Source organism: Paenibacillus sp. FSL R5-0912, assembly GCF_000758605.1.
Classification (GTDB): domain Bacteria; phylum Bacillota; class Bacilli; order Paenibacillales; family Paenibacillaceae; genus Paenibacillus_AQ.
In genome coordinates, this window is the sequence record NZ_CP009282.1 from 1,903,161 (window position 1) to 1,960,831 (window position 57,671).

General features: G+C 53.2%; 49 protein-coding genes and 1 pseudogene (2 of these 50 cut by a window edge). 42 read left to right on the top strand and 8 right to left on the bottom strand.

Features of this window, described 5'->3' with window-relative positions; genetic code table 11:
- The 3 genes in view from R50912_RS08070 to R50912_RS08080 are tightly spaced (at most 21 nt apart) and all read left to right on the top strand, a layout consistent with a single transcriptional unit that may run on beyond the window.
- Window positions 1-960, top strand: partial view of a BglG family transcription antiterminator gene (locus R50912_RS08070; protein ID WP_042233825.1) — the final stretch only. It extends 1,107 nt beyond the left edge of the window; 960 of the gene's 2,067 nt are visible here — the last part of the coding sequence; the start codon falls outside the window, past its left edge; its stop codon occupies window positions 958-960.
- Between the two features lie 21 nt (window positions 961-981).
- Complete coding sequence (locus tag R50912_RS08075; protein ID WP_042233828.1) at window positions 982-1,416, top strand: PTS mannitol transporter subunit IIA; 435 nt, start codon at window positions 982-984, stop codon at window positions 1,414-1,416.
- Window positions 1,416-2,561 carry a mannitol-1-phosphate 5-dehydrogenase gene (locus tag R50912_RS08080; RefSeq protein WP_042233829.1) on the top strand — a complete coding sequence of 382 codons (1,146 nt, stop codon included), beginning with the start codon at window positions 1,416-1,418 and terminating at the stop codon, window positions 2,559-2,561. Before R50912_RS08075 ends, R50912_RS08080 begins: the two co-directional genes overlap by 1 nt.
- Before the next feature lie 157 nt (window positions 2,562-2,718).
- Here R50912_RS08080 and R50912_RS08085 read toward each other — a convergent pair whose 3' ends face one another.
- Window positions 2,719-3,792 carry a M42 family metallopeptidase gene (locus tag R50912_RS08085; RefSeq protein WP_042233830.1) on the bottom strand — a complete coding sequence of 358 codons (1,074 nt, stop codon included), beginning with the start codon at window positions 3,790-3,792 and terminating at the stop codon, window positions 2,719-2,721.
- Between the two features lie 332 nt (window positions 3,793-4,124).
- On the opposite strand from R50912_RS08085, the gene R50912_RS34840 reads away from it, so the two are divergent.
- From R50912_RS34840 to R50912_RS08160, 16 genes are all read left to right on the top strand, one after another.
- Window positions 4,125-4,295: a hypothetical protein gene (locus tag R50912_RS34840; RefSeq protein ID WP_156123007.1), complete on the top strand. Its 171-nt coding sequence runs from the start codon at window positions 4,125-4,127 to the stop codon at window positions 4,293-4,295.
- 133 nt (window positions 4,296-4,428) lie between these two features.
- Window positions 4,429-4,926 (top strand): stage V sporulation protein AC, encoded by a 498-nt coding sequence (gene spoVAC, locus R50912_RS08090; RefSeq protein WP_042233835.1) that lies wholly within the window; start codon window positions 4,429-4,431, stop codon window positions 4,924-4,926.
- 3 nt (window positions 4,927-4,929) lie between these two features.
- Window positions 4,930-5,964, top strand: coding sequence for a stage V sporulation protein AD (gene spoVAD, locus R50912_RS08095; RefSeq protein ID WP_042233837.1), 1,035 nt, complete (start codon window positions 4,930-4,932; stop codon window positions 5,962-5,964).
- The gene (gene spoVAE / locus R50912_RS08100) at window positions 5,961-6,311 is read left to right on the top strand and encodes a stage V sporulation protein AE (protein WP_042233840.1); all 351 of its coding nucleotides are present in this window, start codon (window positions 5,961-5,963) and stop codon (window positions 6,309-6,311) included. The genes spoVAD and spoVAE overlap by 4 nt, the downstream gene beginning before the upstream one ends.
- Before the next feature lie 816 nt (window positions 6,312-7,127).
- Entirely contained in the window at window positions 7,128-8,084 is a 957-nt protein-coding gene (locus R50912_RS08105; protein WP_042233842.1) for an AAA family ATPase, read from the top strand.
- A gap of 1 nt (window position 8,085) precedes the next feature.
- Entirely contained in the window at window positions 8,086-9,336 is a 1,251-nt protein-coding gene (locus R50912_RS08110) for a DUF58 domain-containing protein (RefSeq protein ID WP_042233844.1), read from the top strand.
- Window positions 9,333-11,567, top strand: a complete 2,235-nt coding sequence (locus tag R50912_RS08115) for a transglutaminase-like domain-containing protein (RefSeq protein WP_042233846.1) — start codon at window positions 9,333-9,335, stop codon at window positions 11,565-11,567. The genes R50912_RS08110 and R50912_RS08115 overlap by 4 nt, the downstream gene beginning before the upstream one ends.
- Window positions 11,568-11,662: 95 nt before the next feature.
- Window positions 11,663-12,187, top strand: a complete 525-nt coding sequence (locus R50912_RS08120) for a YqeG family HAD IIIA-type phosphatase (protein ID WP_042241858.1) — start codon at window positions 11,663-11,665, stop codon at window positions 12,185-12,187.
- Entirely contained in the window at window positions 12,187-13,317 is a 1,131-nt protein-coding gene (gene yqeH / locus R50912_RS08125) for a ribosome biogenesis GTPase YqeH (RefSeq protein ID WP_042233848.1), read from the top strand. Before R50912_RS08120 ends, yqeH begins: the two co-directional genes overlap by 1 nt.
- Before the next feature lie 83 nt (window positions 13,318-13,400).
- Window positions 13,401-14,297 carry a shikimate dehydrogenase gene (aroE, locus tag R50912_RS08130; RefSeq protein ID WP_042233849.1) on the top strand — a complete coding sequence of 299 codons (897 nt, stop codon included), beginning with the start codon at window positions 13,401-13,403 and terminating at the stop codon, window positions 14,295-14,297.
- Between the two features lie 37 nt (window positions 14,298-14,334).
- Window positions 14,335-14,628 (top strand): ribosome assembly RNA-binding protein YhbY, encoded by a 294-nt coding sequence (gene yhbY / locus R50912_RS08135; protein ID WP_042233852.1) that lies wholly within the window; start codon window positions 14,335-14,337, stop codon window positions 14,626-14,628.
- Window positions 14,629-14,710: 82 nt separating this feature from the next.
- Window positions 14,711-15,313: a nicotinate-nucleotide adenylyltransferase gene (locus R50912_RS08140; RefSeq protein WP_042233854.1), complete on the top strand. Its 603-nt coding sequence runs from the start codon at window positions 14,711-14,713 to the stop codon at window positions 15,311-15,313.
- Window positions 15,285-15,863, top strand: coding sequence for a bis(5'-nucleosyl)-tetraphosphatase (symmetrical) YqeK (yqeK, locus tag R50912_RS08145; protein WP_042233855.1), 579 nt, complete (start codon window positions 15,285-15,287; stop codon window positions 15,861-15,863). The genes R50912_RS08140 and yqeK overlap by 29 nt, the downstream gene beginning before the upstream one ends.
- Complete coding sequence (gene rsfS / locus R50912_RS08150) at window positions 15,860-16,207, top strand: ribosome silencing factor (protein WP_039308297.1); 348 nt, start codon at window positions 15,860-15,862, stop codon at window positions 16,205-16,207. The genes yqeK and rsfS overlap by 4 nt, the downstream gene beginning before the upstream one ends.
- On the top strand, window positions 16,204-17,121 hold the full coding sequence (locus R50912_RS08155; RefSeq protein ID WP_042233858.1) for a CvfB family protein: 918 nt from the start codon (window positions 16,204-16,206) through the stop codon (window positions 17,119-17,121). Before rsfS ends, R50912_RS08155 begins: the two co-directional genes overlap by 4 nt.
- A gap of 41 nt (window positions 17,122-17,162) precedes the next feature.
- Window positions 17,163-17,933, top strand: coding sequence for a class I SAM-dependent DNA methyltransferase (locus R50912_RS08160; RefSeq protein ID WP_042233860.1), 771 nt, complete (start codon window positions 17,163-17,165; stop codon window positions 17,931-17,933).
- Window positions 17,934-18,058: 125 nt separating this feature from the next.
- On the opposite strand, the gene R50912_RS08165 is transcribed toward R50912_RS08160, so the two are convergent.
- Complete coding sequence (locus R50912_RS08165; RefSeq protein ID WP_019912516.1) at window positions 18,059-18,217, bottom strand: hypothetical protein; 159 nt, start codon at window positions 18,215-18,217, stop codon at window positions 18,059-18,061.
- Window positions 18,218-18,401: 184 nt separating this feature from the next.
- Window positions 18,402-19,361, bottom strand: coding sequence for an ArsR/SmtB family transcription factor (locus tag R50912_RS08170; protein WP_042233862.1), 960 nt, complete (start codon window positions 19,359-19,361; stop codon window positions 18,402-18,404).
- 457 nt (window positions 19,362-19,818) lie between these two features.
- On the opposite strand from R50912_RS08170, the gene R50912_RS08175 reads away from it, so the two are divergent.
- The 7 genes from R50912_RS08175 (at window position 19,819) to R50912_RS08205 (ending at window position 29,101) form a co-directional block, all read left to right on the top strand.
- Window positions 19,819-21,216, top strand: a complete 1,398-nt coding sequence (locus R50912_RS08175; RefSeq protein ID WP_042233865.1) for an ABC transporter substrate-binding protein — start codon at window positions 19,819-19,821, stop codon at window positions 21,214-21,216.
- A 105-nt stretch (window positions 21,217-21,321) separates the two neighbouring features.
- Window positions 21,322-22,212, top strand: a complete 891-nt coding sequence (locus R50912_RS08180; protein ID WP_042233868.1) for a carbohydrate ABC transporter permease — start codon at window positions 21,322-21,324, stop codon at window positions 22,210-22,212.
- A 24-nt stretch (window positions 22,213-22,236) separates the two neighbouring features.
- Entirely contained in the window at window positions 22,237-23,073 is an 837-nt protein-coding gene (locus R50912_RS08185) for a carbohydrate ABC transporter permease (RefSeq protein ID WP_042233870.1), read from the top strand.
- A gap of 5 nt (window positions 23,074-23,078) precedes the next feature.
- Complete coding sequence (locus R50912_RS08190; RefSeq protein WP_042241862.1) at window positions 23,079-24,446, top strand: arabinan endo-1,5-alpha-L-arabinosidase; 1,368 nt, start codon at window positions 23,079-23,081, stop codon at window positions 24,444-24,446.
- A gap of 43 nt (window positions 24,447-24,489) precedes the next feature.
- Window positions 24,490-26,004, top strand: coding sequence for an alpha-N-arabinofuranosidase (locus R50912_RS08195; protein WP_156123459.1), 1,515 nt, complete (start codon window positions 24,490-24,492; stop codon window positions 26,002-26,004).
- Complete coding sequence (locus tag R50912_RS08200) at window positions 25,991-26,953, top strand: glycoside hydrolase family 43 protein (RefSeq protein WP_042233873.1); 963 nt, start codon at window positions 25,991-25,993, stop codon at window positions 26,951-26,953. Before R50912_RS08195 ends, R50912_RS08200 begins: the two co-directional genes overlap by 14 nt.
- 582 nt (window positions 26,954-27,535) lie before the next feature.
- A complete protein-coding gene (locus R50912_RS08205; protein WP_052416099.1) occupies window positions 27,536-29,101 on the top strand; it encodes a transposase in 1,566 nt (521 codons plus the stop codon).
- 215 nt (window positions 29,102-29,316) lie between these two features.
- Here the strand turns inward: R50912_RS08205 and R50912_RS08210 are convergent, their stop codons facing one another.
- The 3 genes from R50912_RS08210 to R50912_RS08220 form a co-directional block, all read right to left on the bottom strand.
- Window positions 29,317-30,642 (bottom strand): DUF4179 domain-containing protein, encoded by a 1,326-nt coding sequence (locus R50912_RS08210; protein ID WP_042233876.1) that lies wholly within the window; start codon window positions 30,640-30,642, stop codon window positions 29,317-29,319.
- Window positions 30,581-31,177, bottom strand: a complete 597-nt coding sequence (locus R50912_RS08215; protein WP_042241875.1) for an RNA polymerase sigma factor — start codon at window positions 31,175-31,177, stop codon at window positions 30,581-30,583. The genes R50912_RS08210 and R50912_RS08215 overlap by 62 nt, the downstream gene beginning before the upstream one ends.
- A gap of 256 nt (window positions 31,178-31,433) precedes the next feature.
- Window positions 31,434-31,961, bottom strand: coding sequence for a hypothetical protein (locus R50912_RS08220; protein ID WP_042233879.1), 528 nt, complete (start codon window positions 31,959-31,961; stop codon window positions 31,434-31,436).
- A 266-nt stretch (window positions 31,962-32,227) separates the two neighbouring features.
- On the opposite strand from R50912_RS08220, the gene R50912_RS08225 reads away from it, so the two are divergent.
- Both R50912_RS08225 and R50912_RS08230 read left to right on the top strand, forming a co-directional pair.
- On the top strand, window positions 32,228-35,113 hold the full coding sequence (locus R50912_RS08225) for a YhgE/Pip domain-containing protein (RefSeq protein WP_042233881.1): 2,886 nt from the start codon (window positions 32,228-32,230) through the stop codon (window positions 35,111-35,113).
- Between the two features lie 150 nt (window positions 35,114-35,263).
- Window positions 35,264-36,658, top strand: coding sequence for a helix-turn-helix domain-containing protein (locus R50912_RS08230; RefSeq protein ID WP_231637802.1), 1,395 nt, complete (start codon window positions 35,264-35,266; stop codon window positions 36,656-36,658).
- A 122-nt stretch (window positions 36,659-36,780) separates the two neighbouring features.
- Here the strand turns inward: R50912_RS08230 and R50912_RS08235 are convergent.
- Window positions 36,781-37,142: pseudogene (locus R50912_RS08235) on the bottom strand (aldo/keto reductase); the annotation flags it as partial.
- Between the two features lie 299 nt (window positions 37,143-37,441).
- Between R50912_RS08235 and R50912_RS08240 the strand changes: the two are divergent.
- The 4 genes from R50912_RS08240 (at window position 37,442) to R50912_RS08255 (ending at window position 44,723) form a co-directional block, all read left to right on the top strand.
- Window positions 37,442-39,052 (top strand): GAF domain-containing hybrid sensor histidine kinase/response regulator, encoded by a 1,611-nt coding sequence (locus R50912_RS08240; protein WP_042233883.1) that lies wholly within the window; start codon window positions 37,442-37,444, stop codon window positions 39,050-39,052.
- A 1,450-nt stretch (window positions 39,053-40,502) separates the two neighbouring features.
- Window positions 40,503-42,257, top strand: a complete 1,755-nt coding sequence (locus R50912_RS08245) for a cache domain-containing sensor histidine kinase (protein ID WP_042233885.1) — start codon at window positions 40,503-40,505, stop codon at window positions 42,255-42,257.
- On the top strand, window positions 42,247-43,884 hold the full coding sequence (locus tag R50912_RS08250; RefSeq protein ID WP_042233886.1) for a response regulator: 1,638 nt from the start codon (window positions 42,247-42,249) through the stop codon (window positions 43,882-43,884). The genes R50912_RS08245 and R50912_RS08250 overlap by 11 nt, the downstream gene beginning before the upstream one ends.
- A complete protein-coding gene (locus tag R50912_RS08255; RefSeq protein WP_042233888.1) occupies window positions 43,881-44,723 on the top strand; it encodes an AraC family transcriptional regulator in 843 nt (280 codons plus the stop codon). The genes R50912_RS08250 and R50912_RS08255 overlap by 4 nt, the downstream gene beginning before the upstream one ends.
- On the opposite strand, the gene R50912_RS08260 is transcribed toward R50912_RS08255, so the two are convergent.
- Complete coding sequence (locus R50912_RS08260) at window positions 44,720-46,225, bottom strand: FAD-dependent oxidoreductase (RefSeq protein ID WP_042233890.1); 1,506 nt, start codon at window positions 46,223-46,225, stop codon at window positions 44,720-44,722. The two genes, R50912_RS08255 and R50912_RS08260, sit on opposite strands and share 4 nt — an antisense overlap.
- A 227-nt stretch (window positions 46,226-46,452) precedes the next feature.
- Here R50912_RS08260 and R50912_RS08265 point away from each other — a divergent pair, with 227 nt between their 5' ends.
- The 10 genes from R50912_RS08265 to R50912_RS08300 all read left to right on the top strand — a co-directional run.
- Window positions 46,453-47,700: a glycoside hydrolase family 130 protein gene (locus tag R50912_RS08265; RefSeq protein ID WP_231637803.1), complete on the top strand. Its 1,248-nt coding sequence runs from the start codon at window positions 46,453-46,455 to the stop codon at window positions 47,698-47,700.
- A 114-nt stretch (window positions 47,701-47,814) separates the two neighbouring features.
- Window positions 47,815-49,236 carry an ABC transporter substrate-binding protein gene (locus tag R50912_RS08270; protein ID WP_042241885.1) on the top strand — a complete coding sequence of 474 codons (1,422 nt, stop codon included), beginning with the start codon at window positions 47,815-47,817 and terminating at the stop codon, window positions 49,234-49,236.
- A gap of 69 nt (window positions 49,237-49,305) precedes the next feature.
- Window positions 49,306-50,205, top strand: a complete 900-nt coding sequence (locus R50912_RS08275) for a carbohydrate ABC transporter permease (RefSeq protein WP_042233893.1) — start codon at window positions 49,306-49,308, stop codon at window positions 50,203-50,205.
- Window positions 50,206-50,221: 16 nt separating this feature from the next.
- The gene (locus R50912_RS08280) at window positions 50,222-51,121 is read left to right on the top strand and encodes a carbohydrate ABC transporter permease (RefSeq protein ID WP_042233895.1); all 900 of its coding nucleotides are present in this window, start codon (window positions 50,222-50,224) and stop codon (window positions 51,119-51,121) included.
- Between the two features lie 37 nt (window positions 51,122-51,158).
- Window positions 51,159-52,169, top strand: a complete 1,011-nt coding sequence (locus tag R50912_RS08285) for a glycoside hydrolase family 130 protein (RefSeq protein ID WP_081956427.1) — start codon at window positions 51,159-51,161, stop codon at window positions 52,167-52,169.
- A 28-nt stretch (window positions 52,170-52,197) separates the two neighbouring features.
- A complete protein-coding gene (locus tag R50912_RS08290) occupies window positions 52,198-53,628 on the top strand; it encodes an FAD-dependent oxidoreductase (protein WP_442950505.1) in 1,431 nt (476 codons plus the stop codon).
- Entirely contained in the window at window positions 53,625-54,626 is a 1,002-nt protein-coding gene (locus tag R50912_RS08295; protein WP_042233899.1) for an SGNH/GDSL hydrolase family protein, read from the top strand. Before R50912_RS08290 ends, R50912_RS08295 begins: the two co-directional genes overlap by 4 nt.
- A gap of 969 nt (window positions 54,627-55,595) precedes the next feature.
- A complete protein-coding gene (locus R50912_RS34850) occupies window positions 55,596-55,733 on the top strand; it encodes a hypothetical protein (RefSeq protein ID WP_156123013.1) in 138 nt (45 codons plus the stop codon).
- Window positions 55,699-55,854, top strand: coding sequence for a hypothetical protein (locus R50912_RS34855; RefSeq protein WP_156123015.1), 156 nt, complete (start codon window positions 55,699-55,701; stop codon window positions 55,852-55,854). Before R50912_RS34850 ends, R50912_RS34855 begins: the two co-directional genes overlap by 35 nt.
- A gap of 37 nt (window positions 55,855-55,891) precedes the next feature.
- A protein-coding gene (locus tag R50912_RS08300; RefSeq protein ID WP_042233901.1) for a cache domain-containing sensor histidine kinase crosses the window boundary here: on the top strand, window positions 55,892-57,671 show its 5' portion. It continues 29 nt past the right edge of the window; 1,780 of the gene's 1,809 nt are visible here — the first part of the coding sequence; it begins with the start codon at window positions 55,892-55,894; its stop codon lies off the right edge, out of view.

The window sequence follows — 57,671 nt, forward strand, 5'->3', positions numbered from 1 at the left end:
TATCTGTTCAACATCGTCCGTGCCTCCGTAGAGGATATGCAGCTTGAGCTTGAAATTCCGGATGAAGAAATCGGGTTTCTGGTTATGCATTTCGGGGCTTCCGTCGAGCGGCTTAATCAGCTAAGGCGTAATGTCAGAGCCATTCTGGTCTGTGCCAGCGGACTCAGCTCCTCCCGTCTGCTGGCTACCCGGCTGACCAAAGAAATGCCGCAGATTGAGATTCTCGGCAATATTTCCTGGTATGAAGCCGCACGCCTGCCGGATGTGGACTACGACCTGATTATTTCTACCATTGATCTGCCAATTGATAAGGAACGTTATATCAAAATCAGCCCCCTGCTCACAGGGGAAGAGATAGAGAAACTGCTGAATTATATCCAGAATACAACGCTGCGTGAGCGGGAAACAGGCCCATTAGGTGAGCAGGACCGGGCTATGCGGGATGAGGCTTCACTTGAGCGGCTGAGGAGCTACAAGGGGATTCTTGATGAAATGGTCAGCCTGCTGGAGCGGTTCCGGTTCCATCCCATTGACAATAAGGATATGGATTTGTCTGCAACACTGGTGGAAATGCTGGCACTGCTGAATGGAAGCGGCGTAATTGGGGATGCGGACATTGTGCTGGAGCGCCTGCTGGAGCGGGAGCGGATGACCAGTCAGGTGATACCGGACACGGGGCTGGCGCTTTTTCATACCCGCAGCAGCCATATTCATCTGTCATCGCTTACGTTGTACCGGCTGCGCCAGCCTGTCATTCTGGAGGGAGACACTGAGGTTAGAGTGATTCTGCTTATGCTGGCTCCGCGCAGACTGTCCAAGGAGAGTCTGGAGGTGCTCAGCGAGATCAGCGCTTTGCTGCTTAATTCCGAACTGGTACAATTGCTGGAGGAGCGTACGGAGCCTGAGATCCGGGGATATCTGTCCTCAGAGCTGCTTCATTTTTTCCAAACTAAAATTTAATTTGAAAGTGAGAGAAACCATATGAGTATACTGTCAGAGAATAAAATAATTATGCACGGTGCCGCTAAAGATAAATACGAAGCGATCACTATGGCGGGTAAGCTGCTTGTCGATGCAGGACATGTAACGGAAGAATATATCCCTAAGATGCTGGAGCGCGAGGAAGTGGTGTCCACCTATATGGGCGGAGGGCTGGCGATCCCTCACGGGACCAAGGAAGCACGGCCATTCATCAAATCCACAGGACTGTCTGTAATCCGTTTTCCGGACGGTGTGGATTTCGGAGGGGATGAGCCGGCATTCGTAGTGATCGGTATTGCCGCCGCAGGCGACGGGCATATGGAGGTCCTGACCAACGTGGCGATGATTTTCACAGAAGATGATGCCATTGAGCGCGTAATGAATGCTCCAACGGCTGCTGATGTGATCGCGATCTTCGAAGGAGGCATGGAATAATGAAGGCTGTCCATTTCGGCGCGGGCAACATCGGCAGAGGTTTCATCGGACTGCTGCTGTCGCAGGCAGGGTATGAAGTAACTTTCGTGGACGTGAATGAGGCTTTCGTATCCCAGCTTCAGGAGCGCGGTGAGTATCCCGTAACGCTGGCCAGCGATGGTCAGGAGACGGTAATCGTCAACAATGTAACTGCACTCAGCAGCGTAACTCATGGTGAAGAAGTTGCCGCAGCCATTGCTGCAGCCGATCTGGTTACCACCGCTGTCGGCGTGTCGATTCTGAAGCATATTGCGGGTGTTCTGGCTGATGGCATCAGCAGACGGGTAGCAGTCTCTTCCGCACCGCTGCATGTGATTGCCTGCGAGAACGCGATTGGCGGCAGTGCCCAGCTCAAAGAGCTGGTGTATGCCAAGCTGGATGAAGCAGCCCGCGCCAAAGCGGATGCTTCTGTTGCCTTCCCGAACGCAGCTGTGGACCGGATTGTTCCGCTGCAGCAGCATGAGGATATTCTGAAGGTGGTCGTAGAGCCATTCTATGAGTGGGTCGTAGATTCCTCCCAGATGATCCCGGGTTATACACCTATTGAAGGTGTGCACTACGTGGATAACCTTGAGCCTTATATCGAGCGTAAATTGTTCACCGTGAATACCGGACACTGCTCCGCAGCGTATCTTGGCTTCCTGCGCGGGTACGAAACCATCCAGCAGGCTATGGCGGATGAAGCTCTGACTGCACAGGTCCGTGAAGTGCTGGAAGAAACCGGCGCGGTGCTGATCCAGAAGCACGGCTTCGATCAGGCAGAACACAGCAAGTATATCGACAAAATCCTTGAGCGCTTCCGCAACCCGGCGCTGACCGATGAAGTATCCCGTGTCGGCCGTTCGCCGCTGCGCAAGCTGTCGCCGAATGACCGTCTGGTCTCACCTGCGCTGCAGGCGTACGACAGGGGGCTCAGCTATGCTGCCCTGACCCGCTCAATGGCCGGCGCACTGCTGTTCAATGTAAGCGATGACCCGGAAGCAGTGGAGCTGCAAGCCGCTATTACTGAGCTTGGCGCAGAAGCTGCTCTGGCGAAGTATACGGGCATTGCTGCTGATCATCCGGTTCATAAATCTGCGATGGAGCAATATGCGAAGTTGAAATAAATCTATAGAACTACAGCCGCGGGGGCAACCTATCCCTGCGGCTTTTTGCGCTTCCGGTGCGTATGATGTCGGCATAACAAATACGGCGCCCCCTTTGTAAGAGAGGCACCGTAATAATAAGATTGGCATAACCATACCCGCCGAATTAAAGCTCTGCTTAGCTGTTCTCCAGAATCGTCTGCAGTGTAGTGCGGTCCAGGCCTTCAACCAGCTTGACCAGCAGCTCCTTGGCCGCTGCATAATCGTCGCTATGAATAATGGAAGTAGCCGTATGGATATAACGTGAACAGATCCCGATCACCGCCGAAGGAATGCCGATCCCGCTGACATGCACCTGACCGGCGTCCGTTCCCCCCTGGGAGACGAAATACTGGTATTTGATCCGGTGCGTATCCGCCGTATCCTGAACGTATTCAATCAGTCCGCGGTGGGTAATCATCGTAGGATCAAAAATGCGCAGCAGGGCACCTTGTCCCAACTGGCCGAAGGCCTGGCGGTCACCGGTCATGTCGGCAGCAGCACTGGCATCCAGGCCGAAGAAAATATCCGGCTGAAGCAGATTGGCCGCGGTCCGCGCACCGCGCAGTCCGACTTCTTCCTGGACGGTAGCGCCGGAATAGACAGTATTCGGCAATTTTTTGCCGTGCAATTCCTTCATTAATTCAATTGCCAGACCTACGCCATAGCGGTTGTCCCAGGCTTTGGCCATAATCTTCTTCGGATTGGCCAGCGGGGTGAACGGACAGACCGGCACAATCTGCTGCCCCGGGGCAACGCCGAAGCTCTGTGCTTCCTCGCGGCTGTCCGCGCCGATATCTATGTACATTTTACCGATATCGCCCGTCTTGCCCCGCTCTTCCGCGCTCAGCAGGTGGATCGGTGTACTGCCGACAACGCCATTCAGTGTCCCCTTTGGTGTGATAATCTGCAGCCGCTGCGAAGCCACTGCCGAAGCAAGCCATCCGCCCAGCGGCGTGAAACGGATCATTCCGTTGTCCGTGATGCCGGTAACCATGAAGCCCACTTCATCCAAATGTCCGGCGACCATGATCTTGGGGCCGTTCGCCTCACCGCGCAGCACGCCGAACAGGCTGCCCAGGCGGTCCTGCACGAATTCATCGGTATAAGGCGCCATCGCCTCCTTGACATAAGCGCGCAATTCACGCTCGAAGCCGGGGGCTGAAGGGAATTCGGTCAATGTTTTGAACAAGTCGAGTGTTTCTGGATTCATACATATATCGCTCCTTTTATACACTTATAGGATGAACTTAAGTTATTGATAAAAGATAAGAGTTTTATGCTCCGCACATAAATTATCCTTATCTTTCTCGCTGAAACGGTACCGTCCTAAAAAGGACGGCAAGTCCGTTTCCACTTGTCAGGATCAGGTGTTATTGCGGTTCCTTCTCGCTTTTGGTGATTGTCCTTTGTTCATCTTACCCAGTATGAACATTGTTACGCCGATTGTCCATGGCAGGAAGGCACATGAACACAGTGACCTGGTAGACGAATACTATGTTGTAAGGGCTCTGCAGGCAGGAGCCGGGAAAGGATGCGAGGAGAATGTGGCTATCAGGTAGCGTAGCCGCAGCAGGCAATCGGGGAGTGCGCAGGAAGGTGCAGGCCCGAGGGCTCCACAAGCGGTACCCCCGCCGGTACCGGCGGGACAATGAAACCGTGCTGATACTGGTGCTGTTTTTGCTGCTGATTGTTGTGCTGTTTTATTTTTCCTGAGCTTAAGGGGACATAACGGGGCCGCCTATAGTGAACAATAAGGAAAAACCTTTATTGAAGCACAAACCGGAGGGACGGGAAACGCGTATCCCGCTGCCCGCTCCCTTTCGTATCCTAACTGGAGGTGTCTGCATTGCCGGCAAAGACAAAGAAATCAGGCGTCAAGCTGCGGCTTGATACGCTGACCCCGCAGGATTATCAGGAGCTAAGCAAGCCATATGTGCCATCCCGTCCTGTGTTTAAGAATTGTGTGCGCGCCTTTATTTCAGGCGGCCTGATCTGTGTGCTGGGACAAGGCATTCAGGAAGCGTTCATGGCTATATTCGATATGACTTCGCGGGAAGCAGCAAGCCCGACAGTGGCTATTCTGATCCTGCTCTCCGTCATTCTGACCAGCTTCGGTGTATATGACAAGCTTGCCCAGTGGTGCGGGGCAGGTTCGGCCGTGCCTGTCACAGGGTTCGCCAACAGCATGTGCTCGGCGGCACTGGAACACCGGGCAGAGGGCCTAGTGCTCGGGGTTGGCGGTAATATGTTCAAGCTGGCCGGATCTGTTATTGTATTCGGCGTGGTTGCCGCTTTTATCGTAGGTGTCGTTTATGCCGTTATGGGCTGGGGAGGTGCGCATTAAACGATGAAGCAGCTCGGCAGTCAAACTTGGGAATTCACGAACCGTCCGGTCATTCTCGGCTCCTCCGCAGTGGTAGGCCCGGAAGAGGGAGAGGGCCCGCTTGCTTCAAGCTTTGATTTTATCTACGATTCGCTGGAAATGGGCGAGAAGACATGGGAGAAGGCAGAGCGTGCATTGTTTGAAAAAGCTTCCAAGCTCGCGCTTATGAACGCAAATCTGGAGCAGGAGAAGCTGGAGTTTTTTGTCGGCGGTGATCTGATGAACCAGATCATCAGCAGCTCCTTCGCCGCGCGGAAGCTCGGCGTGCCTTATCTTGGCGTCTTCGGCGCCTGCTCGACTTCCATGGAGAGTCTGGCTATCGCCTCCATGATCGTTGACTCCGGCGGCGGCAAGTACGCACTGGCAGGCACATCAAGCCATAACTGTACGGTGGAGAAACAATTCCGCTATCCTACAGAATATGGCTCCCAGAAGCCGCCAACGGCCCAATACACAGTTACGGGCTCAGGCTGTGCAGTGGTCGGCGTGAATGACGGTACCGTTAAAGGTCCTTATGTCGTATCAGCAACTCTTGGGCGTATTATGGATCTTGGACTGAAGGATCCGTTCAATATGGGAACCGCAATGGCACCAGCTGCCGCTGATACGATTACCGCGCATTTCCGGGACACCGGGCTGTCACCGGGGCATTATGATCTGATTGTAACGGGAGACCTGGCATCTGTAGGTCTGCCGATTGCCAAGGAGCTTTTGGCCAAAGAGGGGATTCCCATGGAGCAGACAGTCTTCAATGATTGCGGGCTTATGATCTATGACCTGGACAAGCAGAAATATGTTATTGCGGGGGGAAGCGGCTGCGGCTGTTCGGCGGTAGTGACCTATGGACATATTCTGAGCCGTCTGAAAAAAGGTGAACTGAAACGGGTGCTTATTGTGGCAACCGGAGCGCTGCTCTCACCGCTGTCTTATCAGCAAGGGGAGAGTATTCCGTGCGTAGCCCATGCGGTAGCCCTGGAGAGCGGAGGTGAAGAAGTATGATTTATTTATGGGCTTTTCTGATCGGAGGAGCCATTTGTGTCCTTGGGCAGCTGATGTTCGATGTGCTAGCGATGACTCCCGCCCACACTATGAGTACGCTGGTCGTACTTGGTGCGATTGCCGATGCCTTCGGGATCTATGACCCGCTGGTGAAATTCGCCGGAGCCGGAGCAAGCGTTCCGATTACCAGCTTCGGTAATTCCCTGGTGCACGGCGCATTGACGGAGCTGGAGAGGGATGGCTGGGTCGGGGTGGTGACAGGGATCTTCGATGTTACAAGTGCAGGGATTTCCTCCGCGATTGTTTTCTCATTCCTGGCAGCGCTTGTTGTCCGGCCGAAGGGCTAGGGTGAAGAGAAGGCTATAGAATAAATAAGTGGAGTAACGTATGTAGAAGGATTAAGTGGGAAAAGAAAAACTAAGTGAAATAAAGCTAAATTAGGAGGGCCGCCTTTGGCGGTCTTTTGACTTTGGGATTACACTGTAACCCAAAGCAATGCCATTGATTTTAAAGGTAGCTATTAATTTGCTATAGGCGATTGCGGTGGGCGGAAATAAGGGGAGGGAGGGAGTGGCTGTGAATTTCCGGAAAGTAGAAGCCTTTGAAAGGTGCTTGGGGTAGGCTAAGTGAGGAAATGTGAGGTATTAGTAATCTCGGCCTGCCGGTTAGCAGAGCATTATGAGGAGAACTCAAGAAATCTTGCACAAATTACAACAATACCGGATTTCCCCCCTCAGGACGCGAGAAATCCTGCAAAAAGTACAACATTATCTAATCAGCCTCCCGAACACCCCAACGCTATCGAATCTATCGAACGTACCAGCTCCTGAACGCCCAGCCCGAACATACCAGAAGCCCAAACACCCCAGCCCCGCTGGTAATTCCGCTATAGAGTCAGCGTTTCTTCGAACTCGGTAATAGCGGACAACCACAACTTAATGAAAGGTATCTGTGATGCTCACTTTTTCCAGTGGCTTCCCTGAAGGCGCTCCTCCGGGCTATGACGGAAGATGCTGTGTTTTGCTGCGGCCGGTAAGTGTTTCTTTTGGACAAATCTCGTAAGCCGCTCTATAATTTCACGGCCCCTAACATGTACTTTCACTACTCGAATCATGTAAAATGTATATATTACTGCTTATTCTGACATAGGAGGTTTACCATATATGCCCGTACGTCAAGAATCTACGCAAATTATGAACGCTGTCCGCACTAATCTAGAATCCTGTATACTCGGTAAAAGCTTCGAAATTGAACTGCTGCTCACGGCACTCCTTGCTGGCGGACATGTCCTGATTGAGGATGTTCCGGGGACTGGCAAAACGCAGCTGATCCGGGCGCTATCCCGTTCCATGTCTGGTGAATACCGCCGGATTCAGTGCAATCCCGATATTCTTCCGAGTGATATTACGGGTGTATCTGTCTATCATCCGCGCGATGAAATGTTTCACTTCCGCCCGGGGCCGGTCATGACCAATATTCTGCTTGCCGATGAGATTAACCGGGCGACCACCAAGACCCAGTCCGCACTGCTTGAGGTCATGGAGGAGCGCAATGTGACGGTCGACGGGGAGACCTATCCTCTGCCGCATCCGTTCATGCTCTGCGCAACGCAGAATCCGATAGACTTTGAAGGCACCTATACCCTTCCTGAGGCCCAGCTGGACCGCTTCATGCTGCGGATCAGCCTGGGTTATCCCGATGCCGCGACCGAGAAGAATCTGCTGATTACTCACCAGCAGGGCCAACCGGTAGACAAGCTGACTCCGGTCACCGGGATGGATACCATTGCCGCCATCCAGGAGGAGATCCGCGATATTTATATCAGCGATCCGGTCCTGAACTATTTGCTCGATGTAGTCCGGCAGACGCGGGTACACCCGCTTATCCTTCTGGGGGCCAGCCCCCGGGCATCGCTTTCGTTCATGATGGCATGCAAAGCTTATGCTTTCCTGCAGGGCCGCGATTATGTTCTGCCTGATGATGTGAAGACCCTTACTCCGTTTGCCCTGGGACACCGCATTCTGCTGCGACCGGAATCACGCCTTGATAATGTAAGCGTGGATTCCCTGCTGCAGAAGCTGCTGCAGAGCATTCATGTGCCTGTAACGATGAGGCAATAAGATGAGGAGCATCTTAGCGGGAGCGGCCGCCGTTATTCAGCCAAGGAAATTCATGGGCGTGCTTGCGATTTGGGTCATCACTCTGCTCTACGTGCTGTTTCAGGGCGGCAAAACCTCGTTCATGCTGTTCATTATGGTATCGGTCCTGATCCTGTATCTAATCATTGGGGGACTGGGCGGCGTCCGGAGGGCCAAGGGTACCCGCAGCTTCTACTCCGAACAGGATAAGCCTGATCTGCTCTATGCCGGAGGTTATCTGCGGGTGAAGCTGGAGGTCACGATTCCGGGATTTCTGCCCTTACCCTACGTGGTGGTGCGGGAAATCCTGAAGCGTCATAATGGAGAGTCATGGGTGTTTGAGGAGAGCCTCATTCCTAACATGGGAGGTCGGGGGGAGCTGTTGTTCCAGACGCCGCAGCTGGAGCGGGGCTGCTATGCTTTTGAGAACACGGATATTCTCAGCGAAGACATCTTCGGCCTGATGGAGCACAAAGGCACATTTAAGGCGGAAGGACAATTCAGGGTGATGCCCCGGGTGGTCATGGTGCCGCGATGGCAGCTGTATGAACGCAAAGCACGCCTGTCAGGGCCGCAGGTCTCACTGCTTCAGTCGCGGCGCGAGACGACGCAGATCAACGGAGTCCGTGATTATGTCTACGGAGACCGGCTGACACGGATTCACTGGAATGCAACGGCGAAGACCGGGGATTGGAAGTCCAAGGAATTCGAGCATGAATCTGTGCCCAGGACGATTCTGGTGCTGGACGGCAGCTCAAGCGGTTACTACAACTCCGCTCAGTTTGAGCTGGCGGTATCCATCACGGCTTCACTGCTCGGCTTTGGCATCCGGGAGAGAATCGGCATCGGCCTGTGCTGCCTCGATAGACATACGAAGGTGTTCAGTCCGGCGGAAGGCAATGCAGAGCGGCAGAAGATGATTCAATATTTGATCGATATCAATGCGGAAGGCCGTGGTCCGCTGATTACCAGACTGGAGAGTGCCCAGCGGATGTTCCCCAAGGGGGCGTACTTCGTCCTGATCAGCCCGCAGAGCGGCAGGGTGGTACTGGATACCTTGCGCTGGGCTGACAGCAGGGGGATGACCCCGTCCCACATTCATGTTCTTCATCCTTCAGGGAAATACCGGGCCGGAGAGTGGCTGAATATTCTTCAGTCGCATGGGGTTACCGGTCATAATATCAGCACACTTCATGAGCTCCCTGCGGTACTTGGAGGTGATCCTGTACGATGAAGCATTGGAAGAACGCAGTCAAATCCTCATGGCATCACGCATTGACACTGCTATGGCTCGTGATCATCGCTTTGCAGTGGGTCTCCTACACTGTGCCTTTCTGGCTGGAGGAGACAACAGCCGTTGTATTGCTGACTCTTGTAACAGTAGCCTTAATTGAAATTATTATACCTGTTAAATGGATTTACCGCCTCATGCTTGAAGGTGTGGCGATAGGGTACCTCGTGTATCGTATTCTTCTGCATTACGGGGAATATGTTCCGAATCCCTGGCTGCCTACATTTCGAGAACGGCTGCCGGATATCATCACACATATGAATCCGTATATCTGGTTTGCGCTGGGTGCTTGGGTGCTGATGCTGCTGTCATCCTGGTGGGTGAATGGCAAGGTGCGGATTCTAATGTTCATCGGGATGAATATTACGGCGTTCGCCGTGCTGGACTCTTTTACAACATCTGTATTATGGCAGGAAGTAGCCTGGACCGTGTTTGCCGGAATGGGCTGGCTGGTCACCAGGCATCTAAGAAGCTTCCAATTGTATTATCCGCGGGGCTGGGCCTATCTGCTCAAATATCCTTTCAAAGTCGCCCTTAATATAGCGATTATCTTCTCACTTGTCATTATTGCCGGAGTGAATATGCCGGATGTACGTCCTACGTTAACCGACCCCTATACGGTCTGGCAGGAGTGGAGCGGAAATACACCTTCTTCAGGCACCTCTTCAGGCGGCGGTGAAAGCTCAACCGGTGAAGGGACAAATGGCGCAACCACCTCCGGCTACAGTCTGAATGATGATAATCTTGGCGGAGGCTTTAACTTTGATTATTCTCCCGTAATGACCGTCACCTCCGATTTGCGGACCTATATGCGCGGAGAGATCCGGAGTACGTATTCCGGAAAAGGCTGGAGTGACGATGATACATTCAGCCGGGGAACCTTCAGGACAGTCCAGGTAGGAGAAATGCTGGAGCCTGTTGCGGCCCCTAAGACAGAGACCCGGACACTGACGCAGACGGTTCAGCTGCTGGGCGGCAACAACTATCCTGTGCTCTTCGGCGGCTACTCGATTGTAAAAGTGAATGCTGTGGATGGCGTGGCGGAGAGCAACGGGCTGTCATGGCGGGGGGGAGACAGCGAGCTGCTGTGGAATGCAGCGGGCAGTGCACGCTCTTACCCCCAGACCTATGTGGTGACCTCGGAGGTACCAGTGGTACCGTTTCAGGAGCTGAGTACACAGACTTATGAACAGCTGTACGGAAATCTTGTTCTTGACCCGTATCTCCAGCTGCCGGGTAACTTCCCAGAGCGGGTCCGTACGCTCGCGGAGGAGATTACTGCCGGAGCACAGACGCCGTACGAGAAGGTCATGCTGCTGCAGCAATATCTCCAGCAAACCTTCCCCTACACGAATCAGCCGGATGTCTCACGCGCAAGAAGCAAAGATATGGTCGAGAGCTTCCTGTTTGAGATTATGGAAGGCTACTGCGATTATTATTCCACTGCACTCGTCACAATGGCGCGTTCCCTGGATATCCCGGCCCGTTGGGTCAAGGGTTATGCGCCCGGCGAACAGGCAGAAATCCCGGATAATCTGGCACTTCAGCAAGGCGGTCTGGTGAATAATAACTATACGATCACAAACGCAGATGCCCACTCCTGGGCAGAGATTTATTTCGGTGACTACGGTTGGGTTCCGGTGGAAGCTACGCCCGGCTTCAATGTTCCGGTGCTGGCCCAGACTGAGGAAGGCAACGTAGCAGAACCGGAAGTGCAGGAGGAAGAGCAAGTGGAGCCTGAACAGGAAGCAGCAAATACGGCCGCCGGCAGTGAAGGCTTCCATCCCGGTGTCTGGGTAGTAACAGGAGCGGCGGTTGTTCTTCTGCTCTGGGGCGGCTTCCTGCTCTGGCAGCGGCGCATGAGTCTGCGGTTCCTGATCACGCGTCTGCGCATCGGCCGTCAACTGACTCCGGTACAAAAAGTTGTGGCAGAAACGCAGCGCTGGGTAAGGTATGTCCGAAGTAAGGGTATGCTGAAGAAAGAGCATGAAACCTTGCGAGAATCTGTGGAACGCTGGAGCCTTGAGCGGCCGGCGGCGGCGGGAAATCTGTCCACACTCCTTGGCATGTTCGAGCGGGCGAATTACAGCCCTGAGGTTATTGAAGACAAAGACTGGCACAGCGTGTATACTGAAGCTTTGCGGCTGCGAAAAAGCATCAAATCCGGCAAGTAATGCTCCATTATCATAAAGTACCGCTAACAGGTGGATTTTGACAGTTGGATATAGCGCTGGATACAAGATTTACGTATGAAAATGAGGTGAAAGTATTGTTTGAAAGGTTAGTTCCCAAACTCCGGGTAAATACGGTATTTGATATTGATCTGGAAGAGCTGTACCGTCAAGGCTACCGTGGGATTATTACAGATCTGGATAATACGCTGGTTGGCGCCAAGGCGCCTCTGGCTACGCCTGAGCTGCTGCTCTGGTTCACGAAGGTGAAGGAATTTGGCTTCAGGCTGATCATTGTTTCAAATAACAATATGGACCGGGTGTCGCGCTTCGCAACGCCGCTAAATATTGAATTTGTACATCAGGCCCGTAAGCCGAGCAATGCCCCGTTTCTGAAGGCGATGAAGCTGATGGATCTGAAGCCGGAGCAGACGGTAGTGGTCGGCGACCAGATGCTTACAGATGTATACGGCGGCAACCGGCTTGGCCTGTATACGGTGCTCGTGCTGCCGATCTCTGTCAAGGATGAAGGCGTGGGTACAAGAATCAACCGCAGGGTGGAGCAGATTGCTCTAACACGTCTGCGCAAGCAAGGATTGTGGCAAGAGGAGGATAAATCTTAATGAATGCATTGAACGACGACAAGAAACGGCCTGAGAAATGCAGCGGCTGCGGTATCAAGCTCCAGACTGTAAACAAGGAGCTTCCCGGATATATTCCGGAGACTGCCTTTGAACGGGAACCCGTAATTTGCCAGCGCTGTTTCCGGATTAAGAATTACAACGAAGCTTCTTCCGTATCGGTGAACCAGGACGAATTCCTGAAGCTGCTCGGCGGAGTAGGCGAGAAGAACGCACTGGTCATCCACATTGTGGATATTTTCGATTTCGAAGGCAGTCTGATCTCCGGGCTGCAGCGGTTTGTCGGCAATAACCCGGTTATTCTGGCGGTCAACAAAAGCGACTTGCTCCCTAAGGTGACCAATTGGAACAGATTGCGCAACTGGATGCAGCAGCGCTGCAAAGAAGAGGGGCTGCGCACGGCGGAGATTGTGCTCGTCAGCGCGAAGCGCAATCAGGGCTTCGACCGCCTGCTGGAGGCCGTAACCGAGCTGCGCGGACAGCGTGATGTCTATGTCGTCGGAGCGACCAATGTAGGCAAATCTACGCTGATCAACCGGCTGATCTCCGATTACAGCGACCTGGAAGAGGAGCTGACTACCTCTCGTTATCCGGGCACGACGCTGGATATGGTCAAGATTCCGCTGGATGACGGCCATTACATTATTGATACTCCGGGGATTGTCTATCCTTGGCGGTACAGTGAACTGGTTGAACGTAAGGATCTGGGCGCTGTAATGCCGGAGAATCCGCTCAAGCCTGCAGTATACCAGCTGAATGAGGGCCAATCACTGTTCTTCGGCGGACTGGGACGTTTCGACTTCGTTCAGGGCGAACGCCAATCCTTCACCTGCTATATCAGCAGTACGCTGAAGATTCACCGCACGAAGCTGGAGCGCGCCGATTCGCTGTATCAGGACCACCGCGGCGAGCTTTTGTCGCCTCCGGGAACGGCGGATATGGATAAGCTGCCGCAATGGCAGCGTCATGAATTCCGCATCGCCAGGAATAGCGAGACTGACCTGTTCATCTCCGGCCTGGGCTGGATCAAGGTGAACGGTACGGCAGGTGCAGTTGTAGCTATACATGTGCCGCGTGGCGTTAAGGTGCTTACCCGTCCTTCGCTGATCTAACTTAAGCCGATGCTTCCGGAGTGAGCTTTGCGAAGCGAAATCAATGAAGCAGATGCTGACAGAACTTGCAGGAGGGCGATACTATGGCTGAGACAGGCCTGAATGGTAAGGATGGACACCCGGAGCTTCTGCTGGGCGTAATGGGCGACCCGATCGCCCAGTCCAAATCTCCGCTGATGCACGGTGCGGCGCTGAAGGCGCTTGGACTCTCCGGCGCTTATGTGCCGCTGCATATCACTCCGGACAAGCTGGGGGATGCCGTGCAGGCGGTCAGGACCCTCGGCTTCCGCGGGGTGAATGTAACCATTCCGCACAAGGTTGCGGTGATGGACTATCTGGATAAGCTGGATGCCAGCGCGGTGGATGTCGGTGCGGTCAACACGATTGTTAATGACAAAGGTGTGCTGACCGGCTTCAATACGGATGGAATCGGATATGTCCGTTCGCTCAAGGCGGAGGTTGCGCCCGAACTCGCAGGCACCCGTATTCTGGTGATTGGAGCCGGCGGGGCGGCCAGGGGCATTGTCTCAGCCCTGCTGCAGGAGCATCCCGCTTCTATCTTAATCGCCAACCGTAACGAGGAGCGTGCCCATCAGCTGGCAGACGGCTTCCGGAATAGAGGGAGCGTAGCCGGAACGGGTATTGAAGCCATTCCTTCCGTCATCGGCAACATGGATATTGTGATCAATACGACCTCAGTAGGCATGTTCCCCCACATGGAGGAGATGCCGATAGATCCGGCTTGGCTTCATGAAGGAATGATTGTAAGCGATCTGATATACAATCCGCTGCAAACCCGGCTGCTTACGGAGAGCCAGCAGCGGGGCTGCATCATTCACGGAGGGCTGGGAATGTTCGTCTACCAGGGTGCCTATGCGCTGGAGTACTGGACAGGACTCCCAGCACCCGTAGATATCATGCGGCAGACTATTGTGGATTGCCTCGGCGGGAGTGCCGGGGAAATGATTTCGTCCAAGTAAGGTAATAATATATGTTAATTAAGGAGTTTGTTCATTTATGTTAACTGGTAAACAAAAACGCTATCTCCGCTCTTTGGCCCATCATCTGGATGCTGTATTCCAGGTCGGCAAAGGCGGCGTCAATGATCATCTGATCCGTCACATTGAAGAAGCTATTGAGAAACGCGAGCTGATGAAGATCAGTGTGCTGAATAACAATGCCGAAGATCCTAAGGAAATTGGTGCCGCGCTTGCCGAGCAGTCCGGTTCGGAGCTTGTTCAGGTGATCGGCAAAACGATCGTTCTGTACAAGGAATCACGTGATAACAAAACGATTGAGCTGCCCCGCTAAAGGTTTGGCGGCGCAGCCCGCACACTTGTGCGAGGGTTGCAGCCGGATGAAGTTCATCGGATAATAGGAGGAGGTTGACCTCTTGAAAGTAGGAATAATGGGAGGAACCTTCGATCCTCTGCATATCGGCCATATGATGGCCGCGGAAACCGCGCGGGAGAGCTACGGTCTGCATGAGGTCTGGTTTATGCCTTCGCATATTCCGCCCCATAAGCATGAGGCCGGAGCAACGGGCGAGGACAGGCTGTCTATGGTCCAGGAAGCGGTTAAGGACCATCCCTCATTTGGCATCCTCGACTGGGAAGTGGTCAGAGGCGGAGTGTCCTATACCCTGGAAACGGTGATCAGCCTGCAGGAGGAATATCCGCAGCATGAATTCTTTTTCATTGTCGGAGCGGATATGGTTCAGTATTTGCCCAAGTGGCAGGGGATAGAGGAACTGGTACAGAGACTGACCTTCATCGGTGTCGGCCGGCCGGGGACTCCGCTTGATCTTGGTCTGCTGCCCGGTTTCATTGCGGAGCGGGTAGTGCTGGCGGATATGCCGCTGGTGGACCTCTCCTCTACAATGCTCAGAGCCCGGGCTGCCGAAGGGAAATCCATCCGCTATATGGTGCCGGACGCAGTCTTTGAATATGTTCAAAGGAGTGGATTGTATGGGGTACAGCCGCGAAGCGCTGATTGAAGCGGTTTCTGACCAGATGCCGGACAAACGCTGGAAGCATACACTCGGCGTGATGGAATCCTCTGTGAAGCTGGCGCAGCGTTATGGCGCTGATCCTGAACGTGCCGAGACAGCGGCAATTCTGCATGATGTCGCCAAGTATTGGCCTGTAGAGCGGATGCGGGAGATCATTGAACAGAACGGGTTATCCACCGAGCTTTTGAAATACGACAAGCAGCTATGGCATGCCGAGGTGGGCGCTTTTGCCGCTGAGCATGATTATGGAATTACGGATACTGAGGTACTGAATGCCATCCGCTACCATACTTCAGGTCGGGAGAACATGAGCCTGCTGGACAAAATCGTCTGCCTGGCTGATTATATTGAGCCTGGGCGGGACTTCCCCGGTGTGGATGAGATACGCAGGCTGGCCAAGGTCAGCCTGGAGGAAGGGCTGATCGCAGGACTGGATTCCACGATCAGCCTGCTGCTGGAGAAGCGCCGGATCGTGTTCCCGCTTACGGTGCTGGCGCGCAACGATTTAGTAAGAATACTGGAGGATAAAATATGAGTGTACAATCAAACAAACTTCTGGAGCTGGCGCTGAATGCCGTTCAGGACAAAAAAGCAATGAACGTGGTGGCACTGGATCTGCGCAGCGTGTCGCCGATCAGTGATTATTTCATTATCTGCCACGGTAATTCGGATACCCAGGTGCAAGCGATTGCTACTGAGGTTCGCAAGGTAGTTCATGAAGCCGGAGGAATGATCAAAGGCATCGAAGGGATGGACGCAGCCCGCTGGGTACTGATGGATCTTGGGGATGTTATCGTCCATGTCTTCCACCGCGATGAACGCGAATATTACAACATCGAGCGTCTGTGGTCGGATGCCAAGGTTGTGGAAACGGTATGAGTCTGATAGCTGGAACTACGGTTATGCTTGAAGTGATGCGGGAGGTATCCCCTTACGGATACTTCCTGAGCGCCGGTGACCAGGATATCATGCTTCACTACACCGAGCTGGTCGGCAGCAAGCCGAAGATCGGTGACAAGGTTGAAGTGTTCATCTTCTTCGATACCGAGGACCGTCCTGCAGCTACAATGAAGAAGCCTTACCTGACGCTGGGCGAAATGGCGCTGCTTGAAGTGGCCGATATTCATCCGCGTCTGGGCTGCTTCCTGGAGATGGGGCTTGGACGCCAGTTGCTCCTGCCCATTGGCGAGCTTCCGGAGCTGGTGGAGCTGCGTCCGCAGATCGGCGATAAAGTGTTCGCCATTATGGAGCATGACAAGCAGGGGCGTCTTCGTGCCAAGCTGGCCGGAGAGCAGGAGCTTGCGCCGCTGGCACTGCCCGCACCTGAATCATGGCAGGGACAGACTGTAACGGCGCGGGTGTATAAGCCGCTTCAGATGGGTACCTTTGTCCTTGTAGATGCAGGTGTCCTCGGCTTCGGCATCATCGGGATGGTTCATTCCTCTGAGCGCAGCCGGCTGCTGCGTCTGGGAGAAATGATTGAAGCACGGGTTGCCCATATCCGTGAGGATGGCCGCGTCAACCTCAGTATGGGCCACCGCAAGGAAGTAGGCCGTGATGTGGATTCAGCGGCACTGCTGGACTTCCTGGCTACCCGTCCGGGCGGCGGCATGCCGTATTCGGATGCAACGCCTCCGGATATTATCAAGCAGCGCTTCGGCATCAGCAAGTCAGCCTTCAAGCGTGCGCTGGGCAAGCTGATGAAGGAAGGCCTGGTTACCCAGAAAGAGAACTGGACCTATCTGGCCGGCAAGGAAGAGGCAGATTCGGAGCCTGAATCTGACAACCAATAGTTTTCTGACAACCAATAGTTTATAGAAAGCGGTGTACGCCAGTGTCCTCCTATGGGAAATTTGCTTATGTATACGATGAGCTGATGGCGGATATGCCATATCCGGATTGGCTGACCTTTGCGGAGACGGCATGGAGCAAATACGGCAAGCCGTCTACGGTAGCCGAACTCGGCTGCGGTACCGGCAGCCTGACCATTCCGCTGGCCGCGGCAGGTTATCATATGACGGGGATTGATCTCTCTTCGGACATGCTGGCGGTGGCACAGCGTAAGCTGGAGCAGCAGCCGCAGGGACGGCGTTTTTTACGGGAAGGCAGTGTACGCTGGGTTAGACAGAATATGAAGGAATGGGAGATGCCGGAGCCTGTAGATTCGGTTATTTCCTTCTGCGATTGCCTCAATTACGTACTGGAAGAACAGGATGTAAGGGACGTATTTGTCTGTACCTATGCCGGACTTAAGCCGGGCGGAACCTTCCTGTTCGATGTACATCATCCGAATACGCTGACGCGCTACGAGGAAGAACAGCCCTTCGTGCAGGATGAGCCGAACGTATCGTACATCTGGACCTGTGAGCTGGACGTACCGCGCCGGGAGATTGAGCATCACCTGTCCATCTTCGCCCGTGAAGAGGGCCGCCAGGATGTGTACCGGCGTTTTGAAGAGACGCATACCCAGCGCGCCTATGATCCGGACTGGATGAAACAGGAACTGCTGAAGGCCGGTTTCAGCGATGTTAAGATCTATGCGGACTTCGAGTGGATCGAAGCTGACGATTCCGCCCAGCGGCTGTTTTATGTAGCTGTGAAATAAACCTTATGTATACAGCGGTCCTTACCCGTAGGAGGGTGGGGGCCTTTTTGTTGTTTCTTCTATTTGGATTCTGATAAAAGGAACCGGCCCGTGCATCCGCACGGACCGGCCATCTTTCAATGTTTTTACCTGTGTTCGAACAAATCGATGGTGCCGAGTACAATATGCGCCAGACCAAATCCAAGAATGCCTGTTGCAGCCATTTTATATCTGCTGCCTAAAAAAGCTGCGCTGGAAGCAGTTACTACGGTTCCAAGAACGGCGGGTATCAACCCTTCACGCATTCGAAACACTCCCTCACGGTAGTTTGAAAGACATTCGTTAGTGTGGGTTACGGAGGGGACAATTATACGGGGAGTTTAGCGCAGCGGCGGGCCGGAGGATTCGGAGAATGCGGGGGACGCTAAAACATCATAAAAAAGACCATTCTCTTGAGCGGAGAATGGTCTTGCTGCCTTGCAGAACCTGTCAGTCCACGGCCCCCGCCGTGGTTACACGGCTGGAAGGAGCTTCAACCTCATGAACATTGTAGAGCACACGAGCCAGCAAATCCTGGCTATAATTGCCGAAATGCTTGCCGTAAATGGTTAAGCCGCGTTTGTTCACCGGCTTGTCGGTGACGGCAATGCGGAAGGTCAGCTCGCTTTTGTAATCCAGCTTGATATCATCGAGGGTAATATCCGAGATGCGGCAGCCGTCAATGAAGCTTCCCTCATTATTGATCCGGATCAGCTTCAGCATTCCGTACTGATTGAGGTGAGGAGGCCACCAGTCAGGATTGAAGGTGCCGCGGGCATCACCGAAGTCTCCGGGACTGGTCCAGAAACCGATCTCAATCCCGTTTACATAGAAATACAGGTCGGAAGGATAATTATCGTTGAAGCCTGGTGCTTCAGAGCCGATTTCCATGGAGAACTGGATCTCCCGGAAGGTCTGGTTCGCTTTGAGATAATTAGGGATCCGGTATTCCAGGAATCCTTCGGCCATCCAGATAATCTCGGAATCAATCCGCTGCGGATCGGCGAAGTAACGCGGCTCGTCGAAGTCGCCGATAATGCTGTCTTTGGTTGCCAGTCCGCAGGTAGGGACAGCCTGATAATTGCTGTAGTGGCCTACCTGAATTTCGACCTCGTACAGATTGTCAACATCCTTGCTGCGCAGATCTACCATCAGCTTATCTTTATTCAGATAGCAGACCTTCTGGATCCCATGCTTGCCTACTGAGGTATTAATCTCGATTAGGCCGCTTTCCTCCAGCTTCTTGATATGCATCGTAATTGCACCATTGCTGAGATTAAGCTTCTTGGCAATTTCATTGAGGTTCAGCGCCTGATTCGTGGCCAGCAGTTCGAGAATCTGGATGCGGATTTCGGAGCTGAGCGCCTTGAAAATATCAATCCCGCTCATCAGATCTTTGATATAAATCATATTTAGGGTACCTTCTTCCAGTGAGGTCATTAGAAAAAAACTATTTTATAAAATTATAAACTAATTGAGCCTAAAAGGAAAGCATTCTTCCTTTATTTGTACATTATAATTAAATTTAAGCTAAATATGAAACGAAAAGGATTTTTATTTTATATTTTTATAAATGAATAAAGCCGATAAATTGCGAAAAAAGCCTGTTATATTCAGTAACTATATCTTCAAAGACTTTTGATTCAAATATATATGAATAGTTTTATATTTATGTGTTTACAGTGATCTTTATATATGTTATTTTATATCTGTAAGCGAATACATTCAAATGTTTTTTAATTATTTTAATAATATATGAAACGTAAGTCGTAAGATGAGGTAGCTTGAACTAACAAACCTGTATACGGTTACTTTAGTTCTTCTATATAGCATTATAATTGTTCAGCAAATCCTAGGAGGGGTTACAGTGTTAAAAAAAAAGGGCTGGTTTACACTGCTGTCGTTAGTTCTGATGGTATCAGTTATACTTACAGGCTGCGGCGGGAACAACAATGCATCATCCGGTAGCAATAGCGGAGGCGAAGCCACTGCAAATGCCGGCAAGAATGATTCGAAAGAAACCAAAAACCTTACCTTCATGTTCCGTGGAGGAACCGATGAGCAAAAAGCCTATGAAGGTGTCGTGAAGAAATTCGAAGCAGACCATCCGAACGTCAAGGTTAAAATTGTCGTTACTGCGGCAGATCAATATGCTACCAAGCTGAAAGCATCTATTACAGGCAACAGCGTGCCGGACGTATTCTATTTTGAATCCGGGGACCTGAAGGCTTATGTGAACAGCGGCGTGCTGCTGGACCTTACCAGCTATGTAGAGAATAACCCTAATATCGATTTGAACAACATTTGGAAATATGGTGTAGATTTGTACCGCTACGACGGCACTATGGCCGGACAAGGCAATCTGTACGGAATGCCTAAAGATGTAGGCCCATTCGCACTCGGCTACAACAAAACGATGTTCGAAGCAGCAGGCATACCTCTGCCGGACAAAGACAAACCCTACACTTGGGATGAATTCATCAAAGTGGCCCAGCAGCTGACGACCGATAAAGACGGCGACGGCAAGCTGGATCAATTCGGCGCAGGCTTCAACGTGCAATGGGCATTGCCATCCTTCGTATGGAGCAACGGGGCTGACTGGATCGATGCTACCAAAACAAAAGTAACGATTGATGATCCGAAATTTATCGAAGCTCTGCAGTTCTTCACCGACATGCAGCTTAAATATGGTATTACGCCGTCCACAGAACAAGCGCAGACACTGGATACCTACCAGCGCTGGATGAAAGGCGAAATGGCCTTCTTCCCTGTAGGTCCTTGGGATATGAGTACTTACGAAACATTGCCATTTGATTATGATCTGATTCCTTATCCTGCAGGCTCCACTGGCAAATCCGCTACATGGACCGGATCACTTGGTATCGGTGCTTCCGCCAAGACCAAACATCCGGATGAAGCTGTAGAGCTGATCAACTATCTGACGGCTTCGAAGGAAGGTATGGAAGCGCTTGTTAAGGCTAAAGTACAAATTCCGAACCTGATTGATATGGCTACAGAATGGGCTGCAGATACAACAACAAAACCAGCCAACAAAGAAGAGTTCCTGCAGGTGGTTAACGAGTACGGAAGAGTGCTCCCAGGTCATTATACTTACAATGCTGAGTGGTATAACCTGTTCTACACCGATATCCAGCCGGTTCTTGACGGCAAGGTTACACCGGAAGAGTATGTGAAATCAGAACAGCCTAAGATGCAGAAGCTGCTTGATAAAGCAGTGGAGCAGGAAGCTAAATCCAAGAAATAAGCTGTACACCATAGTTATAAACCAGAATAAAAGTGATGCGGGGTCTCCTGTAACAGCGGACCAGCATCACTTTGTTCTGAACTATCTGAATTTGAGGTGATTGTAATGAGCGCTAAGTCAGGCCTCTACCGGAAGGAGAAAATCTACGGTTTTCTGTTTATTCTTCCTCCGCTGCTGGGACTACTCATCTTTACGCTGTATCCGATGATTTATTCGATCTATGGCTCATTTACGGATTGGGATGGACTTGGACAGATGAACGTAATCGGCCTGAGTAATTTCACCGATCTTTTGACAGATGAGCTGTTCCATAAGGCCGTATTCAATACACTCTTCATGATGCTTGGCATTCCAATCGGGATTACGCTGGCATTGCTGCTGGCGCTGGGCCTTAACCGGGGCGTGCCCGGCACTACAGCATTTCGGGTAATCTATTATGTTCCGGTCATCTCTTCACTGGCGGCAGTGTCCATTATGTGGAACTGGGCCTATAACGGTGACTATGGACTCGTGAACCAGTTCCTGGACCTGTTCGGCATTAGCGGCCCGAACTGGATGGCCAATAAATTCACCGTCAAGCCTGCGCTTATCATTATGGCGGTGTGGAAGGGACTCGGCTATACAATGCTGCTCTATTTGGCTGCGCTGCAGAGTGTCTCCAGATCCTATTATGAAGCGGCTGAGCTGGACGGAGCGAACGGCTTCCAGTCGTTCCGGCATATTACCTGGCCGATGGTGCGCCCGGTAACCTTCTTCATTATCGTTACCAATATTATCGGAGGATCGCAAATTTTTACCGAGATGAACATTATGACCCCGACAGGCGGTCCGGAATATGCTTCGGCTTCCGTGGTGTTCTACATTTGGCAGAAGGCCTTCGGCAGCTTCCAGATGGGTTATGCCTCCGCAATGGCGGTAGTACTCGGCGTGTTCATATTTGTCGTGACTCTTATCCAATTCCGAATGAACGAGAAACAATCGTTCGATGTCGATTGATCTGAGAGGGAGGAGACCCTAAATATGACGAGCAGAAGAAGAGTTACCAATACCATCATATTCGTTCTACTATTAATCGGCGCGGTGTTCATGATCGGCCCGCTGCTCTGGATGCTGTCCACCTCATTCAAGGATAAGCAGGATGTGTTCGCCTTGCCTCCGGTGTGGATTCCCAATCCGTTCCATTTCGATAAATACAGTGAAATCTGGGATGCTGGCCCGCTGCTCAGCGGGATCAAGAACAGCTTGATCATTGCAGTGACTGTGACCATCGTCGGCACGTTCACTTCCAGTCTCGCGGCGTTCTCCTTTTCCAAATTGCGCTTTCCCGGTAAAAACAAGATTTTCCTGTTAATGCTGTCTTCACTGATGATTCCGTATCCGGCAGTTATGATTCCGCAATTCTTCATGTTCTCCAAGCTTGGCTGGATTGACACACTGCTGCCGCTGATCGTTCCGGGTCTGTTCGGCAATATCGTGATGATCTTCTTCCTGCGGCAATATTTGAGCAGCGTGCCTAACGCAATCATTGAAGCGGCCAAAATCGACGGAAGCTCGTATTTCCGCCTGTACAGCTCGATCACCTTCCCGCTGATCAAACCGGCGGTAGCTGCACAGCTGATCCTGTGGTTCATGGGCATCTGGAATGACTACCTGTCTCCGATCATCTACCTGAATTCACCGGAGAAGCAAACACTCCAGCTGGTTATCGCTAACTTCAATGCGACCTATGCAATCCAGACGGACTATCCGCTGATTATGGCAGCTTCGATTATTGCCCTGCTGCCGATGCTGATTATCTTCCTCGTGTTCCAGAAGCAGATTATTGAATCTGTAGCCATCTCCGGAGTAAAGGGGTAATGGAAATGTTAGATCCTTTAAGCGGCACAGGAACTGGACTGAAGTTCCCCTCCTCCCCGGGAGAGTTCAAAATGTACGACACCTCTATCCTTGATCAGGAGTCACAGTGGAGTGTACATAACGCGCATGATCCGGGGATCATTAAGACCGGGGAAGGTTACTATGTGTTCTCTACTGATGTAAGAGTCGGCGGGGAACTGGTGCCTGGAGTCATGGTCCGTAAATCAGAGGACCTGATCCATTGGCAGTGGGTACAGTACGCGCTTCCAGGTATCCCTCAGGTAGCCTTGGACTGGGCGAACTCCGTGAATCTATGGGCGCCGGATGTGGTAAAGGTGAACGGCAGATACCGGATGTACTATTCGGCCTCCTCGTTCGGCAGCAGGCAATCGCTGATCGGCCTGCAAACTGCAGCGCATATCGAAGGGCCCTGGGAAGACGAAGGTGTTGTCATTAAGACCCGCGGCGAGGACCCGGTCAACGCCATTGATGCCAATGTACTTGAGTGTGCGGATGGGCGGATGTGGATGGTTTACGGATCCTTTTTTGGCGGGATTCATATTACGGAGCTGGACCCTGATTCGGGCAAACCGCTGGAGGATGGCTTCGGCAAGCTGCTTGCCGTCCGTGACAAGGCTACGGAGGACGGGGCAGTAGAAGGCCCTTATATTATCTACAATGATCAATTCAAGCAGTATTATCTGTTCCTGTCGTATGATTCGCTGTTTGAGGATTACAACGTCCGCGTAGCCCGTTCGAATTCTATTACAGGCCCATATCTGGATGCGCACGGCTGCGATGTAGCCGATATTACACATATGCCGCAGCATGAGGTCGGAGTCAAGGTGATGGGCGGTTACCGGTTCGGAGAAGATCCGGGTTGGATCGCGCCGGGGCATAACTCGGTTCTGAACGATAACGGCAGCTATTACATGGTGCATCATGCACGGGGCGGAAGTGACAAGCTGTGGCCGTACCTGCATATCCGCAGAATTCTCTGGACCGCAGAGGGCTGGCCGGTGGTTTCACCTGAACGTTATGCCGGCGAGACGCAGCAGAATATTCCTGCAGCGCTGATCCCGGGAGAGTGGGAACGGATCGTTCATGATCCGGGGGTAGACGGCCAGGTGCAGTCCGTTCCGCTGAAGCTGTTCTGGAGTGGAGAACTGTCGGGTGAGCACGGACAGGGACACTGGACCCATGATGGGGAGCAGACACTGACGCTGGTCTGGAGCCGCCTTGCAGAGGGTGAAGGACACGTGGAGAAGGTGCAGCTGCTGCCTGCCTGGGACTGGGAACAGCAGAAGCCGGCTTTGGTATTCACCGGCATGAATGACAACGGGATTTGCAGCTGGGGTAAGCAGAGCTCCTGAGAAGAATGTATACATGGAGCAGGAAAGGATGGAGAAGAGAACGATGACTAATGTGAAGGTAAGCACAGGTCAAGGGGCAATCAGGATCAGCCGCCATCTGTACGGGCATTTCGCCGAGCATCTCGGCAGATGTATCTATGAAGGTCTATGGGTAGGTAAGGATTCGCCGATTCCGAACACGGATGGTATACGCAATGATGTGGTTGCCGCATTGAAAAAACTGGATATTCCCGTTCTCCGCTGGCCGGGCGGCTGCTTCGCCGACGAATATCACTGGAAAGACGGCATCGGCCTGCCTGAAACCCGTAAACGGATGATTAACACTCACTGGGGCGGTGTGGTTGAGAACAATCACTTCGGCACCCATGAATTCTTCCGCCTGTGCGAGCTGCTGGAATGCGAGCCGTATATCTGCGGCAACGTGGGCAGCGGTACCGTTCAGGAAATGTCGGAATGGGTCGAGTATATGACCTCTGACGGTGAATCTCCGATGGCTAACTGGCGCAAGGAGAATGGCCGGGGGCAACCTTGGCAGCTGAAGTATTTCGGAGTCGGCAATGAGAATTGGGGCTGCGGGGGCAATATGCGGCCGGAATATTATGCCGACCTGTACCGCCGTTATCAGACCTATGCGCGCAATTACGGTGACAACAAGCTCTACAGAATTGCCGGAGGCGCCAATGTGGATGATTACAACTGGACGGAAGTGCTGATGCGCGAAGCCGGACGGTTCATGGACGGGCTCAGCCTGCATTCGTATACAATTCCGGGAAGCTGGGAAGAGAAGCGTTATGCGCTTGGATTCGATACGGATGAATGGTTCGAAACGATGAAGAAATCACTCCATATGGATGAGCTCATTACCCGGCATTCGGCGATTATGGACCAATATGATCCCGGGAAGCGGGTAGGATTGATTATAGATGAATGGGGGACCTGGTTCCTCACCGAGCCGGGCACCAATCCCGGATTCCTGTATCAGCAGAACACGCTCAGAGATGCGCTCGTGGCCGGAATACATCTGAACATCTTCCAGAATCACAGCAGCCGTGTGCATATGGCCAATCTGGCACAGATGGTCAATGTATTGCAGGCGCTGATCCTTACGGAAGGTGAGCAAATCCTGCTGACCCCTACCTATCATGTATTTGAAATGTACAAAGTTCATCAGGATAATGAGCTGCTTGCAGTCGATTTCACCAGTCCGGAATATACCTGCGGCGGAGACTCGATTCCGCAGCTTAGCGTATCGGCTTCCCGGGATGAGGCGGGGGTCATCCACATTTCCCTCTGCAATATGAGCCATGCGGATAATGCCAGTCTTGCTATTGAGCTCCCCGGTGTCACTGGTTCTGTAAGCGGGAAGATTCTGACGCACAGCGATCTGAATGCCCATAACACCTTCGAGCTGCCGGAGGCGGTAGCTCCGGTACCCTTCGAAGGCGCCCGGTGTATGGATGGAGTGCTGCAGTGCCAGCTCCCGCCGGCGTCGGTTGTTGTCCTGACCCTGAGACAAAAAGCTCAAGACCAAAGGAGAAACCATGATGAGCACAAATAGAGAATACAGTAATCCGATTGTAGAGCAGCGTGCTGACCCCTGGATATACAAGCATACAGACGGCTATTACTATTTCACGGCTTCCGTGCCGGAATATGACCGGATCGAAGTGCGCAGAGCTGCAACCATAGAAGGACTTAGAGAGGCGCTGCCAGTAGTAGCCTGGCGCAAAGAGGAGAACGGCCCGCTCAGCGCCAATATCTGGGCTCCCGAAATCCACTATATTGATGACAAATGGTACATTTATTTCGCGGCTGCCCGGACCACGGAAACAAAGGAAGGGCTGTTCGACCACCGTATGTTCGTGCTGGAGAATGCTTCGGCGAACCCGTTGGAAGGGGAATGGGTGGAGAAAGGCCAGATGAAGACTGCCTGGGAATCCTTTGCTCTGGATGGCACTTCATTCGAACACATGGGAGTTCGATACTATGTATGGGCGCAAAAGAACCCCGCTATCGAAGGGAATTCTAACCTGTATATCTCGGCCATGGCTAACGGCTGGACGTTAACAGGTCCGCAGACCATGATCGCCACGCCGGAGTATCCGTGGGAGATTATTGGCTTCCGGGTGAATGAAGGCGCAGCTGTTCTGAAGCGTAACGGCAAGATCTTCATAAGCTTCTCGGCCAGCGCGACCGACTATAATTACTGCATGGGACTGCTCACCGCCGATGAGGACAGCGATCTGCTGGATGCCGCCTCCTGGACCAAACATCCTGAACCGGTCTTCAAGACGAGTGAGGAGAACGGGCAATACGGCCCGGGGCACAACAGCTTCACGGTCGATGAGAACGGTGAGGATGTGTTAATCTACCATGCCCGCAACTATAAGGAGATTACCGGAGATCCGCTCTACGATCCGAACCGCCATACCCGGGCCCAGCGCCTGCATTGGAATGAAGACGGCACGCCGGATTTCGGCGTACCGGTGAAGGACGGCGGGAAGTAACGGACCGGTTCCCGTGACCCGGAGCCGCAATGGCAGATGACAGGCCTGCGGATGCAGAAAGGTTCTGCTATATAGAGTGAACTTAAGTTCAGCTTATATAGACACAAACATCCCGCAACCCTGATAGGGGAGCGGGATATTTTGCGTCTTGCTTTTATCTGATGGGTTATAACTGTATTTGGTACAACTAAAGTCACCAGTTATTGCGCGGTAAGTATTATAGTTGTATTCTCTGCAATTATATTGACCTTTGTGCCGCAAAGGAGCACTTTTCGCTACTTTTAGTTGTACAGAATACAATTAAGTGGCCGAATTTGCTTGCTGGCCGTCTTTTAAGTGTACGGAATACAACTATCGGTGAGAGAAGCTAATCTTAAGATATTCTTGATTACCCCACCGTTTGTGTGGGAGTTCCGAGTGGTTTTATTGAGTTCATGCGATATCCTGCACAAAATACAACATTTTCCTCAGGATATCGGTCCTAATCCAAGATTGTTGTAGGAAATACAACATTTCTCCTCCCCCAGGCGGTTTAGCCGGATAATTCTTGTATTTCGGAGTCAATTTCATAATTCCAAACCCTTGCTGGGACTGTTTTTTTTAGGCATAAAAAAAGGAGTACCTCCCCAAGTTCTCGAAGATATAGGCGACCAAACCAACACCCGAGAACGAAAAGAGGTAATCCCTATCTATTCCATTCGACAAGAAGAACTGTTTTCCTTCAAGGAATTGTTCCTGATGCGCCCGGAAGATAAATACAGCCAAATCTTTGAACACTTAGATCTCGCCAAGGTTCTGCACGTTCTTCGGAAAAAGAACAACCGGGGCCGGCCCGAACAACTGAATGTACCTGCCATGATCTATTCCTTGCTCATCGCTAAAATGGAGAACATCGAGTTTGTTTCTTCCCTGGTCTGGCGTCTTACCCATAGCGAAGAGTTTCGGGCGCAGTGCCGATTTACCGGCTCCGATAATATCCCGAGCGAATCTTCGTATTCCCGTTTGATTCATGCGCTGGAGCACACGGGGATGCTTGAAAAACTGCAGGATACCTTGGTGACCTCTGCCCTAGAAGAAGGCTTTGTAACCGGCACACATATTGCCGTGGATTCCTCCATGGTCGAGGCTTGGGATTGCCAATTTAGCGAATCGGCCGCCAAGCGCCGTGCGGCTCGCCGAGGGCAAAAGCCAAATGAGGCTCCAGGAGCCCAGCAACTTCAGTTCAAACTTCCCGAGCCTGAGCCTGAGGCGGCTGTGAACGAACCACCGAAGAAACCCGTCTACGACAAGCGTGGACGTCCAACGAATGCGGCAAGGGAACGCCGGCGTCAGGAACAGGAAGCATATGACCAAAGTCTCGGACCGTTTCAGAAAACCATTGAAGCGATGTTACCTTACACGTATGACGAACTGCTGGCCGCGCTGCCCCGGCATGCCGCGCGTTGTGACAAGAAAAATACGAAGGGTCGAATGACGAGCTACTACGGTTTCAAGGCGAATCTGCTCGTCGATACGGACTGCCAGTATATCTTGAGCGGCCTCTTTAGTTCGGCGAATCCGAATGACCAGCGCATGGCCGTTATTCTTCTCAAAGGCCTGCCCCTGAAGTTTCCCACACTGAAGGTAAAGCATATCTTGGGCGACAAAGGGTACGACTGCGCGTCTATCTACCAGTTGATTCATTCGTTAGGTGCCTATCCGGCGATTCCCATGATTCACCGCAAAGATCCGCCCGAGGGAATGAACGTGGACTACACGCCGGTATGCTCCCAAGGACATGCCTACCGCTACGACAGTTTTGATGCCAAGTACGAAACGCTGAAGTATACCCAGCCGAGCGAGTGCAAAGGCTGCCCACTACTGGGTTCCGGATGCCAAAAGGTGTTTAAAATCCGCATCCAAACGGATTTGCGTAAGCATACCTATCCCGCAAGAGGGAGCGAAAGCTTTACAGAGCTGTACAAAAAGCGTACGGCAGTGGAACGTGTTTTTGCCTATCTCAAAGAGTATTTTGGCATGAAACGCACACGTCACCGCGGCGTACGGGCAAGTGTCGATTTCCAGCTCAGTACACTAGCTTACAATCTTAGTAAGTTTGCATTGGACAAGTTGAACAAACAGTTGAGCAAATCCCAGCAAGTAGCCTAATTTTCTAAAAAATGACCTCAGATTTGGGGCCGAGTCTAACTATTCAGCAAACTGAATTATGAAATTGACTCTTTCGTACAACATTCCTCCCGAACAGCCAGATATATAGGGGGCCAAGTTGTAAAATGTACAACATTTATGCTTATGTGAAGCTCTGTGCCGCGAATTGTGGATTGAAATTAGCACCGCGGCACTTCGAAGACAATAGTGTATTTCTAGTGTTTCTTGCCATCTGTAGGCACCGTTATGGTCTCGTCATAAGTCTTAATATAGTGGAATCCGTCCAGCAGCAGGAACTGCGGCGCCTCCTCCGTATTGAACGAATACGTCCGCTCCCACAGGATGTTGCCGTTCTTCAAGTCCCATGGACGGGACTGGGATATAGAAGTGACGGGAACTGTGGTTCCTCCGGCTTGGACAGCTAAAGTCTCCGTGTCAAGGAAGGTGAACTGCTTCCCGGCGATCACGATATCATAGCCGTAACCAGTCCGGGTGACGCTTCGAATCCAGAGCTTCTCCTCGCCAAGCAGGATGGAGCGGTCAGAGGGCGCAGCCAGGGAGACAGGCTGCTCTATTTGCTCATATCCGGTGAAATTATCGAGTACCAGTTCAACAGTTTGCAGCTTGTCTGTCGGGAGTACATCGTATTCGATTTCAAATTCCGTAAGTCCTGTTTTGCCGGAACGTGCCGACCGCATGGACCAGTAATTCACTTCAATCCCATTCACATAGAGCTTGGTTACAGCCGAAAATCTCGGAGTTTCCCCATCTTCCAGTTCATAATGCCCCTTCACAAGGGTTGAAGTTGGAGAAGCTGTAATAGAGTCATAGTGGACCGTTCCCTGATCCACCGGAACAGCTTGGGAAATATCCGCTGTAAGCAGGCTTTTCATGGCTTTGTTCGCTTCAAATTTGAAGGAGACAGGATAGTGTGCCACTGTCCCATTCTCCAGCCGCTCGCTGAAAGTAACGGTCAATGTTCTGGAGAAAGGGCTGGCCGGCTCGAATTTGTATACTCCCTCGTAACGGGTACCGTCTTTGCTGCCTCCGCCGCTCCCCCCCAGAGGATCTGAATCCGTCAGGAACCCTTCCAGTTTATCTACTCCGTAACGGAGAGAATAGTTGCCGGCAGGGAAGTCGCCGGTATATATACTACCTGAAGCCGGATCAATGCTGTAATACATCGTCAGGGCGTTGTCGTCCGCAATCACCCCGTTAATGGTAATAACCGTTCCGTCATCTAACGTTTTGCTTTTATGGACGCTTTGACCGTATCCGTGGTCCGCCAATTCAGCGAAGGCCATGGTATCCAGCTCGCTTTTACTAAACAGCTTCCCGCCGTAATATGCAAATGCAGGATATTGATAGATGCCAACCGTCAGAATAAAGGCTGCAACTGCTGAGGCAACCCAGGTTTTCACTCTAATCCGGGTTCTTGTCTTCACAGGAACGCGCTCAAGCGCTGTTCGAAGTCTGCCCTCAAGTTCTGATGGGGTCATGATCTGCTGATGCTCCTGTAATCTCTCCTCGATCGTTCTCATAACGGTCACCTCCGATCATGGCTTTTAGTTTCTGTATGCCCTGCGAGATTCTTGACTTGATTGTACCCACCGGTGAATCGGTCATCTCGGCAATTGTCTGATAGGGAAGATCATGAACATAGCGGAGTTCAATCGCTTCCCGTTGCCGCGGATTCAGGTGAGCAAGCAACGCCGACATGTCCAGCTCAGACTCCGTATAGCGGTAGGGGTTATCTGCGGTCCATGCGGCAAGTGAAGGCTCCCGGTCGTCTTCGTCGTCCAGAGGAAGATAACGCTCCTGCTTGCGGAGGACGGTCTTGCAGCGGTTCACGAGTATCGTTTTGCTCCAGCTGTAGAAGGCCTCCCTATTGTTCAACTGCCCCAGCTTCTCGTAAAGCGTAACAATCATGTCTTCCATGACATCCATTGCATCATGCTCATTTCCCATATAACTGTAGGCAAGCCGGTAATAAGCGTCCTGTTCGGCCAGGATTAGTTCTAGTAATGCTTCTTTATTGCCCCGCTGTGCCTGTCTGACCAGACGGCTTACATTCATGTTCTCACCTCTTTCATAGATAAGAGTCCGCAGAGGTTCTAAAAGTTCATTGTGCACAAAAAAATCTCCACAGCCTGAACAGCTGCTCTGCTTCATGTTCTTGATGTTCTTGATGTTCTTGAGCACTACAGCCGCCCGTCATAACATGATACCCACAGACAGGGAAGTACTGTAGGCGCAAAAAAGCCACAGCTGTTGTTAACAACAGACTGTGGCTTGGGAGATGACAGAATAGGTTATCAGACTAACGTACCACTTAAGGTGTGTATTGCTGCACGATGGAGACGATCTGCCCGTTCTGGATGGTGATGTGGTAAGGAGATTGGCTTAGATCGAAAACATCAGTTTTGGCAAATTCCTGAGTGAACTGCTTCAGGCTGAGCGCCTCGTTCCAGTTAATGTCCAGTTCCTCAATATTACCAGTGTGGTCGTAGATCTGCATAGTTACTTTGGCATTAGGGGCTACCGGGTAGGAAGTCAGCGAATCGCTGTCATTCACGATATAGTAACCGTCGGGTATACCGCCGATTTCGGCTGCGGCTTCAGGCTCACGTTCAGCGAAGATAGCATCGGCTGCCGCACCTTCGTACCATGTAATTTCGTCCCCGGTAAGGGTGGTTTGACCCTTATTGGTTTCGAGTGCGTGTATGTAAACCGTCAAGTGCTGGATATGATCGCTGCTCTGGGCTTCTGCGGTCTTCATGGTCGTGCTGGCCGTAGTCACGAGGGAGAGGAACAACAGGACCAATACAGGAAACAGATAGACATTTTTGTTTTTTAACATTGTGGAATTTCCCCCTTGGCGTAATATGACACGGTGTAAGTCTATATACCTAATTACCCTTCAGTATAGTTCTCAAACGTGTTCATACCCTAATAACGTTGATTTTCAAGAAATGTTGCAAATAAATTTTCAAATCTCCCTGCCAGAGCCACTCCAATTATTGGGTTGCTTACCTCCAGCAACCTCCCGTTGCCAGTCACCGTCGTATAAAGCCTTCATCCGGGGCATATTAAGTTATCCAACTATCGGCTGAGAGGTGACTGGGGTTGAAGGAGATCTGGCAAATATACAAGAGAGATTGGCTGAGGCTGTTCAAGATACCTGTGGCCATGCTGCTGATTACAGCGCTTGTTGTGCTGCCTTCAGTCTATGACTGGGTGAATGTGGCGGCCGTATGGGACCCGTACAGCAACACCTCCGGGATCAAAATCGCCGTAGCCAGTCTGGATGAAGGTGCGGCCGTGCAGGGTACAAGCTTCAATATCGGTGCGGAGGTACTGGAAAGCCTGCGGAGCAATAAGTCACTCGGCTGGAGGTTTGCAGATGCGGAGGCTGCAGTGGACGGGGTGCGGCGGGGGGATTACTATGCGAGCATTGTGATTCCGGCAGACTTCTCTGAGCGGATGACCGGAATTCTTGAAGGTAAGCTGGAGAAGCCGGAGATTGAATATACCGTTAATGAAAAAATTAATGCGATTGCTCCAAAAATTACCGCAAAGGGTGCTTCCACAATCACTACGCAGATCACCGAGCACTTCACGGAAACGATCAGCAGTACGGTTCTGACCGCCCTGCGCGGGGTAGATGAGGAATTCCAGTCCGAGCTGCCCGCGATCCGCAGAGTGGAGGCCGGGCTGTTCAAGCTGGAGGCGGAGCTGCCGGAGATTGAGCGAGCCGGCAGGCTGGTACTGAAGCTGCAGGAGGATTGGCCGGAAATCTCCTCGTCTGCGGAGCGGATTGCCGGACTGGCCTCCAGGCTCCCCGAGGTAGAGCAGGCGGGAAAAGCCGTGGAGCAGATCGACGAATATTGGCCGCAGATTACGGCTGCCGCCGGACATCTGGAGGAGCTGCAGGAGAAGCTGCCCCGGATTGAACGTGCTGCCCTGCTGGTATCCGAGCTGGATTCGAACTTCAGCAAGGTGGACGGTGTGCTGGACCGGGCGGAGGTCCGGTTGGAAGAGGCCGCAGCCGCAGTGGACACTGCGGCCAAGGTTCTGCCGCAGGCTGACCGGATCACCGCTGCCGGCAGCAGCTTCGGGCTTGCGCTGCAGCAGTTCCTGGCCGGGAACGGCACAGCCTTTGCGGCTGTCCCCGGGGTTGTGCAGCAGAACTTGTATCTGCTGCAGCAGGCCGGGGAAGCGGCCGTGCAGTTGACCGCGCAGCTGCGGCAAGACGCCGCGCGGTCAAGTGAAGCGCTGCGGCAAGACGCCGCGCGGTCAAGTGAAGCGCTGCGGCAAGACGCCGCGCAGCCAAGTGAAGCGCTGCGGCAAGATGCCGCGCAGCCAAGTGAAGCGCTGCGGCAAGATGCCGCGCAGCCAAGTGAAGCGCTGCGGCAAGACGCCGCGCAGCCAAGTGAAGCGCTGCACCAGAGTGCGGTGCAGCAGGAACCCGCGCAGCGCTCTGCTGCGCGGCAGCTGCAGCTTGCCTCGGCCCGGCTGGCCGCGGCAAGCGAGGGGCTCGCCCACACAGCGCAGCTGCTGGGCGCCCTGAACACACTTGCGCCCGGGACCGCGGGCGCAAGTGATCTCCGCGCCGTCGAAGCGGCGCGGAAGCCCTATGCCGCCGCAGCTGCGCAGGCGGCGGCACTGGCACAGGCTGCGCAGGCAGGCGCGCAGCCCACGGAGGCTGAGCTGGATCAGCTCAGCCTGGTGGCAGGGCAGGCGGGAGCTGCCCTGGAGGGGGTTATCCCGCGGTACAACGCGGGAATTCTGCCCGCAGCGGAGCAGGTGCTGCAGCAGCTGACTGCGGATGCGGGGAATGCCGCGGCAGCGCTGCAGCATATTCCGCAGCGGCTGGCTGCGCTGGACACGATACTGGAGGAAGCGGGGACCGCCATCCAGTATGGACAATCCGGCCTGGCTGCCCTGCGGCAGGATTTGCCAGCCATCCGCGAAGAGGTGCATAACGCAACGGGGGGTATGACAGAGAAGATGGCGGCATTCAGCAATCTGGTCACTAACGTACTTCCGCGTATTAAGGAAGGACTGCCGGGGGCCGGGGCGCAGATTCACGAAGCGGCCGAATTTGCCAGAACCGGACTGCCTGCGGCGGAGGTGAAGTTCCGCAAGGCAGCGGATTTCATTACTGCCGGATTGCCGCGGGCAGACCAGGGAGTGGAACGTGCGGCGGAGCTGGTGCGCAGCGATTTGCCTGCGCTGGTGGCAGGCGTCCGCAAGGCGGCAGCGACGCTCCGCGATATCAAAGAAGAGGTCGATCTGGAGGAGATTGCCCAGCTGCTGGGCGGGGATATCCAGAGCCAGAGTGATTTCCTGGCGAATCCGGTTGTACTGAAGCAGCAGACGTTATATCCGATTCCCAACTATGGATCGGCGATGACGCCTTTTTATGTCGTGCTGTCCCTATGGGTAGGCGGTACCCTGCTGATCTCGCTGCTGCGTACAGCTGTGGATACCGGCGGAATCCGCTACCTTGGGTATCAGCTCTATTTCGGACGCCTGCTGACTTTCCTTACAGTCGGGATTCTTCAGGCGCTGGTGGCGGTTCTGGGTAATATCTTTCTGCTAGGCTGTTATGTTGCTGACCCGGTCTGGTTTGTCCTGTTTGCCGTACTGATCAGCGTGGTATTCGTGACGATAGTCTTCACGCTGGTCTCGGTGTTCGGCAGTATCGGCAAAGGGATTGCCATCGTATTTATGGTGCTGCAGTTCTCCAGCTCCGGCGGAACCTTTCCTATTAGTACCACCGGACACTTTTTTCAGGTACTGAATCCGTTTATGCCCTTTACTTATGCGATCAGCCTGCTGCGTGAAGCTGTAGGCGGTCTGCTGCCGGAGGTAGCGATCCGTGATGCGCTGCTGCTGGTCTTGTTCGGCGTGCTTGCGCTGCTGCTGGGACTTACGCTGCAAAAGCCGCTGCAGGGCTTCATCCGCAAAGCGGCCGCGCAGGCAGAAGAGTCTAAACTGATTTCGTAGATAAAATGGGGATATATAACATTTATTCCGTCTTTGTCAACCTATTTTGAACCGTTCAAACCGGATTGACCTGTATAATTGGGGGACTTATTATATAGGAATATCTGGATTAATATTCGAATATATGGTTTTTTGAGGGGCGGTATTGGTTTGCATCATAAGACTACAATTCAAGCGGAGCTGGCCGCTTTCCTAAGAAATGAAGGAATGACGATTAATCAATTCGCAGGGGTATCCGGCGTTAACTCCGGAACACTGAGCAGTATTATTAACGGCAACCGTCCCATTGCCATGCAGCAGCTGGACCGGATTACCTCCGGAATGGGGCTGGCTGAAGGGGCGTTCTACGAACTCTATATAGATGAATGTGTCATTCATTCCACACCCGACTGGCGGCGTCTGGGCCCGTTCCTCCACCGCTGCGCGGAGCTGAACAAACTGGAGTGTATCCGGCAGGTCGTCCTTATTATAATGGACAATATTACATATGCTCCTGTGCTGTTTGATACAGCGGAGCAATTCTACGGACAAGGCAACTATCAGGCGGCGGCTCTGCTCTATGAAGGGGTTGCCGACAGTGAGAAGTACCAGCATTCGGAACGGCTGGCCTTATGTCAGTACCGGCTGTTCACCATTAGGGTCGGCCAGGACCGGGAGGCGGACTTCCGGGCAGCCACGCGGTTCGAATATTTCGTGGAGCGGCTGGATGAGAGCGATCAATTAGGCGCTTTGCAGCAGCTGGCCGATGTCTATCTGTCATTACAGTACTGGGATAAGGTATGGCTGCTGGCCGAAGAGCTGTACCGTAAGACAGCGATTCAATATGAGATTAAGCATCACAAAGTCAGAAAGCAGAAAGAGCTGAAGGAACCTCCGAAGCCGCTATGCTTCTATATTTTATACGCATACTGGCTGCAGTCCGTGGTATGTGACGGGCGCGGTGAATATGAGCGTGCTTTGCATTATGTAACCTTATATGCAGAAATGGACTGGATTGTGGAAGATTCAGAGGAAGTCCGGCAAATAAAAGAGTATTTCAGCAGTCAGGCAATAGTCAACACTTATCTGTTCCGTTTAATGTGCGGAGATTTGGAAGTGCTTCATAACTATGTGGAGTATATCGGCACGGGCGGCACCGGCCTGCTCCCCGGAATGCTGAAGGCCGTTCAGGCAGCCAACCGGTTTCACTGGAATGTGGATGAGCTGATCGGGCGGTTCCTGCCGCAGGTGGAGCAGGAGTGGTCTCCCCCGGGGTATGACAAGCCGGGAGCGGAACTGCCGGATAATTACGCGGAATTGCTCTATGAACTGGCGGGATATTACCTGCGTGCCGGGGAACAGGAGCAAGGATTCCGCTACGTATTCAAAAGCCTGGAGGCTTCGGCGGAACTGGGCAGCGAGACCTGTGTGATCCGCTGTGTGCGATTGTTTGAGCAATATCGGCCGCAGGCTTCGGCTGCGCAGCAAGAGGACTATAAGAAGCTGATCAATAAAGTACAGACTGCCCATGCCCGCAGACACATCGCGCCGGCAGGTAAATTGTAAGAGGAATATTATCCGCTATAGGCTTGCAACTATAGTAAAGCACCGTCCATTTCCGGGCGGTGCTTTAACGTGCAGGTATTTGCTGCAAATGGGAATTGCAGGGCGGGCTATGCCGTGCCGCTGATGCCGGCTGCATTAGAGATTTGGGCAGCGGTCCATCCGCTGACAGCCGAATAGAGGATTTTACCCTGTGCGGTCAGATCGTCGAGTGCGCGGAGCGTTGCTTCCACGGGGGTTCGTTATCGAACCGGTGGCAGAAATACACATCAATATAGTCCGTACCCGGGGCGGCGCAGACTGCTTGTTCACCTTCACCGCGGTTATAGGCAATAGCTGTATCAAAGAAACTGATACCGCATTCAAAGGCTTTGGCAACGCAGGCATCCGCCGCCTTCTGTTCCGCCGCCGTGCCATAAGTAAGCCAGCTGCCCAGGCCGATTTCACTGACTTTAAGTCCTGTATTGCCCAGTTTTCTGTATTTCATCTTCTTTCCATTCCTTTCATAGTTTTTTTGTGCACTTTTTTAGGTTGTCTCTGTGTTTTTTCTGTTATGATGAGGACCTGTCCAGTTGATCGTAAAATATACCCTTAATTAAAGTGCAAGAACATAGAGAGTTTCCTTGCTAATTATCCAAATGGCTTATCATGCCGGCTCTGCTGGACAATCGGGCATTACAAGGTGAATGGTGACAAATAGGAATAATGGGCAAAGTTCATACATTGTGGAAATTAAAAATAAGTTTAAATAGTTAAATATGGATTTTGGAATGGAGTTCTAGAAAGATGATGGAGAAGATGAATACCCGGAGTCCGGTCATTTGCAATTTAGAGGATGCTGCAGACCGGATGATTGAACTGCTAAGCCAGATTTTTACGTCAAATACGATTATGATTACGATTCACGGTTTAGGCTTGGTTCCCCTGCTGCGGACCTTCAACCGGGAAGCGCCTATCATGAAGGAGGAGGACAATTTCGCCCTTCTTGATCCTATTCGCAGTCTGGTTATTCTTAATGACAATAAGCCGACAATGGTCGCTGACACGCATAATCATCCGGGGTCCACTGCTCTTGAATTTATACATACACGGGGCATACACTCGTTCATTGGCGTTCCTCTGATCACGGCGCAAGGGGAGTCTGTGGGTACGATCTGTCTGATGGACCCTGCAGCCGGCCTGCATACGAAGGAAGACCTGGATATATTAAGCGCAATGGCCTATTTTTTCACCTATATTATGAATTTGGAACGGAAAGTTGAATTCATAGAACAGCAGAGCCAATCCAAGCTGAATCTGTTTGCCATGCTCAGTCATGAAATCCGCACCCCGATGAACGGCATTATCGGCATGACCGATCTGATGATGACGACTGAAATGGACGAGCAGCAGCAGTTTTACATGGAGATCATTGAATCGAGCAATGCCAAGCTACTGCAATTTCTGAATGATGTTCTGGATTTCAGCAAAATGGAAGCGGGCAAGCTGGTCATTGAAAAGGAACCGTTTGATATTATCACCGCACTGGAGGAGAGCGTCTATTTGTTCTCCACCAAGGCTTTTGAGAAAAATCTGGAAGTGATTCTGAATGTGGATTCGGAAATTCCCCTGTATGTTCTGGGTGATGCCCCCAAGATACGCCAGATCATCATGAATATAGTAAGCAATGCCCTGAAGTTCACCCACGCCGGGGAAATCCTCATCGAGTTGAAATCATTGCCTGTACTCCGAGAAGAAATAGGAATAAGGATCACGGTGCAGGATTCTGGAATAGGTATAGCGGAAGACAAGCTGAAGCTGCTGTTCAACAAATATACCCAGGTTCACCAGAGCAGCGAGCTTCATCATTACGGAGGTACCGGACTGGGACTGGCAATCTGCAGACAGCTGGTGGAGCTGATGGGGGGAGAGATCTCCGTTGAAAGCCGTGAGGGGACAGGGACGAAGCTGGAGGTCACTCTGTATCTCGAAAAATATACAAGCCTGCCCTCGATTCCTTTCGAGAAAGATGTGCTTGCCTCCATTAAGATGCTGGTTGTTGATGATAATCAGACCAGTCTGCATGTCATCTCTTCGGTACTTGAGGACTGGAGTGTGGTAGTTAATTCTGCCCAGACCGCCAAGCAGGCGATGGATCTTCTGGCAGCTAACAACGATTATGATCTGATCCTTATGGACAAGGATATTGCAGGGACAGAAGCTACAGAGCTTGCCAAGCAAATGCGCCAGCTTGCTCCGGGCAGGGAGCTGCCCGTGATTTTGCTTGCTCCCCTGGGGACGAATCTGGACGAGGAGACCAAATCGCAGTTCGCCTCCATCATTATCAAGCCCATCCGCAAGGTGCATCTGCTCAATAACATATTGGCTTTGCTGAAGCACAGCAAGCCGGAATCCTAATTGCGCATTCTCCTCATATAATTGACGCGAGCCGTTTCTCCTGAAGTTGGGCGCTCCTGCACAGAACTGGCCGGAATGGCTGAAGCTCCTGACTCATTGTTAGGAGGTTGTCCGCAGCCTTGCGGAGGAGTTCCAGGCTGTGCATGTACCGCTTCAGGCTGTTTTTGAGGGAACCGTAGCAAGAATAGATGCGTAATAATGGGTCTGGGATGGTGTGCATCCAACAGCGGCCAGTACAATCTGATCGCTGCAGAGTGGCTGAGAATTGTGGGGTAGAGCGGGATTCTGCAAGGGTAAGCCAGCCCGGTCTCAGCTCCTCTAAGACAAATTCGGATTACAGCACCTACAGTGACAACGGAATAAGAGTAACAACAGCAATAGCAATAGCAAGAGTACAAGTAACAGTAAATTAAAGTGAAAGTAACAGTTAAAGCAAAAGTATTTGCAGCAAAGTATACAAATACCGCAGCACTAGAGCCTGTTTGAAGCCGGGATGTTACCGGAATTCAAGCGGGCTTTTTGGTTAGGTTTACTTTAGGGAATCATGAGTTTTGTCTGTTGCGGATAAGTTTCATTGGGATGTGGAGCGGATCTGCCAGTCAAAGGGATAAATCCTTCTGAATCCGCCGAATGCGGGCGCCAGGCGGGAATGAGGGGCATTAGTGCGCTTGATTTCACAGGCGGCTGCCCGGAAGTAGTCTGTCTGGAGTGGCGTAAGTGGCTTGATCTACTTAAGCTGCACAGGCTCCATTAACTCCATAAGCTCCATAAGCTCCAGCTTGATTTGCCTTCCGGGTGATTTTTTTCTTTGCCGAGCAAAGGCTGGCGAAATAAGCTGTTGCTGGTTGCTGGTTGCTGGTTGCTGGTTGTTGGTTGCTGGTTGCTGGTTGTTGGTTGCTAAGTGCTGGAGCAGGTGAGCGTACCGTCAGCAGAGTGAAGCGGACTGAAAAGCTCTTATTTCCCGAAAAACCCTTTTTATGAGGGTTAAGCGGACTGAGAATCAGCTATTTTGTTCATTTGGGCGTGAAATGGGCTGCGGCGGACCCATTTACGGAATCTGAGTCCGCTTAGCCAGCAAATCTGCCAGATTTGGGCAAATAGCGGATTTTCAGTCCGTTTGATTAGCTGATGGTCCAGATGGATGGACTATGATAAGCTCCGCCAAGCACTCGCATAGAGCGTGCGAGAAGTGCTAACTGCAAGTCCGCTTCATCCATTAGGGCTTCAGCCATGAAGGCCTCATCCATTACGGCGCCAACTCGGGTTGTAGCAGAGGAAATCCCCTCGAATTATGTTGGGGCGTATGAATTGGTGCCCTCCCCTTGTACATACGGTAAATCCATCCTCCGCATACGGTGAGTTCACTGTATCTTAAGCCGCTTATTGCCTGGCCCCTGGTCCGGGTGACATAATCGAAGAGTAGGCATGTACAGAGGAAGGCGTGAAGAACATGGACTATTTCCGGAAGCAATCGTTCCGCAGTAAATTAAAGACTGCATTCCTGGCCGTGATTCTCCTCTCTGTGCTGATGACCGGAGGACTGTCCTATTCCATCTCGGCGGCAATCATGGAGAAGAATGCGCTGAAGCTCACCCAGGATACCGTCGTCAAATCGGCACAGATCATCGATGAGAAGCTGAACAAGCTGACACTGATTATGATGACCTTTATGATCAGCCAGCCTTTTCACGATATGATGAGAGATGTTGTCTCCGGGGACACAGGCAGATATTATACCCACCTGAATGATCTTGATAACGTTTTCTCGCAGGCGCGGATTGCCGAGCCGCTGATTCAGTCCATCTATGTGTCCACGCCGATCGGGGAGTTCTACCCGTCGTCGATGAACCGTAACCGGCTGACGGAGTTCAAGGATACGTTTCTATATGAGCGCATTGAACAGGAGAAGAGGAACCTGTGGATCGAGGGCCATGAGGACATGCTGTTCTCCGGTAAGGACCGGGTGATCTCACTGATTCTGGAGCCCATATTCGATACTCCGGTCAGCGGTGTATATATCGTAGTCAATATCCGCGAAGACGGCTTCCGAAAGCTGGTAAGCGGAGGCACCGGCGGCGGGGCGCGCAGCTTCCTGCTGAACGCGGCAGGTGAGCCTGTGTATTCTGTGAAGGACCCGCTGGTCCGGCAGGCGGTGGAGGGCAGTCATCTGACCGGTAGGATCAGCAGCAGCCGGGATCTCAGCAATACGTTTAAGCTGGGCGGTGAATCCTATCTGCTGAACTATGCCCATCTGGGCATCGCAGATTGGACGATGACCACGATCCAGTCCAAAGCCAGCGTGCTGAAGGATATGATCTATGTAAAATGGATGCTTGTGGTGGTGGCCCTCGCCGCCTTTACGGTCACAATGATGGTATCCGGCGCTTTTACCCGTTATCTGCTGGGGCCGCTGCAGGGGCTGATGAAGGTGATGAAAAAGGTGGAAAGCAACGATCTGACCGCCCGGTTCGAGAGCAGCAGCGGGGACGAGCTGGCTCAGGTCGGTATCCGGTTCAACCGGATGCTGGAGCAGATCGTAGTGCTTATCGGTGAAGTTACCGAGGCTGAGACGAATAAACGCTCGGCGGAGATCAAGGCGCTGTCGGCGCAGATGGACCCCCACTTTCTGTACAACACGCTGAATACGATCTACTGGAAGCTGAATCTGAAGCAGGTGGAGCAGTCGCAGCGAATGGTAGTGTCGCTGTCCCGGCTGTTTCAGCTGGGGCTGAATAAGGGGCAGGAAATCACCACGCTGTCCAAGGAGCTGGAGCATGTCCGCCAGTATCTGGAGCTGCAGTGCAGCTGCTATGAGGGGTTGTTCCGTTATGAAATCCACGTAGAGGATGAAGCGCTGAATACACTCCCTATTCCGCGCATTCTGCTTCAGCCGCTGGTGGAGAACAGTATTCTGCATGGCTTCCGCGATCTGGAGAGCGGAGGCGTAATCGGTATAGAAATACTGGACGAGGGAGAACGCTGGTGTCTTACGGTCCGCGACAATGGAAGCGGCATGGAGGAGGATCAGGTCCGTGCGCTGTTCTGGCGGGAATCGGATAAGGGGTATGCCGTTTCCAATCTGATCCGCAGACTGCAGCTGTACTACGGGGACAGTGCGGTGTTCCGGGTGGACAGCGGGCCAGGCAGGGGAACGGCGGTCATCATATCTTTACCGAAGAGAGAGGAGCATCAGGATGGACGATAATGGTGTGATCAGCTTATGCATTATAGACGATATCAAAAGCGTAGTCGCAGGACTCACCTGCATGAATTGGGCGGAGCAGGGTATCCGGGTGGCGGGTACGGCAGCCAACGGGGAGGATGGCCTGGACATGATCTCGGAGCTCCGCCCGGATCTTGTCATTACGGATATACGGATGCCGAGAATGGATGGACTCTCCATGCTGCGGGCCGTGCTGGAGCGCCACCGGGACTGTAAGGTGATTCTGATCAGCGGATATGCCGATTTTGAATATGCGCAGCAGGCTGTCCAGCTTGGCGCTTTTGACTTTGTCGTCAAGCCGTTTACCGAAGAGGATATTATGAAGGCGGTGCTGCGGGCGAAGGCGGAGATTATGGAAGAAAGGTCGAAGCTGCTTACCCTGCGGGAGATGGAAAATATGCTGCGGGAGAGTCTGCCGGTGCTGCGGCAGGAATATTTCGCCCTGCTGGTCAGCCACCGTACAGCCTGGGAGCAGGCGGCAGCCCGCTGGGAATTCCTGAATATCGATCTGAACCCGCAGGGGTTTGTGGTCATGCTGCTTGAGATCGATCGCTTTCAGGAGCGGGCAGCCGAGCTGTCCATCCGCGAGGTGGAACTGATCCGCTTCTCGCTGCTCAATATCACGCAGGAGACGATTGCCGAGCATGTGCGGTGCGTAGTCTTCCGCGCCAGACATAACCGCTATCTGGCGGTTATGAATGACTGCAGCGCGGTCAGTGCAGTGGAGATCGCCGAACGCTGCTGCCGGAATATTGAGCGCTATACCAAGTTCACCGTTTCGGTCGGGGTCGGAGGCAGAGTGGAGGAGACGAGTGAGCTGCCCGACTCCTATCTGCAGGCCAACCGGGCGCTGGCCTATCATCTGTTCACGGAAGGCAATGCAGCCATCCGCTATGACGATATTCTTCCGGCCGGCAGCCAGGAGCCGCTGTCCCTGGAATACAAGGATGAGCTGCTGCTGGCGCTGCGCTCCGGCAATGCCGGCAAGGCAGCGGCCATTCTGGAGGATATATCGACGGGCCTCCAGAGTCTAATCTCCCGGCAGAATCCGGATTATCTGCTCAGCTTGTACGATGAGCTGGCTGCCTCGGCGATCCGGAGCTTCTATGAGCTGATTCCGTATGCGGATATTCAGCCCCTGATCCAGAGGTTCAGGGCCGTTCAGGGAACAGCCGGACTGCCGCTGGCCTCTCTGCAGCGGCAGTTGCTGGAGTTATGCGTGGAAGGGGCCGCACTGGTGCGCAAGAACAGCCTGTCCGAGGGGCAGAAGGTCATCTATGCCTCACTAGATTATATCCAGAGCCATCTCTCTGAGGATATAACGGTAGGGGATTGCGCCGCTCATGTCCATCTCAGCGCGAGCTACTACTCCAGCCTGTTCAAGAAGGTGACCGGTATGACGGTCACACAGTATGTGACAACGGAGAAGATCCAGAAGGCCAAAGCGCTGCTAATAGAGGGGATGCCTGTGCAGGAGGTCGCCCTTGCAGCGGGTTACGAGGAGCGGCGGTATTTCAGCGAAATGTTCAAGAAAATCACCGGGCAGACACCTTCAGAATTCAGGGCGGGCTATCATCCTGACCGGCCGGAGGAGAAACCTTACCGATGATGAAGCCAGATCCGCATCGTTCCGGCATCATATATGCTAACTATTTCGCACACACGAAGCCCCACTCCGTGAAGTACGAAGAGGGGCTGACCTACTATCTGTTCCGGTTTCAGGCAGAAGGTACCTGCCGGGCGCTGGTGGCCGGGAATTACGAGACCATCATCCCCGGCGACCTGCTCATTTATCCTCCCGATCAGCCCTACGCACTAAGCGTTCAGCCCCGAAGCGTACCGGCATCGGGTGAGACTCAGCCTGCTTCGGACTATTTCCTGGCCGGCAAGGGGGAATGGCTGGACGCGTGGTGGGCCAACACAAGCCTGCCCGTAAAAACGAATATCGGGTTTGACGATACGGTGCTTACGCTATGGAAGCATATTATCAGCGAGAAGAAAAAAATGATGCAGAACCTGGACGAGATCATGGACTATCTTCTGAGAACGTTTTGCCTGACCCTGGAGCATGTGATTGGGATCAATCCGCGCACCAAGGGAGCGGATACCGCGTACATGCTTAAGCTATTCATAGACAACCATGCCCATGAACCGCTTAGCCTGGAGCGGATATCGGCCTCCGCCGGGTTAAGTGTGTCCCGCTGCTCCTATCTGTTCAAGGCTTCTTTTGGCCAATCCATGTTCGCCTACTGTATCAGCGTCAGACTGAAGCTTGCGCAGCAGCAGGTGCTGTACAGTGATCTGACGCTTGAACAGATTGCCGACAAAACGGGCTTCCAGAGCTATGCCCACTTCTGCCGGATGTTCCGCGGACACTTTGAACATTCTCCGGGAGAATACCGGCGCAAATTCGGTTTCCGGATCAAGACGGATGGATGCGCAGATTAGACGTCTGCATACAAAACCTGATTTTCTTGAAGCAGGATGGAATGCAGCTTCTCCACCTGTACATTCTGAACAATCCCGTCCCCGTCGAGCGCCAGTGCAGCAGCGGCTGCAGCTGACTGCCCCAGGATCATGAATACCGGTTCCATCCGGATTGAGCCGTAGGCGGCATGGGTAGCAGATACACATACCGGTACGATCAGATTGGTGCACTCCGTCCGTTTCGGCACAACCGCACGGTAGCTAATCGGGTAAGGTGCAGCCAATCTAACATAGAATCCGCCCTCTGTACTTACATGGCCGTCTTCGTTCACATAGTATTGGGTGTGGTGCGAGTCCATGGCGAAGGAGCCCATTCCGATGGAATCCGTCACCGGGTTGTCCAGTCTGACATCATGCTCTGTAACCACATAATCGCCGATCATTCTGCGGGATTCCCTGATATATAACTGGGGCGTCCAGTGGCCGCTGTCCGTGAATTCATCAAGCGGCAGCCCCCACGGCTTGTAGACCGCCCGGATCTCCTCCGGTACTCGCGGATGATTCTGCAGTGTCCAGACATAGCCTTGCTGATAGATACGGTGGGCCTCCCAAATTTGTTCTCTTGCAGAATAATCAGCCTCTGCATAGCTATGGTTCATTCCGTTGTAATCCGTAGAAATGCCGCTGTTGTTATTGGAATCCGTCTTCTCTGCAGTAACCCGGTTTAATTTAAAGAATCGGGAGCGCTGTCCCTGCTCGATGGCCCGGAACAGAATCTCATAATCGGCCTCGTTATACCCCTCAGGCTTGCCGATCTCCAGGCGGTTATCCGGATTGTCTGTCAGGCACATGCGGAAGTTATACGCCTGAAGCTTGTTGTCGCCGTCACCGACACAGCCGCCGCGGGAAGCATTGACCCGGGGCAGCAAGCCGCTTGTAGGGACTCCTTTAAGGACATAAGGGTCGATTCCCGCAGGCAGCTCATTCAGCTCATCGCCGGGCTGAATGCCGTTTAATGTCTCGCCGTACGCTGAATTCGGCTCCCGGCCAACCATATAGGATACGCCGGCTTTGCCCATCAGATCTCCTTCATACGTAGCGTCAATGAATATCCTGCCGTTATAGGTGTTCCCGGACTCCATGCGGATAGAGGTGATGCTGGCGCCTTGTCTGGTCACTCCGTCCTGAAGCTCAAGCCTGTCTCCGCAGACGACTTCAACAGGGTGTTCGGCCACCAGGTCCTGCAGGACTTCGAGCGCCACTTTGGGTTCGAACAGCCAGCGTGCCCCGTCTTCGTTATATTTCCGGCCCACCCGCCGGTAGAACTCCAGGGACAGGCCGCCAACCGCCTGCTTCATCCCCACATCCGTATCGCCCAGACCTCCGCTGGTAAGGCCCCCAATGCGCTGTCCCTGCTCGATCACCACCACGGTTTTGCCCATTTTGGCGGCTTGGACCGCAGCTGTAATCCCTGCTGCCGTTCCGCCGTAAATGACAATATCATACACCTTTTCCCGGTTCATAGTACGCCTCCTAATGCCTGATTTCACCTGCAGAAATTATCATAACTGCTGGCCGGCCAAGCGGGAATGATGGATCTTCCTTTTTGATTTGACGGATCTTACTGTTTTAGTTTAGAAGCTGATTTTATAGCAAAAGGCTTTTGAAATCAGGGGTTTCGTATGATAAGGTGATTCCTGAAAAACGGAAAAACTCTAATCCCATGATGTAAAACAGGAGGAAATATGAAATGATGAAACCGAAATTCCGCTATTTGGACAAACCGGCTCTTGAGCCTGTACCAGGCTGTGATTGGGCGGATAAAATGGTGTTGAATCCGGCGATTATTAAAGACCCTGATTCTGATGAAATCCATATGCTATTCCGGGCCACCGGGCCATGGCGACACAAAAGAAGAGAGGGCTGTCATGATCCCTATCCGATTTTTCTGGGGTATGCGAGCAGCAGGGATGCGGGAGAAACCTGGGAGGCTGACTTCTCAAGACCGGCTCTGGCGCCTGCACTGGGGTATGAGGAGCATGAGCTGTACATCACGGATATTTACGGAAATGAAGTGCGGAATTATGCCAACGGCTGTGTGGAGGACCCGCGTATCTTTTATATCGAAGAGGAGTTATACGTCACGGTGGCCTGCCGGGCGTTTCCCCCTGGGCCCTATTGGCTCAGCAGCCAGCAGCCTCCGGTACAGACGCGGTTTGAATATGTTCCGGATTGGATCTTTGCCGGAGATGAGGCAGACCCGTTCATTCAATCGGCCCGGGCTAATGACACAGTCAGTGTGCTCTACAAGCTGAATCTGGATAAGTTGAAGCAGGGTGACTATGAAAGCGCTTTTCAATATGTAGGTCCGCTCACCGAGGGACATGTCAGCGATAACCGCGATGTGTTCTTATTTCCCCGGAAAATGAGGATTGCCGGTAAAATGCAATATCTTATGCTGCACCGGCCGATGAATGTCCTTCCCTTTGAAGGGGGAGAGAAGGCGGGGAAGCCCTCGATTTATCTGGCGGCAGCGGAAGCCATAGCGGATTTTGCCTCACCCCTGGCGGCACACCGGCTCCTGGCTTCTCCGATTTTTGATTGGGAGGAGAACCGGGTAGGCGCAAGCTGGCCGCCGCTGGCGTTGGGGAATGGAGAATGGCTGGTATCCTATCACGCGAAGAAAAATGTACAGTTCGGGTACACGCAATCCTTCCTGATCCTCAGGGAGCAGGAGAATGATTTCCCGGCAGTTATTCACCGTTGCTCCGACCGTCTGATGTATGCCGAGCGGGATTGGGAAATGCCGGAGGATTACCCGACACCCTGCCTGTTTACGACCGGAGGCATTGTCTTGGGCGATGATTTAATCATGTCTTATGGCGCGGCAGATCAGAAGGTGGGGATATCGTGGGTTAATTTTGAAGAATTGCTGGCGTATATCCGGAAATACGATGAGGCTGGAAATCTGGCCGGACAAGGAACATCCGGCAGATAAGAACCATGGAATTCTGTCCCTAGAGAGTGAATCTGCCGCACTCCTTTTGCGGGGGAGGGGGCTTATAATAAAAACGAGCTCACAATACAAATGTTAATCAAAGGGGTAGAACGTATGCAGAAAAAATGGTTGGGTCTCAGCTTGAGCCTCATGCTGGCCGCCGGAATCGCCGGCTGCGGCGGGAACAACAACAATAAGGGTGCGGCAACTGAAGCGCCTGAAGCGGGTACGGCAGCTCCTGCGGCAACAGCCGCTGCTGGAGGCAATACTGCCGCAAGCGAGCCTGTACAGCTTAAATACTGGACGGACGACCGTCATGACCAGGAATATATCAAAGAATTGATCAACAAGTTCAATGAGACGAACGGTGAGAATATCCAGGTGGAGCTGACGGTGATGTCCGAGAACTACGCGCAGAGCGTGGATATCGCTTTTACCAGCAATCAGGCACCGGATCTGCTCCGTCTGAAGAGCGGCAATACAGCTGAATTTGTCAAAAAAGGATATCTGGCACCGATTGACGGTTATCTTACCGATGACATGAAAACCAAATTCGGCAGCGTAATTATCGACAATGTCAACCGGATTGACGGCAAGGTGTACTCTTTGGCTAATACCGGCCTCACCCTGCGCCTGATCTATAACAAGGACCTCTTTGCCAAAGCGGGTATTGCGAATCCCCCGGTATCGCTGCAGGAAATGGTCGAAGATGCCAAGAAAATTACCGAAGCCGGTAAATCCGAAGGTGTCTATGGCTTCGCGCTGAACTTCAAAAGTCCGAAGGCGGCTTTTGACCGTTCGATCCGTGAGATTCTCTCCTTGAGCGGCTATCAGGGACTCGGCTTTGACCTGAAGACAGGCCAGTTTGATTTCGCACCTTACTCCCAGACCATCGAGTACTTCAAGCAGATGTATGAAGACGGCAGCATTCTGCCAGGTGCAGAGACACTGGACATCGATCCGCTGCGCGCCCAATTTGCGGCAGGCAAAATCGGGATGTACCTCTCCTTCTCGACAGAGCCTGGGGTGTATCAGGACCAGTTCCCGACTGAAATCAACTGGGCGGGTGCCCTGGCTCCAACACTGGATGGCCAGATTAAAGGAACCTCTGAAATCGTGTCCGCCGGTACCTGGCTCGGCATCAGTGCCAAATCAGCGCATCAGGAGGCCGCCTGGAAATTCATGCAATACATGTACGGTGACGATATTCTGAAGACGTATCATGAGAAGGGCTTCGGGATTGCCGTAGTGCCAAGCATTGTAGAACAGGCCAAAAAACCAGAAATTAACGGCATGGAAGGGTTCCTGGTCGGCGAGCATGACTCGCTCTGGCCTGCAGTGCCAAGCGTTACTCCGGAGGGCTCTACTTATGCGGATGCTTTCTTCAAATATATCCTTGCAGGCGGAGACGCCAAGGCCATCACTGAAGATTTGAACACAAGATATAATGCCGCCTTGACTAAAGCGGTAGAGAAGGGCGAGGTTACCGTTACGCCGGACCCTGCCTTTGATCCGCTGAAACCGCAGGGAGAATAACAGGTTAGGAAGGGGCTTGTACGGGATTCCCGGCGCAGCCCCTTTGCTTTCCCCGAAGGAGGACAACGCATGATTTACAAATGGAGAAGGCTTGGGGAGAACTCCCTGTTCCTTGCACCGAGCATTATTCTGACGCTCATCCTTGGCATCTATCCTTTATTCTGGATGCTGCGCTATATGTTCTACGATTATGCCGGGTACGGCGAGGCGCTGTTCGTAGGCCTGGACAATTTCCGCCGGCTGCTGCGGGACGGCCTATTCTGGGAGTCAGTCCGCAATACCTTCGTCTTTGCCGGAGGCAAGCTGCTGCTGACCCTGCCGCTGTCCCTGCTGCTGGCTGTCATTCTTAATGGCAAACTGCGCGGGTCTAATCTGCTCAGGGGCATCTATTTTATGCCGACCGTGATCAGTACGGCGGTGATCTCCGTTGTTTTTTATAACATCTTCAATTCCTATAACGGGATGGTTAACACGGTTCTGATGAAGCTGCATCTGGTCTCACAGCCGATTGACTGGCTTGGTCCGAAGCATGCAATGCTGACGGTAATTATCGTGGCGGTCTGGGGCGCGGTCGGCAACTATATGCTGCTCTTTCTCGCCGGGCTGCAGAGCATTCCGCAGGATCTGTACGAGAGCGCGGCCATTGACGGGGCGAACGCCGGAAGACGCTTCTGGAATATTACGCTTCCGATGCTGGCTCCGGTTGCCCAGATGGTCATTATGCTGGCGATTATCGCTTCCCTGAAGGGCTATGAGAGCATCATGGTCATTACAGAAGGCGGACCGATCGGCAAAACCGAAGTGATGTACCTCTATCTGTATAAGCTGTTATTCCCTGTATCCACCGGTTCACCGGTAGCACAGCAGCTGGGCTACGGCAGTGCCGTGGGCTTCGCATCCGCCTTGATTGTCGGTGCGGTTACCGGACTGTATTTCTTCTTCAGCCGCAAAATGAACAAGGTGTATTAGGAGGCCCGATCATAATATGAATGAACATGTGATATCCAAGCAGCCGGCGGGACGGGCGCAGACCGCCCCCCGGCCGTCCGGCCATGCCGGAAGAATAGCGGTCCGGACGGTGATGTGGCTGTTTCTGCTGGCAACGGCGCTCCTGACCTTGTTTCCGCTGCTGATGACGCTGACCGGTTCGCTGAAGACCGGGGCGGAAATGATGACCGGCGGCAGCCTGCTTCCGGCGAAGCTGCAATTCGCCAACTATGCGGAAGCCTGGAAACAGGCCAACTTTGCCCGCTATACCTGGAACAGTGCTTTTATGAGTGTAATGGTTACGGTGGGGACGCTGCTGGTAGCTTCGATGGCCGCCTATGTGGTGGACCGGCGCGATTTTCCCGGTAAACGGATCTATGTCACGGTGCAGGCTTCCATGATGTTCATTTCGGTGGGTGCGATTGTACTGCGCCCGCAGTTCGATCTGATGGTTGCCCTGCATCTGAATACCACGCTGTGGGGAGTTATTCTGATTCTGGTCAGTGCCCATTCCAGCACCTTTTTCATGCTGCAGGGCTTCTTCAAAGCGATTCCCCGCGAACTGGATGAAGCGGCTATGGTCGACGGCTCCGGCTTCATCCGCACCTTCTTCCGCATCATTCTGCCGCTCCTGACTCCAGGACTGGGTGTTGCCGGACTGTTCGCCTTCCGCCATTCGTGGAACGAATACATCCTGCCGCTGGTATTCACCATGACCAATCCGAAGCTGCAGACGCTGACCGTGGGGCTGGCGAATCTCCGCTACGGATCTTCCGCCGCGATGCAGATCCATCTGATGATGGCCGGGGCCTGCCTGTCCATTCTGCCGATGCTGCTGGCGTATATTCTGGCGAACAAGACCTTTATCCAGGTTACGGCCGGTTCAGTTAAAGGGTAGCTGTTAATTCATGAAGTGCAAAGGAGAATTATCGACAATGAACGATATTACGATAGGCACGCTTACCTCAAGTCCGGTAATGGTCCGGCATCCGCTTAACCCCATTCTGAAGCCTGCGGATGTCCCGTACGGGCCGGCCATGGTCTTCAACGCCGGGGTGACGAAGTTCAAGGGCAGATATGTAATGGTATTCCGCAATGACTACGGGGATGAGGGCAAAGGGATCGTCGCTCCCCATCATACAACGAATCTGGGACTTGCCTTCAGCGACGACGGCATAGCCTGGGAGGTGCAGCCGGAGCCGTGCTGGTCCTGGCATGACGAAGAAGTAGTCCGGGTATATGATCCGCGTCTGACCGTAATTGGCGAACGCTGCTATCTGTGCTTCGCGGTCGATACGCTTCACGGCCTGCGCGGCGGGATCGCCGTGACGGATGATTTCCGCTCCTTCGAGGTGCTGAGCCTGTCGCTGCCGGATAACCGCAATATGGTGCTGTTCCCGGAGAAAATCGGCGGCAGATACGTCAGGCTTGAGCGTCCGTTGCCGGTCTACAGCCGGGGCGGACTGGACCGCTTCGATATGTGGATGAGTGATTCCCCGGACCTGAAGTATTGGGGGAATCACAAGCTGCTGCTTGCTGTTGAGAATGTGGCGTATGCCAATGACAAGGTGGGGCCCGGTGCCCCGCCGGTCAAGACGGATAAGGGCTGGCTGACAACATTCCATGCCGTGGATCTTGACCGCAGCCGGGGCAAGAACGGCTGGGAGGACAGCTGGAAGAAACGCTATACCGCCGGGATTATGCTGCTTGACCTTGAAGATCCTAGCCGGATTATCGGCAGGGCGGCAGCGCCGCTGCTGGCACCGGAGGCTCTGTATGAAACCTCGGGCGGCTTCCGCAACGATGTGATTTTTCCCGGCGGGATGATCCTGGAGGATTCCGGGGAGGTCAAGATTTATTACGGTGCTGCGGATACGGTGGAATGCCTGGCGACTGCGCATGTAGATGACCTGCTCCGGCTCTGTCTGGAGAAGAGGAATGAATAACTAAACCGGCCTTACAAGGAGGACGATTATGAATTACGGACATATGAATTACGGACATATGAAATATGGACAGATTACTCTGCCGTCTGCAGCTGTGCCGGTTTCCCGCGAAGTAGATGTACTGGTGATCGGCGGCGGGGCGGCGGGTATTGCCGCCGCCATCTCCGCTGCCGAAGGCGGGGCAAGCACCATGATTGTCGAGCAGCGGGGGTACTTGGGCGGCATGGGCACTGTAGCGCTTGTGCCTGCCTTCTGCCCTTACACGGATAAGGTGAAGCCAATTATCCGCGGCCTCGGCCTGAAGCTGATGGAGCGGATGAAGCAGGCCTGCGATCCCGGTTATCAGGAGGAATACCGCGAAATGCTGGACTGGGTGCCGATTGATCCTGAGGTGCTTAAGCGTGTCTATGACGACGCCATTCTTGAGAGCGGTGTGACCCCTCTGTTCCATACCTTTGTCTACGATGTTGTACTGTCCCCTAATGGACAGAGTGTTGAAGGTGTGATTGTTGTCAACAAATCAGGGCGTTCCTTCATCCGCTGCCGTTATATTATTGACTGTACGGGTGACGGGGATATCGCTGCGCTGTCGGGAGTGCCTTTCCAGAAAGGCGGTGAGGAAGGGGAGCTTCAGCCCGGCAGCATGTGTTATCTGCTGGCGAATGTGGACCGCAAGGAGTTCAGCCGCTTCCTGGAGGAGACGGGAGATACGGGTCAATTGCACCGGACGGTTGAACAGGCCATCGCCGAAGGGGCGCTGCCGGAAGGCCGCAAGTCGATTTCCGGTCTGGCCTGGGTGAGTGATTATCTGGTCGGGGTCAACTTCGGCCATGTGTTCGGAGTGGATGGAACGAAGGCCGAGGAGCTGACACGCGGAGCGATTGAAGGCCGCCGGACCGTACTGCGGCAGCTGGAATTCTTCCAGAAGTATGTGCCGGGCTTCGGGCATGCACATCTGGTAGCGAGCGGTGAACAGCTTGGCATCCGGGAGACACGGCGCATACAGGGCGATTATACACTGACTGTGGATGACTTCATTGCGGCGCGCTCCTTCCCGGATGATATCGCCCGCAATGCCTATTACATCGATATCCACCTGGCTACCAGCAAAAGTGATATGACCTTCAATCATCTGCCGCCGGGAGTCTCCCACGGCGTGCCCTACAGGGTCATGCTTCCTGTAGGCATCCGGAATCTGTGGGTGGCCGGGCGCTCCGTGTCCTCGGACCGGGCGGTTCAGGGCTCCCTGCGGGTGATGCCGAACTGCTTCTCGATGGGCCAGGCCTGCGGGACGGCAGCATCGCTGGCGCTCCGGGATGGCGCGGATTCCCGCAGCATCTCGATCCCTGAGCTGCAGCAGCGGTTGCTGGAGCAGGATGTGTGGCTGGGGGAGGATTTCGTTCCGGGCACCGGAGCGGCGGACAGCAGGGAAGCAAGGGAAGCGGGGGAAGGGCATTGAAGAGCCTTCCTCTGACAGATGAATGCTTTCACGGCGCAGTTTCACTGGAGCACCGGGAGGAGGTGATCAAGCCCTGGCGTATTCCTTACCGGGATTATGAGTTGTATCCGCCTGACGGGATTGATGGCAAGGCGGAAATCTGCTCCGGTATCCGGCTGCGGCTGGCCACCGGCTCCCGGACATTGGCCTTGTCGTTCAGTCCGCTTGCGGAGGCTGCCGCACTGGACTGTCTCAGCGGCAGCGTGCTGCTCCAGACGCTCCGGCTTGCTGCGGGTGACACGGAAGCCTTGTTCACCGGGCTTCCGCCGGGAATAAAGGAGCTGGAAATCTATCTACCGCAGAATACCGGCATTACGCTTAGCGGGCTGCAGATCGAAGATGAAGCTGCTGCTGAACCGCTGCCGGACAACCGGCCGCGGTGGGTGACGTATGGAAGCTCCATCACCCAGTGTGTGGCAGCGTCCAGCCCTTCGCGCACCTGGCCGGTAATTGCCGCCGGGGCATGCGGCTATCATCTTACCAATCTTGGCTTCTCCGGCAACTGCCTAATGGAGCCGATGGCGGGCCGGCTGATCCGCGATTTGCCGGCTGAACTGATTACCTTGTGCGTCGGAGTCAATATATACGGTGCAGCAGCCTCCAGTCCGCGGATGTTCAAGCCGCTGCTGATCGGCATGCTGGAGACCATCCGTGAGAAGCACAAGGAGACGCCGCTGGCGGTCATCTCTCCGATCTACGGGACGGAGGAGCGGGAGACGAAGGAGAACAAGCTCGGGTTCACCCTGCCGCTGATGCGCAGGGAGATTAAGGATACGGTGAAGCTGCTGCAGTCGCGTGGAGACCGCCATCTGCATTACCTGGACGGTCTGGAATGGTTCGGCCCGGAAGATGGGGACCTGCTGACGGATGGCCTGCATCCGGGAGCCGAAGGCTACGAGCTGCTGGGAAGCCGTTTCGGCGACAGGCTGGCGGCTGCGCTTCAGGGTGGGCGGCTGTAGCCCGGCGGTGGAGCGCCTGAGCGGATTCATTGGGCGAGTATAACAGCAGGTGAAAGACAACCATAAAAAGGCAGCAGCCTCCCGGTTAAGGGGGACTGCTGCCTTTCCTGTTGTATAGGGGATTCTGATATTTGTCAATTGTGGACAATAAGTCCCTTGGAATTAGGAGCAGATCCGTAATCCCATTGAATCCCCTGGTAAGCGGGCCAAAGGTGGCCAGTGAATGCGAAAAACCGAACACAATGTGCTTCTGGGAAGGTAACCGGGCCCAATGTATGCGAAAAGCCGAATACATTGAGCTACTGCGAAGGTAACCGGACCAAATGTATGCGAAAAACCGAACACAATGAGCTACTGTGAAGGTAAGCGGACCAAATGTATGCGAAAAACCGAACACAATGTGCTATCACGAAGGTAACCGGACCAAATGTATGCAAAAAACCGAACACATTGAGCTACTGTGAAGGTAACCGGACCAAATGTATGCGAAAAACCGAACACAAGCTCCACAGCCCCCTAAAGAAGTTGGAGCTATCACGAAGGTAACTGGACCAAATGTATAGGAAAAATCGAATAGATTTTGTTCCTTGTTAAGGCAATGGTACTCAGTCCGCTTAGCCGGTAAATCTGCCTGATCTGTCCGAACAACGGAATATCAGTCCGCTTCGCAGGCGGGCAGGCTGGTTTAATGACCTGCCATCGCTCGACAAGTTTCAGTTGAGAGAATGAATAATCGGTAAGCTCCAGCTGATTCGACTCTCATGGAGATTTGGTTCTCCGGCGGGCTGAGTAAGATGATACAAGTATAAAAGTATAATTTGGCAAAGCCTGTAACCACTATTGTTACGTCATCCGATACTATCATGCCCGAAGTGCTCAGCCACCGGCCCGGGCTGGCTGCCCTGGACTACGCGCTTAATGACCGGAGCACCGGACTGGCGGCGGCGCGGGACGCATGGAGGGATATGATTGAGCAAGGCGCTCGTGCAGAACATTAAGGGGATTCTCTTGACGCCGGGCCGGGACCGGTCGTATGGTACAAGGGACGGAAGCTGGCAGGCTCTGGTGCAGCATGCGGAGCAGCTCCGGGAGATGGCCGGAGAGTAGGGCACCGGGTTATCGCACCGGGTTATCCGATACCTTCCGCAGCTTCGAAGCCTATGTGAATCATCCGAACAGGCAGGGACATGAGCGGATTGCCGGAGAATTGCTGAAATGGCTGATCTGATTCCGGTTTTCTGACCAGTACTGAAGAAGGGGGAACTATGCATACATTCATAGCCTATTGCGGGCAAGTCTGGCGGCAGCTCGCAGGCAGGTATTACCGGATATCGATCAAGCAGAGGATTCTGTTTTCTTTTATTGTTTTGATAACGCTGTCAATTAGCGCGATGGGCAGCTTCTCGTATTGGACCGCCGCGCAGGAGATTGAGGATAATGCTTATGCCAGCAGCCAGGAGACGGTAAGCAAAACCACACAGCTGCTCGATTCCCGGCTGAACGATGTAGCGTTGTCCGTGCAGTCCCTGATGCTGAGCGATGCCTACCGGAAAATGATGATTGATGTATTCAGCCATGATGTGTCGAATTACTATGTGCATCTGTCGGATCTGCAATATGTGCTCTCCCAGGCAACGTTCAATCAGCCGATTATCGAGAACGTGCTGATCGTTACACCGATCGGCGACTTCTACTCCACCACGCAGATCCGCGCACAGGATAACTCGTTCTACGGCTCGGAATTATATGATCTCAGCAAGGAGCAGCCGGGCGGCTACTGGGCCAAAGGGCATTTTGACCGGCTGTTCACGGGCAACCAGCGGGTCATCTCATTCGTGGTCCGGGGAATCTATGAATATCCATACACACCGATCAGCAATGTGTATATCGTGGTCAACATCAAGGAGAGCCGGATTGACGGCCTGCTGAATCAGGGCGGGGAGCCGCTTGGCCGGAATTATTACCTGCTGAGCGGCGAAGGGGATGCGGTGGTAGAATCCCGTTGGCCGTTCGGCGGCAAGTTCCCCTGGAAGCCGTTGCTGGCGGCAAATGGGGAAGATGCTGATCCGCAGGACCACTCCTACCGCTATGACGGCAAGGAGTATCTGGTGAATTATAAAAGATCGGCAGTCTCACCGGACTGGATCATCTCCGGCATGCAGTCGCGGGACCTGCTGCTGGGCAAGCTGCAGCGGGTGCAGCGTACAACGCTGTATGTAATCGCCGTCTTTCTGCTGACCACCTGGCTGATCTCCAATCAGCTGACTTCAGCCCTGCTGAAGCCGCTGTTCAAACTTCGGCGGCTGATGCGCAGAGTGGAGGAGAACCAGCTCAGCGTAGTGTATGAGAGCAGGTACGAGGATGAGATCGCGCAGGTAGGCTTCCAGTTCAACCGGATGATGTCGGAGATCAAGGCGCTGATCGTGGATGTGAAATCCAAGGAGGAGGACAAGCGGCAGGCGGAGATCCGTGCGCTTACGGCGCAGATGGAGCCGCACTTTCTGTACAATACGCTGAATACGATCTACTGCAAATCGGTCATGGGCGAGAACGACGATGTGAATGAGATGATTCTGGCGCTGTCCCAGATGTTCCAGATCGGCCTCAGCGGAGGCAAGGATCTGATTTCGCTGGAGGATGAGCTGTCCCATGTCCGGCAGTATTTCGCGATTCAGCAGAAATGCTATGAAGATCTGTTTGAATATACCGTGAGCGTGGAGGATGAGCAGCTTCTGGCCTGCCAGATTCCGAAGATCGTGCTGCAGCCGGTTGTGGAGAACAGCATCCAGCACGGCTTCAGCGACCGGTCCGGGGGAGGAAGAATTGACATTACGGTGGGCAGGGAGCAGGGCATGCTGCATATTTCCCTTGCGGACAATGGACGGGGGCTGGATGCTGCGAGCGTGAAGCAGGGCATGAACACTGCACCCTTGTCCAAAAAGGGCTATGCCCTGTTCAACATCAGGCACCGGCTGGCGCTGTATTACGGGGCTGACGCCCGCATGGAAATAGACGGAGCACCGGGCAAGGGGTCACGGACGGATC

Excerpts from the sequence above, each read along its gene's own strand:
- R50912_RS08075 (WP_042233828.1), top strand. The coding sequence starts at position 982 with ATGAGTATACTGTCAGAGAATAAAATAATTATGCACGGTGCCGCTAAA.
- R50912_RS08080 (WP_042233829.1), top strand. The coding sequence starts at position 1,416 with ATGAAGGCTGTCCATTTCGGCGCGGGCAACATCGGCAGAGGTTTCATC.
- R50912_RS08085 (WP_042233830.1), bottom strand. The coding sequence starts at position 3,792 with ATGAATCCAGAAACACTCGACTTGTTCAAAACATTGACCGAATTCCCT.
- R50912_RS34840 (WP_156123007.1), top strand. The coding sequence starts at position 4,125 with ATGTGGCTATCAGGTAGCGTAGCCGCAGCAGGCAATCGGGGAGTGCGC.
- spoVAD (WP_042233837.1), top strand. The coding sequence starts at position 4,930 with ATGAAGCAGCTCGGCAGTCAAACTTGGGAATTCACGAACCGTCCGGTC.
- spoVAE (WP_042233840.1), top strand. The coding sequence starts at position 5,961 with ATGATTTATTTATGGGCTTTTCTGATCGGAGGAGCCATTTGTGTCCTT.
- R50912_RS08105 (WP_042233842.1), top strand. The coding sequence starts at position 7,128 with ATGCCCGTACGTCAAGAATCTACGCAAATTATGAACGCTGTCCGCACT.
- R50912_RS08110 (WP_042233844.1), top strand. The coding sequence starts at position 8,086 with ATGAGGAGCATCTTAGCGGGAGCGGCCGCCGTTATTCAGCCAAGGAAA.
- R50912_RS08115 (WP_042233846.1), top strand. The coding sequence starts at position 9,333 with ATGAAGCATTGGAAGAACGCAGTCAAATCCTCATGGCATCACGCATTG.
- yqeH (WP_042233848.1), top strand. The coding sequence starts at position 12,187 with ATGAATGCATTGAACGACGACAAGAAACGGCCTGAGAAATGCAGCGGC.
- aroE (WP_042233849.1), top strand. The coding sequence starts at position 13,401 with ATGGCTGAGACAGGCCTGAATGGTAAGGATGGACACCCGGAGCTTCTG.
- yhbY (WP_042233852.1), top strand. The coding sequence starts at position 14,335 with ATGTTAACTGGTAAACAAAAACGCTATCTCCGCTCTTTGGCCCATCAT.
- yqeK (WP_042233855.1), top strand. The coding sequence starts at position 15,285 with ATGGGGTACAGCCGCGAAGCGCTGATTGAAGCGGTTTCTGACCAGATG.
- rsfS (WP_039308297.1), top strand. The coding sequence starts at position 15,860 with ATGAGTGTACAATCAAACAAACTTCTGGAGCTGGCGCTGAATGCCGTT.
- R50912_RS08155 (WP_042233858.1), top strand. The coding sequence starts at position 16,204 with ATGAGTCTGATAGCTGGAACTACGGTTATGCTTGAAGTGATGCGGGAG.
- R50912_RS08165 (WP_019912516.1), bottom strand. The coding sequence starts at position 18,217 with ATGCGTGAAGGGTTGATACCCGCCGTTCTTGGAACCGTAGTAACTGCT.
- R50912_RS08170 (WP_042233862.1), bottom strand. The coding sequence starts at position 19,361 with ATGATTTATATCAAAGATCTGATGAGCGGGATTGATATTTTCAAGGCG.
- R50912_RS08180 (WP_042233868.1), top strand. The coding sequence starts at position 21,322 with ATGAGCGCTAAGTCAGGCCTCTACCGGAAGGAGAAAATCTACGGTTTT.
- R50912_RS08185 (WP_042233870.1), top strand. The coding sequence starts at position 22,237 with ATGACGAGCAGAAGAAGAGTTACCAATACCATCATATTCGTTCTACTA.
- R50912_RS08190 (WP_042241862.1), top strand. The coding sequence starts at position 23,079 with ATGTTAGATCCTTTAAGCGGCACAGGAACTGGACTGAAGTTCCCCTCC.
- R50912_RS08195 (WP_156123459.1), top strand. The coding sequence starts at position 24,490 with ATGACTAATGTGAAGGTAAGCACAGGTCAAGGGGCAATCAGGATCAGC.
- R50912_RS08200 (WP_042233873.1), top strand. The coding sequence starts at position 25,991 with ATGAGCACAAATAGAGAATACAGTAATCCGATTGTAGAGCAGCGTGCT.
- R50912_RS08210 (WP_042233876.1), bottom strand. The coding sequence starts at position 30,642 with ATGAGAACGATCGAGGAGAGATTACAGGAGCATCAGCAGATCATGACC.
- R50912_RS08215 (WP_042241875.1), bottom strand. The coding sequence starts at position 31,177 with ATGAATGTAAGCCGTCTGGTCAGACAGGCACAGCGGGGCAATAAAGAA.
- R50912_RS08220 (WP_042233879.1), bottom strand. The coding sequence starts at position 31,961 with ATGTTAAAAAACAAAAATGTCTATCTGTTTCCTGTATTGGTCCTGTTG.
- R50912_RS08240 (WP_042233883.1), top strand. The coding sequence starts at position 37,442 with ATGATGGAGAAGATGAATACCCGGAGTCCGGTCATTTGCAATTTAGAG.
- R50912_RS08245 (WP_042233885.1), top strand. The coding sequence starts at position 40,503 with ATGGACTATTTCCGGAAGCAATCGTTCCGCAGTAAATTAAAGACTGCA.
- R50912_RS08250 (WP_042233886.1), top strand. The coding sequence starts at position 42,247 with ATGGACGATAATGGTGTGATCAGCTTATGCATTATAGACGATATCAAA.
- R50912_RS08255 (WP_042233888.1), top strand. The coding sequence starts at position 43,881 with ATGATGAAGCCAGATCCGCATCGTTCCGGCATCATATATGCTAACTAT.
- R50912_RS08260 (WP_042233890.1), bottom strand. The coding sequence starts at position 46,225 with ATGAACCGGGAAAAGGTGTATGATATTGTCATTTACGGCGGAACGGCA.
- R50912_RS08265 (WP_231637803.1), top strand. The coding sequence starts at position 46,453 with ATGATGAAACCGAAATTCCGCTATTTGGACAAACCGGCTCTTGAGCCT.
- R50912_RS08270 (WP_042241885.1), top strand. The coding sequence starts at position 47,815 with ATGCAGAAAAAATGGTTGGGTCTCAGCTTGAGCCTCATGCTGGCCGCC.
- R50912_RS08275 (WP_042233893.1), top strand. The coding sequence starts at position 49,306 with ATGATTTACAAATGGAGAAGGCTTGGGGAGAACTCCCTGTTCCTTGCA.
- R50912_RS08280 (WP_042233895.1), top strand. The coding sequence starts at position 50,222 with ATGAATGAACATGTGATATCCAAGCAGCCGGCGGGACGGGCGCAGACC.
- R50912_RS08285 (WP_081956427.1), top strand. The coding sequence starts at position 51,159 with ATGAACGATATTACGATAGGCACGCTTACCTCAAGTCCGGTAATGGTC.
- R50912_RS08290 (WP_442950505.1), top strand. The coding sequence starts at position 52,198 with ATGAATTACGGACATATGAATTACGGACATATGAAATATGGACAGATT.
- R50912_RS34855 (WP_156123015.1), top strand. The coding sequence starts at position 55,699 with ATGCGGAGCAGCTCCGGGAGATGGCCGGAGAGTAGGGCACCGGGTTAT.